Source organism: Staphylococcus sp. AtDRG32, assembly GCF_004365845.1.
In the GTDB taxonomy this organism is placed as follows: Bacteria; Bacillota; Bacilli; order Staphylococcales; family Staphylococcaceae; genus Staphylococcus; species Staphylococcus hominis.
Genome location: NZ_SODE01000007.1, coordinates 1 through 57,671 on the forward strand (window position 1 = coordinate 1; position 57,671 = coordinate 57,671).

The 57,671-nt window shown below is 31.4% G+C and carries 65 protein-coding genes, 2 tRNA genes, 1 rRNA gene and 1 riboswitch (1 of these 69 running past the window's edge); of the genes, 6 read left to right on the top strand and 62 right to left on the bottom strand.

The genetic code is table 11. The features are described from left to right. The 19 genes from BDW25_RS08950 to BDW25_RS09040 all read right to left on the bottom strand — a co-directional run. Window positions 1–70: ribosomal RNA gene (locus BDW25_RS08950) — 16S ribosomal RNA — on the bottom strand; the annotation flags it as partial. A 120-nt stretch (window positions 71–190) separates the two neighbouring features. Further along, window positions 191–264 (bottom strand) — tRNA-Gly (locus tag BDW25_RS08955). Window positions 265–288: 24 nt separating this feature from the next. Then, window positions 289–374, bottom strand: a tRNA-Leu gene (locus BDW25_RS08960). Between the two features lie 271 nt (window positions 375–645). Beyond that, window positions 646–1,098 (bottom strand): SprT family protein, encoded by a 453-nt coding sequence (locus tag BDW25_RS08965; RefSeq protein WP_019835624.1) that lies wholly within the window; start codon window positions 1,096–1,098, stop codon window positions 646–648. After that, on the bottom strand, window positions 1,091–3,238 hold the full coding sequence (locus BDW25_RS08970; protein WP_064207383.1) for a Tex family protein: 2,148 nt from the start codon (window positions 3,236–3,238) through the stop codon (window positions 1,091–1,093). Before BDW25_RS08970 ends, BDW25_RS08965 begins: the two co-directional genes overlap by 8 nt. A 126-nt stretch (window positions 3,239–3,364) precedes the next feature. After that, the gene (gene sigB / locus BDW25_RS08975; RefSeq protein WP_002455074.1) at window positions 3,365–4,135 is read right to left on the bottom strand and encodes an RNA polymerase sigma factor SigB; all 771 of its coding nucleotides are present in this window, start codon (window positions 4,133–4,135) and stop codon (window positions 3,365–3,367) included. Next, window positions 4,110–4,562, bottom strand: a complete 453-nt coding sequence (rsbW, locus tag BDW25_RS08980) for an anti-sigma B factor RsbW (protein WP_049335593.1) — start codon at window positions 4,560–4,562, stop codon at window positions 4,110–4,112. The genes sigB and rsbW overlap by 26 nt, the downstream gene beginning before the upstream one ends. Before the next feature lie 28 nt (window positions 4,563–4,590). After that, window positions 4,591–4,917, bottom strand: coding sequence for an anti-sigma factor antagonist (locus BDW25_RS08985; RefSeq protein WP_002448686.1), 327 nt, complete (start codon window positions 4,915–4,917; stop codon window positions 4,591–4,593). A gap of 85 nt (window positions 4,918–5,002) precedes the next feature. Then, entirely contained in the window at window positions 5,003–6,004 is a 1,002-nt protein-coding gene (locus BDW25_RS08990) for a SpoIIE family protein phosphatase (RefSeq protein WP_002448679.1), read from the bottom strand. A 371-nt stretch (window positions 6,005–6,375) separates the two neighbouring features. Then, window positions 6,376–6,738 carry a type II toxin-antitoxin system PemK/MazF family toxin gene (locus BDW25_RS08995; RefSeq protein WP_017174798.1) on the bottom strand — a complete coding sequence of 121 codons (363 nt, stop codon included), beginning with the start codon at window positions 6,736–6,738 and terminating at the stop codon, window positions 6,376–6,378. Next, entirely contained in the window at window positions 6,735–6,905 is a 171-nt protein-coding gene (gene mazE / locus BDW25_RS09000) for a type II toxin-antitoxin system antitoxin MazE (RefSeq protein ID WP_002448681.1), read from the bottom strand. The genes BDW25_RS08995 and mazE overlap by 4 nt, the downstream gene beginning before the upstream one ends. A gap of 85 nt (window positions 6,906–6,990) precedes the next feature. After that, entirely contained in the window at window positions 6,991–8,136 is a 1,146-nt protein-coding gene (gene alr, locus BDW25_RS09005) for an alanine racemase (RefSeq protein ID WP_133945445.1), read from the bottom strand. Window positions 8,137–8,178: 42 nt separating this feature from the next. Then, the gene (gene acpS, locus BDW25_RS09010) at window positions 8,179–8,532 is read right to left on the bottom strand and encodes a holo-ACP synthase (protein WP_019835621.1); all 354 of its coding nucleotides are present in this window, start codon (window positions 8,530–8,532) and stop codon (window positions 8,179–8,181) included. A 24-nt stretch (window positions 8,533–8,556) separates the two neighbouring features. Beyond that, window positions 8,557–9,036 (bottom strand): PH domain-containing protein, encoded by a 480-nt coding sequence (locus tag BDW25_RS09015; RefSeq protein WP_133945447.1) that lies wholly within the window; start codon window positions 9,034–9,036, stop codon window positions 8,557–8,559. Beyond that, complete coding sequence (locus BDW25_RS09020) at window positions 9,029–10,531, bottom strand: PH domain-containing protein (RefSeq protein WP_133945471.1); 1,503 nt, start codon at window positions 10,529–10,531, stop codon at window positions 9,029–9,031. Before BDW25_RS09020 ends, BDW25_RS09015 begins: the two co-directional genes overlap by 8 nt. Beyond that, window positions 10,521–11,000 (bottom strand): PH domain-containing protein, encoded by a 480-nt coding sequence (locus BDW25_RS09025; RefSeq protein WP_002448666.1) that lies wholly within the window; start codon window positions 10,998–11,000, stop codon window positions 10,521–10,523. The genes BDW25_RS09020 and BDW25_RS09025 overlap by 11 nt, the downstream gene beginning before the upstream one ends. 242 nt (window positions 11,001–11,242) lie before the next feature. Continuing rightward, window positions 11,243–12,754 carry a degradosome RNA helicase CshA gene (gene cshA, locus BDW25_RS09030; protein WP_002448713.1) on the bottom strand — a complete coding sequence of 504 codons (1,512 nt, stop codon included), beginning with the start codon at window positions 12,752–12,754 and terminating at the stop codon, window positions 11,243–11,245. 231 nt (window positions 12,755–12,985) lie between these two features. Then, window positions 12,986–14,341, bottom strand: coding sequence for a UDP-N-acetylmuramoyl-tripeptide--D-alanyl-D-alanine ligase (locus BDW25_RS09035; protein ID WP_133945449.1), 1,356 nt, complete (start codon window positions 14,339–14,341; stop codon window positions 12,986–12,988). A 15-nt stretch (window positions 14,342–14,356) separates the two neighbouring features. Continuing rightward, window positions 14,357–15,427: a D-alanine--D-alanine ligase gene (locus BDW25_RS09040; protein ID WP_064207238.1), complete on the bottom strand. Its 1,071-nt coding sequence runs from the start codon at window positions 15,425–15,427 to the stop codon at window positions 14,357–14,359. A gap of 373 nt (window positions 15,428–15,800) precedes the next feature. Here BDW25_RS09040 and BDW25_RS09045 point away from each other — a divergent pair, with 373 nt between their 5' ends. Continuing rightward, the gene (locus BDW25_RS09045) at window positions 15,801–16,985 is read left to right on the top strand and encodes an FtsW/RodA/SpoVE family cell cycle protein (protein ID WP_002448689.1); all 1,185 of its coding nucleotides are present in this window, start codon (window positions 15,801–15,803) and stop codon (window positions 16,983–16,985) included. 160 nt (window positions 16,986–17,145) lie between these two features. Here BDW25_RS09045 and BDW25_RS09050 read toward each other — a convergent pair whose 3' ends face one another. From BDW25_RS09050 to csoR, 3 genes are all read right to left on the bottom strand, one after another. After that, complete coding sequence (locus BDW25_RS09050; protein ID WP_002437525.1) at window positions 17,146–17,283, bottom strand: Lmo0850 family protein; 138 nt, start codon at window positions 17,281–17,283, stop codon at window positions 17,146–17,148. A 112-nt stretch (window positions 17,284–17,395) separates the two neighbouring features. Beyond that, window positions 17,396–17,605 carry a putative copper chaperone CsoZ gene (gene csoZ / locus BDW25_RS09055; protein WP_002448674.1) on the bottom strand — a complete coding sequence of 70 codons (210 nt, stop codon included), beginning with the start codon at window positions 17,603–17,605 and terminating at the stop codon, window positions 17,396–17,398. 15 nt (window positions 17,606–17,620) lie between these two features. After that, window positions 17,621–17,914 (bottom strand): copper-sensing transcriptional repressor CsoR, encoded by a 294-nt coding sequence (gene csoR / locus BDW25_RS09060; RefSeq protein WP_002437530.1) that lies wholly within the window; start codon window positions 17,912–17,914, stop codon window positions 17,621–17,623. Between the two features lie 165 nt (window positions 17,915–18,079). Between csoR and cls the strand changes: the two genes are divergently transcribed. Both cls and BDW25_RS09070 read left to right on the top strand, forming a co-directional pair. After that, on the top strand, window positions 18,080–19,564 hold the full coding sequence (cls, locus tag BDW25_RS09065) for a cardiolipin synthase (protein ID WP_002448646.1): 1,485 nt from the start codon (window positions 18,080–18,082) through the stop codon (window positions 19,562–19,564). A gap of 34 nt (window positions 19,565–19,598) precedes the next feature. Then, window positions 19,599–20,246 carry an HD domain-containing protein gene (locus tag BDW25_RS09070; protein ID WP_002448635.1) on the top strand — a complete coding sequence of 216 codons (648 nt, stop codon included), beginning with the start codon at window positions 19,599–19,601 and terminating at the stop codon, window positions 20,244–20,246. 56 nt (window positions 20,247–20,302) lie between these two features. Here the strand turns inward: BDW25_RS09070 and yidC are convergent, their stop codons facing one another. The 7 genes from yidC to BDW25_RS09105 form a co-directional block, all read right to left on the bottom strand. Next, window positions 20,303–21,172 (bottom strand): membrane protein insertase YidC, encoded by an 870-nt coding sequence (yidC, locus tag BDW25_RS09075; RefSeq protein WP_002455066.1) that lies wholly within the window; start codon window positions 21,170–21,172, stop codon window positions 20,303–20,305. 88 nt (window positions 21,173–21,260) lie between these two features. Next, window positions 21,261–21,899 carry a thiamine phosphate synthase gene (gene thiE / locus BDW25_RS09080; protein ID WP_002448695.1) on the bottom strand — a complete coding sequence of 213 codons (639 nt, stop codon included), beginning with the start codon at window positions 21,897–21,899 and terminating at the stop codon, window positions 21,261–21,263. A 2-nt stretch (window positions 21,900–21,901) separates the two neighbouring features. Continuing rightward, a complete protein-coding gene (gene thiM / locus BDW25_RS09085) occupies window positions 21,902–22,690 on the bottom strand; it encodes a hydroxyethylthiazole kinase (protein WP_002448660.1) in 789 nt (262 codons plus the stop codon). Beyond that, a complete protein-coding gene (thiD, locus tag BDW25_RS09090) occupies window positions 22,683–23,504 on the bottom strand; it encodes a bifunctional hydroxymethylpyrimidine kinase/phosphomethylpyrimidine kinase (protein ID WP_002455065.1) in 822 nt (273 codons plus the stop codon). The genes thiM and thiD overlap by 8 nt, the downstream gene beginning before the upstream one ends. Continuing rightward, on the bottom strand, window positions 23,497–24,186 hold the full coding sequence (gene tenA / locus BDW25_RS09095; RefSeq protein ID WP_002488134.1) for a thiaminase II: 690 nt from the start codon (window positions 24,184–24,186) through the stop codon (window positions 23,497–23,499). Before tenA ends, thiD begins: the two co-directional genes overlap by 8 nt. A gap of 76 nt (window positions 24,187–24,262) precedes the next feature. Continuing rightward, window positions 24,263–24,365: riboswitch (TPP riboswitch) on the bottom strand. A gap of 212 nt (window positions 24,366–24,577) precedes the next feature. Next, window positions 24,578–25,369 (bottom strand): transglycosylase family protein, encoded by a 792-nt coding sequence (locus BDW25_RS09100; RefSeq protein WP_064207236.1) that lies wholly within the window; start codon window positions 25,367–25,369, stop codon window positions 24,578–24,580. A 404-nt stretch (window positions 25,370–25,773) separates the two neighbouring features. After that, a complete protein-coding gene (locus BDW25_RS09105; protein ID WP_002448700.1) occupies window positions 25,774–26,169 on the bottom strand; it encodes a single-stranded DNA-binding protein in 396 nt (131 codons plus the stop codon). A 193-nt stretch (window positions 26,170–26,362) separates the two neighbouring features. Here BDW25_RS09105 and BDW25_RS09110 point away from each other — a divergent pair, with 193 nt between their 5' ends. Beyond that, window positions 26,363–26,803 (top strand): YwpF-like family protein, encoded by a 441-nt coding sequence (locus BDW25_RS09110; protein ID WP_002448687.1) that lies wholly within the window; start codon window positions 26,363–26,365, stop codon window positions 26,801–26,803. 49 nt (window positions 26,804–26,852) lie between these two features. Here BDW25_RS09110 and fabZ read toward each other — a convergent pair whose 3' ends face one another. From fabZ to fdaB, 27 genes are all read right to left on the bottom strand, one after another. After that, on the bottom strand, window positions 26,853–27,290 hold the full coding sequence (fabZ, locus tag BDW25_RS09115) for a 3-hydroxyacyl-ACP dehydratase FabZ (protein ID WP_002448673.1): 438 nt from the start codon (window positions 27,288–27,290) through the stop codon (window positions 26,853–26,855). A gap of 27 nt (window positions 27,291–27,317) precedes the next feature. Further along, window positions 27,318–28,583: a UDP-N-acetylglucosamine 1-carboxyvinyltransferase gene (gene murA, locus BDW25_RS09120; protein ID WP_002448704.1), complete on the bottom strand. Its 1,266-nt coding sequence runs from the start codon at window positions 28,581–28,583 to the stop codon at window positions 27,318–27,320. A gap of 106 nt (window positions 28,584–28,689) precedes the next feature. Beyond that, window positions 28,690–28,920 carry a DUF1146 family protein gene (locus BDW25_RS09125; protein ID WP_002448711.1) on the bottom strand — a complete coding sequence of 77 codons (231 nt, stop codon included), beginning with the start codon at window positions 28,918–28,920 and terminating at the stop codon, window positions 28,690–28,692. 308 nt (window positions 28,921–29,228) lie between these two features. After that, complete coding sequence (locus BDW25_RS09130; protein ID WP_002448708.1) at window positions 29,229–29,630, bottom strand: F0F1 ATP synthase subunit epsilon; 402 nt, start codon at window positions 29,628–29,630, stop codon at window positions 29,229–29,231. Window positions 29,631–29,651: 21 nt separating this feature from the next. Beyond that, the gene (gene atpD / locus BDW25_RS09135; protein WP_002448706.1) at window positions 29,652–31,064 is read right to left on the bottom strand and encodes a F0F1 ATP synthase subunit beta; all 1,413 of its coding nucleotides are present in this window, start codon (window positions 31,062–31,064) and stop codon (window positions 29,652–29,654) included. Between the two features lie 21 nt (window positions 31,065–31,085). Next, window positions 31,086–31,952, bottom strand: a complete 867-nt coding sequence (atpG, locus tag BDW25_RS09140) for an ATP synthase F1 subunit gamma (protein ID WP_133945451.1) — start codon at window positions 31,950–31,952, stop codon at window positions 31,086–31,088. A 31-nt stretch (window positions 31,953–31,983) separates the two neighbouring features. Further along, window positions 31,984–33,492, bottom strand: a complete 1,509-nt coding sequence (gene atpA / locus BDW25_RS09145) for a F0F1 ATP synthase subunit alpha (RefSeq protein ID WP_002448637.1) — start codon at window positions 33,490–33,492, stop codon at window positions 31,984–31,986. A gap of 18 nt (window positions 33,493–33,510) precedes the next feature. Next, a complete protein-coding gene (locus BDW25_RS09150; RefSeq protein ID WP_002448668.1) occupies window positions 33,511–34,050 on the bottom strand; it encodes a F0F1 ATP synthase subunit delta in 540 nt (179 codons plus the stop codon). Further along, complete coding sequence (locus BDW25_RS09155) at window positions 34,050–34,580, bottom strand: F0F1 ATP synthase subunit B (protein ID WP_002448661.1); 531 nt, start codon at window positions 34,578–34,580, stop codon at window positions 34,050–34,052. Before BDW25_RS09155 ends, BDW25_RS09150 begins: the two co-directional genes overlap by 1 nt. A gap of 86 nt (window positions 34,581–34,666) precedes the next feature. Next, window positions 34,667–34,879: a F0F1 ATP synthase subunit C gene (atpE, locus tag BDW25_RS09160; protein ID WP_002448651.1), complete on the bottom strand. Its 213-nt coding sequence runs from the start codon at window positions 34,877–34,879 to the stop codon at window positions 34,667–34,669. A gap of 32 nt (window positions 34,880–34,911) precedes the next feature. Then, window positions 34,912–35,637, bottom strand: coding sequence for a F0F1 ATP synthase subunit A (gene atpB, locus BDW25_RS09165; protein WP_002448665.1), 726 nt, complete (start codon window positions 35,635–35,637; stop codon window positions 34,912–34,914). 28 nt (window positions 35,638–35,665) lie between these two features. Then, the gene (locus BDW25_RS09170) at window positions 35,666–36,013 is read right to left on the bottom strand and encodes an ATP synthase subunit I (RefSeq protein WP_002455060.1); all 348 of its coding nucleotides are present in this window, start codon (window positions 36,011–36,013) and stop codon (window positions 35,666–35,668) included. A 147-nt stretch (window positions 36,014–36,160) separates the two neighbouring features. Next, window positions 36,161–37,306, bottom strand: a complete 1,146-nt coding sequence (wecB, locus tag BDW25_RS09175; protein WP_002448685.1) for a non-hydrolyzing UDP-N-acetylglucosamine 2-epimerase — start codon at window positions 37,304–37,306, stop codon at window positions 36,161–36,163. A 19-nt stretch (window positions 37,307–37,325) separates the two neighbouring features. Then, window positions 37,326–37,955 carry a uracil phosphoribosyltransferase gene (gene upp / locus BDW25_RS09180; RefSeq protein WP_133945453.1) on the bottom strand — a complete coding sequence of 210 codons (630 nt, stop codon included), beginning with the start codon at window positions 37,953–37,955 and terminating at the stop codon, window positions 37,326–37,328. Between the two features lie 24 nt (window positions 37,956–37,979). Further along, window positions 37,980–39,218: a serine hydroxymethyltransferase gene (glyA, locus tag BDW25_RS09185; RefSeq protein WP_002448684.1), complete on the bottom strand. Its 1,239-nt coding sequence runs from the start codon at window positions 39,216–39,218 to the stop codon at window positions 37,980–37,982. A gap of 24 nt (window positions 39,219–39,242) precedes the next feature. Continuing rightward, complete coding sequence (locus BDW25_RS09190) at window positions 39,243–39,767, bottom strand: TIGR01440 family protein (RefSeq protein WP_002448698.1); 525 nt, start codon at window positions 39,765–39,767, stop codon at window positions 39,243–39,245. Between the two features lie 109 nt (window positions 39,768–39,876). Beyond that, window positions 39,877–40,293 (bottom strand): low molecular weight protein arginine phosphatase, encoded by a 417-nt coding sequence (locus tag BDW25_RS09195; RefSeq protein ID WP_002455058.1) that lies wholly within the window; start codon window positions 40,291–40,293, stop codon window positions 39,877–39,879. Then, window positions 40,290–41,330, bottom strand: coding sequence for an L-threonylcarbamoyladenylate synthase (locus tag BDW25_RS09200; protein WP_002455057.1), 1,041 nt, complete (start codon window positions 41,328–41,330; stop codon window positions 40,290–40,292). The genes BDW25_RS09195 and BDW25_RS09200 overlap by 4 nt, the downstream gene beginning before the upstream one ends. An 84-nt stretch (window positions 41,331–41,414) precedes the next feature. Beyond that, window positions 41,415–42,251 carry a peptide chain release factor N(5)-glutamine methyltransferase gene (gene prmC / locus BDW25_RS09205; RefSeq protein WP_133945455.1) on the bottom strand — a complete coding sequence of 279 codons (837 nt, stop codon included), beginning with the start codon at window positions 42,249–42,251 and terminating at the stop codon, window positions 41,415–41,417. Then, a complete protein-coding gene (gene prfA, locus BDW25_RS09210) occupies window positions 42,238–43,314 on the bottom strand; it encodes a peptide chain release factor 1 (RefSeq protein ID WP_002448694.1) in 1,077 nt (358 codons plus the stop codon). Before prfA ends, prmC begins: the two co-directional genes overlap by 14 nt. Continuing rightward, window positions 43,314–43,913 carry a thymidine kinase gene (locus BDW25_RS09215; RefSeq protein WP_002448715.1) on the bottom strand — a complete coding sequence of 200 codons (600 nt, stop codon included), beginning with the start codon at window positions 43,911–43,913 and terminating at the stop codon, window positions 43,314–43,316. The genes prfA and BDW25_RS09215 overlap by 1 nt, the downstream gene beginning before the upstream one ends. 174 nt (window positions 43,914–44,087) lie before the next feature. Next, entirely contained in the window at window positions 44,088–44,345 is a 258-nt protein-coding gene (locus BDW25_RS09220; RefSeq protein ID WP_002448672.1) for a type B 50S ribosomal protein L31, read from the bottom strand. A gap of 115 nt (window positions 44,346–44,460) precedes the next feature. Next, the gene (rho, locus tag BDW25_RS09225) at window positions 44,461–45,777 is read right to left on the bottom strand and encodes a transcription termination factor Rho (RefSeq protein WP_002448642.1); all 1,317 of its coding nucleotides are present in this window, start codon (window positions 45,775–45,777) and stop codon (window positions 44,461–44,463) included. Window positions 45,778–46,016: 239 nt separating this feature from the next. Further along, entirely contained in the window at window positions 46,017–47,444 is a 1,428-nt protein-coding gene (locus BDW25_RS09230; RefSeq protein ID WP_002448710.1) for an aldehyde dehydrogenase family protein, read from the bottom strand. 109 nt (window positions 47,445–47,553) lie between these two features. Continuing rightward, the gene (locus tag BDW25_RS09235) at window positions 47,554–47,889 is read right to left on the bottom strand and encodes a winged helix-turn-helix transcriptional regulator (protein ID WP_002448699.1); all 336 of its coding nucleotides are present in this window, start codon (window positions 47,887–47,889) and stop codon (window positions 47,554–47,556) included. An 87-nt stretch (window positions 47,890–47,976) separates the two neighbouring features. Further along, window positions 47,977–49,248 carry a UDP-N-acetylglucosamine 1-carboxyvinyltransferase gene (locus BDW25_RS09240; protein WP_002448717.1) on the bottom strand — a complete coding sequence of 424 codons (1,272 nt, stop codon included), beginning with the start codon at window positions 49,246–49,248 and terminating at the stop codon, window positions 47,977–47,979. Between the two features lie 396 nt (window positions 49,249–49,644). Then, entirely contained in the window at window positions 49,645–50,502 is an 858-nt protein-coding gene (gene fdaB, locus BDW25_RS09245; RefSeq protein WP_002448638.1) for a class IIb fructose-bisphosphate aldolase FdaB, read from the bottom strand. A gap of 161 nt (window positions 50,503–50,663) precedes the next feature. On the opposite strand from fdaB, the gene BDW25_RS09250 reads away from it, so the two are divergent. Beyond that, the gene (locus BDW25_RS09250) at window positions 50,664–51,185 is read left to right on the top strand and encodes a DUF2529 domain-containing protein (protein WP_002455052.1); all 522 of its coding nucleotides are present in this window, start codon (window positions 50,664–50,666) and stop codon (window positions 51,183–51,185) included. Window positions 51,186–51,302: 117 nt separating this feature from the next. Here the strand turns inward: BDW25_RS09250 and BDW25_RS09255 are convergent, their stop codons facing one another. From BDW25_RS09255 to BDW25_RS09265, 3 genes are all read right to left on the bottom strand, one after another. Further along, the gene (locus tag BDW25_RS09255; protein ID WP_002448707.1) at window positions 51,303–52,910 is read right to left on the bottom strand and encodes a CTP synthase; all 1,608 of its coding nucleotides are present in this window, start codon (window positions 52,908–52,910) and stop codon (window positions 51,303–51,305) included. A gap of 197 nt (window positions 52,911–53,107) precedes the next feature. Then, window positions 53,108–53,638: a DNA-directed RNA polymerase subunit delta gene (rpoE, locus tag BDW25_RS09260; protein ID WP_002448639.1), complete on the bottom strand. Its 531-nt coding sequence runs from the start codon at window positions 53,636–53,638 to the stop codon at window positions 53,108–53,110. 109 nt (window positions 53,639–53,747) lie between these two features. After that, window positions 53,748–54,608, bottom strand: coding sequence for a GNAT family N-acetyltransferase (locus BDW25_RS09265; protein ID WP_133945458.1), 861 nt, complete (start codon window positions 54,606–54,608; stop codon window positions 53,748–53,750). A gap of 180 nt (window positions 54,609–54,788) precedes the next feature. On the opposite strand from BDW25_RS09265, the gene coaW reads away from it, so the two are divergent. After that, the gene (gene coaW, locus BDW25_RS09270) at window positions 54,789–55,589 is read left to right on the top strand and encodes a type II pantothenate kinase (protein ID WP_002448663.1); all 801 of its coding nucleotides are present in this window, start codon (window positions 54,789–54,791) and stop codon (window positions 55,587–55,589) included. A 69-nt stretch (window positions 55,590–55,658) separates the two neighbouring features. Here the strand turns inward: coaW and BDW25_RS09275 are convergent, their stop codons facing one another. From BDW25_RS09275 to BDW25_RS09285, 3 genes are all read right to left on the bottom strand, one after another. After that, window positions 55,659–56,324: a DUF2750 domain-containing protein gene (locus tag BDW25_RS09275; RefSeq protein WP_002455050.1), complete on the bottom strand. Its 666-nt coding sequence runs from the start codon at window positions 56,322–56,324 to the stop codon at window positions 55,659–55,661. 104 nt (window positions 56,325–56,428) lie between these two features. Continuing rightward, the gene (gene ldmS, locus BDW25_RS09280) at window positions 56,429–57,625 is read right to left on the bottom strand and encodes an L-aspartate--L-methionine ligase LdmS (protein ID WP_133945460.1); all 1,197 of its coding nucleotides are present in this window, start codon (window positions 57,623–57,625) and stop codon (window positions 56,429–56,431) included. A gap of 4 nt (window positions 57,626–57,629) precedes the next feature. Next, window positions 57,630–57,671 carry the 3' end of a M20 family metallopeptidase gene (locus BDW25_RS09285; RefSeq protein ID WP_002448654.1) on the bottom strand. 1,134 nt of this gene lie beyond the right edge of the window, so only the last 42 of its 1,176 coding nucleotides appear in the window; its start codon lies off the right edge, out of view — the gene reads right to left on this strand; its stop codon occupies window positions 57,630–57,632.

Here is a 57,671-nt window from a genome sequence, read left to right on the forward strand (position 1 = left end):
TTCGCTCGACTTGCATGTATTAGGCACGCCGCCAGCGTTCATCCTGAGCCAGGATCAAACTCTCCATAAAAATTTATGATGTTTGATTAGCTCATAATACTAAATAGTGTTTGTAACATTTAAGTTACTTTATTGGAATTAACGTTGACATATTGTCATTCAGTTTTCAATGTTCATTTGAAATTTGTAATGGAGCGGGTGATGGGAATCGAACCCACAACATCAGCTTGGAAGGCTGAGGTTTTGCCATTAAACTACACCCGCAGTATATAATAATTGAAATTGATTTGGTGCGGCCGAGAGGACTTGAACCTCCACGGGATTTCTCCCACTAGGCCCTCAACCTAGCGCGTCTGCCATTCCGCCACGACCGCTGGCAAAACGCAATAATTTATTAATTATCGAGAACATTATTTATTGTAAATGATTTGTAATAAAAAGTCAATAAGTTTTTAATATTATTTTAAATAAATTTACTATTTTTTAATATTTACCTCATTCATTAATACAACGATATCTATAATACATACTTTTTTAACATAAGTCAATAGTTTTTATTAAAAAATTTAAAAACCTACAATATTGTAGGTTTTTAAAGGACATTGTTATATTAGTAATATCTTATTTGTTCATATTTAAATTTATTTATAAATACATCTTTAATTTCAATTTACTTCCACATTTACCACATCTCATTTTATCAATATTAACTTTTCTAATCCTTAGATACGTAGTCTTACATTTACAACATTGATATATATAATTTGCTCTTTCTTCATAGCTTTGAATCGGCTGACAAAATCTTGGAGCTTGAACTTTATTGCTTAACATTTTAAAGTCATGGTCCTTGTGTTGATAACCTTTTCCGGATAAATGTAAATGATAATGACATAGTTCATGCTTTATGATATTTATTAAAGCATCTTTTCCAAAACAAGAAAATTGCTTCGGATTAATCTCAATATGATGTGTAGATAATACATATCGTCCGCCTGTTGTTCGTAATCGAGAATTAAAATAAGCTTTATGTTTAAAAGGTTGGTTAAAATGATCAAGCGAAGTTGTTTCCACTAACTTTTGAAGCATTTTATTATTCATTAGGATTAATCATAGTCAATGATACTTTTTCTTTATTTTTATCAATATTTAAAATCCAAACATCAACTATATCTCCTACACTAATAATATCCATAGGATTTTTAACATATTTCTTTGATAATTTTGAAATGTGAACTAAACCATCTTGTTTAACACCTATATCTACAAATGCTCCAAAATCTACTACATTTCTAACTGTTCCACTTAACTTCATACCTTTAGACAAGTCTTCGATTGATAATATATCAGATTTTAACTGTGGAGTTTCGTAGCTATCACGAGGATCACGATTTGGCGTTTTAAGAGATTTTACAATATCTTCTAGTGTTGGTTTGCCTATTCCAATTTCATTTGATTTTTCTTCAATATTAATATCACTAAGTGTTTGTTTAAGTTTATCTGAACCTAAATCATCAATTGATAGCTGTAAACTTTCTAAAAACTGATATGTTGCTTGATAACTTTCTGGATGAATAGATGTATTATCTAATGGTTCTTTACCATTAACAATTCTTAAAAATCCGATACTTTGTTCAAACGTTTTACTACCTAAACGTTTTACTTTGCTTATTTCAGAATGATGCTTTATGGATCCATTTTCTTCACGATAATCAATTATATTTTGAGCAATGGTACTTGATAATCCCGAAACATATTGCAGTAAAGATTTTGAAGCGGTATTTACATCTACACCTACTTGGTTAACTGCAGTTTCTACGACAAATGTGAGCGCTTGTTCAAGTTCTTTTTGGTTTACATCATGTTGATACTGTCCTACTCCAATAGATTTAGGATCAATTTTTACTAATTCACTAAGTGGATCTTGCACACGTCTACCAATAGACACTGCACTTCGTTCTTCAACTTGAAACTCTGGAAATTCATTTCTTGCTATTTCAGAGGCAGAATATACAGAAGCCCCTGCTTCATTTACAATAATAAATTGAGCATTTATTTGATATTTTTTTATTACATTTGCTACAAATTGTTCTGTTTCACGACTTGCTGTACCATTACCAATTGCAATTAATTCAACATTATTTTCAGTTATCATTCTAACTAATTCTTTTTCTGCCAATTCTATTTTAGATTTTGGAGGATGAGGATATATAACACTTTTAGCAATAAATGTTCCAAAAGGATTGATAACAGCTAATTTGCATCCAGTTCTAAATGCTGGATCGATACCTAAAATTTGTTTACCTTTCATAGGAGGCTGTAATAATAAATGTTTTAAATTTTCACTAAACACTTCTATAGCGTGATGCTCTGCTTTTTCAGTTAAATCATTTCGAATTTCTCTTTCAATTGAAGGCATGATTAAACGTTTTAAACTGTCTTTAACTGCAGACTCAATATATTCAACTAGTTGATGAGCTTTTTTTACTTCTTGCGATTGTATAAATGTTTCTATTGAAGTAGTATCAAATTCAATTTTAATTGACAATACTTTTTCTTTTTCTCCACGATTCATTGCTAAAATTCGGTGATTAGCTATTCTTTTTATAGGCTCAGAATAATCATAATACATACTAAATATCTCTTTTTCATCATTTGCTTGTTTTTTCTTTGTTGTCACAATCTTTCCTTGATAATAAACGTCTTTAAGTAAACGTTGTCGATACTTAGGATTATCCGAAATACGTTCAGCAATAATATCTTGAGCACCTTGAATTGCCTCATCAACTGTTTTAACTTCTTCACTTAAATATTTTCTAGCTTCTTCATGTACATTCATACTTTGTCCTTCTATTAAAAAGTGAGCTAATGGTGCTAATCCTTTTCGTTTTGCTTCAGTTGCTCTAGTTTTCTTTTTTTGTTTAAAAGGACGATATAAATCTTCTACACGTTGTAATTTTGTTTGCTGAAGAATGTCTTGCTTTAATTCATTAGTAAGTAAACCTTGTTGTTCAATATTATGTATAACTTCTTCTTTACGTTTTTGAAGATGCGCTACATATTGATATTCATCAGATATTTGTTTAATTTGAACTTCATCTAAACCACCAGTTGCTTCTTTTCGATATCTTGCAATAAAAGGTACTGTGTTATTTTCCTCTAATAGATTTAATACAGCTATGACTTGTTTTTCTAAAAATTGATATTTTTTTACAATATCATTAATTAATGTCTTTTCCATGTTATAACCACTCTTTGTATATAAATTCTATTTAATTTTAACATATCTTTATTTTTACAATACATTTTCTAACAATAAAAGGAGCGACATAGAATTCAATATGAACTCATTGGTCGCTCCTCAATTTCATTGCCTAGCAGCTTGTTGTAATTTTCTTATTGCAGTTCGTTGTAATCTAGATACATGCATTTGACTAAGTCCAATACGTTCACCAGTTTCCTTTTGACTTAATCCTTCAATGAAAGTACATTGAATAATTTCTCTTTCTCTATCAGATAAGATTGGTAAAATACGTTCAAGAATCATTCGTTTTTCAGTAAGGTCGTAATTATCATCTTGTTGACCCATAATATCTAACAATGTAACTGTAGAACCATCCTTATCTGCTTCAATTGAATGATCTACACTAAGTGCGTTATAGCTTTGACCCATTTCCATGGCTTCTAACACTTCTTCTTCATTTACTTCTAAACGGTTCGCAATTTCTAAAATTGAAGGAGAACGTCCGAGTTCATTCGTAAGTTCATCGCCCACTTTTTTTATTCTTGGACCAATTTCTTTAATTCTTCTAGGAACATGAACGCTCCATGTCTTATCTCGTAAATATCTTTTAATCTCACCAATAACAGTTGGCACTAAGAATGCTTCAAATTTGCGATCGAAAGATATATCAAATCTGTTAATAGCACCTATTAAACCAACCATACCCACTTGAACTAAATCTTCATGATGTGATTGTCCTTTTGAATACTTATATGCTAATGATTCAATTAGTTTGCGATAATGTTTAACTAATTTATCTTGCGCATGAGGATTTATATTGTCTTGGTGTTCTTTAATCCATTGGTTAATTTGTTCAGGTGATATCTCATTAACTGATTTCGACTCTTTCGTCATTATTTGGCACCTGCTCTTTTTTTATATACTTAATCATACTAATTGTTACACCAGACTCTTTTGAAACTTTTACTTCATCCATTAATGATTCAATCAAAAATAGACCTAGTCCACCTTCACGTAAGAAGTCGATATTTTCGTTTTCTTGGTAAGGCCCTAATTTTGATTTTGTAGATTCGTAGTCAAAACTTTCACCTTGATCTGAAATAATAATCTTAATTTTGTCATCAAATAATTCAAAACAAATATTAATCATACCATTTTGTTCACTATGTTTATATGCATGTTTGACAGCATTAGTAACCGCTTCACTTACTGCAATTTTTGAATCTTCAATGTCATCGTATGAAGCACCTGCTCTTGTAAATACCCCTGATAAAGTAAGGCGAATTAAACTTACATATTCTGCTGAGGCAGGTAACTTCATTTCAATATAATCATTTTTGAGTGACAAATTACTCTACCTCCGTTCCTTCATTAACGTGCATTAAATCTTTTAAACCCGTAATATCAAATAATCTACTAATTCTATCTGTGACACCTAAAATATATAATTCTTTATCATTTTGATTTAGAGCCTTTAATGTTCCTACAAATAAGCCTAAACCCGTTGAATCCATATAACTTACATTTGCTAAGTTCACGTGAATGTCATGATTTCCTTCTTGGCGCATAGGCACAAGTACTTCTTCTAACTCAGGTACTGTATATACGTCTAACTCTCCACCAACAATAACTTCATAATAATCATCATGGGTTATCGTTTCTATATTAAGATTCATTTACTTACACTCCTAATCTTTTTCGATATGTATACTATAGCAACTATACCCATTATTATTATAATATAATCAAAAAATTAAATAATTAATTCACTCTTTTTATTATTAAAATTGTCATGTCATCTCTTTTTTGCGTATTTTGTATTTTTAAAATGGCTTCATATAAGATTTGAACAATATCTTGGGGATGCATATGCTTATATTTTCTAATTAAATTAAGAACAGTATCTTTTGCAATAAACTCCCCTTTTTTATTTCTAGCTTCTGTTACACCATCAGTAAAAATAATAATTAAATCATCTAAATATATTGGAATTTCTTGTTGACTATATCGCGTATGTTGACTTACACCAAGTACTCTTCCTCGAACTTCAATTTCTTCAAATGTTTCAGTTTCAGCTCTATAAATGTATCCTGGTTCATGACCTGCTGAACTACAATATAATAAATGATTCATTTCTTCATATAGTCCATAAAACATCGTGACGAACATATTTTGATTAACATTTTTTTCTACCACACGATTGAGTCGTTTTAAACCATCACTTGGTAATTGTGAATGACCATATGAATCCATTCCAAATTTAATCATACTCATTGCTAATGCTGCTGGAATACCTTTCCCTATAACATCTGCTACAGCAAAACTCATCGTACCATCTCTATGATCAATTAAATTAAAATAGTCCCCGCTTACTTTTTGAGCAGCTACTGAAATAACACCTATTTGTATACTATCAAACTGTGGAATATCTGTTTTTAACATCGTTTGTTGAAGTCTAGAGGCTAAGTCAATTTCTTTATCGTGGAATTGCATTTTATCAACTAAATTTTGATAATCTCTATAGCTATATCCAAAGCCTTTTACTACTTCTTCTAATACATCTAATGTATCTAAGATTTGAGATGTTTTTAAATTTAAAGAAGCAATATACGTTTTATGTAAATCAACAACATCCTCTGGTAGAATATCCTTTTTGATTACTTCTTCAGTGAATTCATCGCACTTCTTTAAAAATTGTTCTTTATTTTTAGTAACCAAACTCTCATCTATAAGTTGCTTATAGTTTTTTTTAAATTCTTCCACGAATTTTGCCTCCTTACTTCATAGCTGATTAAAACATGTTTAAATATTGTCTGACGCAATACAACATTTTAAATTTATTCATTAATGCCAAATGTATATTATTCTAAAATAACTCTTCTACTTAAAAAGGGAGCAAGACAGTATTCATTTTGTGAATATGCTGTCTTACCCCCGCAAGGTTAATTGAAATTGAAAACTTGAGTTAAATATTTTCAATTCAGTTAACTACTGCGACATCTCTAAATAGTCATAAACTTACTCAATAGTATCATTGAATTCCACCGAATTTAGTCTAATTAAAACTTTTCAAAAGTACAATTGATTTATTTTAAAAGTTTATTTCATATTTTTTGGATTATACATATAAAATACTAATTTTTTTGAGGACGAACATCGTGTAAACCTAAACTGATATCCAATGCATCGTCAACTTCTTTCATTTTATCTTCTGATAAATATGTAAGTTTCTCTTTCAACCTTTTTTTATCCAATGTTCGTATTTGTTCTAAAAGAATGACTGAATCTTTATCTAAACGATATTTTTTCTTTTCTATTTCTACATGTGTTGGTATTTTCGCTTTATTAATCCTGCCAGTAATCGCAGCAACGATTACTGTAGGACTATATTTATTACCAGTATCATTTTGAATGATAACTACAGGTCTTACTCCCCCTTGTTCAGACCCTTGAACTGGTGATAAATCAGCTAAATATACATCGCCTCTTCTAATCATTCACTTTTATAATTAGATGTAAGATAAGATTCGTTACAATCACAAGCTTCACATTCTAATGGAAATGCTTCAGTTGCTAGGGAGAGGTTTAAATCGGCCATTTGGACATAGCCTTCTTTTAGTGATTGTTCAAGACTATGGCTTCTATTCTGATTAAAAGTTAACATACTATGAACCTCCAATTGATACAAACAAGACATTATAAACTTTAATTTAGTTTTATAATAACAAATTTTGTAACAAGTGACTATACTAATTTAATAATTCATTTGTAACTTCAAATTTTTTATTTAAATAATATATTCTTGGAAGTCTGCGTCCTAAATTACATAAAACTTCATAATTAATTGTATTTTGTTTTATAGCTAATGCCTCTACTGCTTGTGAAGAATTTAAATTGTTATCTATTAAAATAACCTCATCTCCTTCTTTCACATCATCTGGTACACTAATAATCATTTGATCCATGCATACTCTTCCAATGATTTCACATTGATATTGATTGACATTTACGGCGAATCCTTGCATAGCTCTTAAGAAACCATCTGCATATCCAATTGGTAAAACCGCTATTTTCATTTTTTCAGTTGCAGTGAATGTACTTCCATAACTTACAGAGTCGCCGGGATTTAAATATTTAGTTTGGACAACTTGAGTCATTAATTTAGCACTTGGTTTTAATTGAACATCAACTTCATTTCTAACATACTCAGAAGGATAATAACCATATAGTGAAATTCCAAGTCTTAACGCATTGCATAATTTACAATTTGCTAATAAAGCGCCTGCTGAGTTTTGAGCATGTATATATTTTGGTCGCTCTGCTTTTGTTACCAACTCTTCAAAAAATGCATATTGCTGTTTCATTGAATCACCAGGTTCATCTGCATTGGCAAAGTGAGTAAAGACGCCGTCAAAAATAAGAGTTGGATGTTCTTTAATAAGATTAATGACTAACTGATACTCTTCAAGCGTTTTAATCCCTAGTCTTCCCATTCCTGTATCTAATTTCACATGAAGATATACATGATCTGAGTTATCTTCTATATAATGAATCGCTCGTTCTAACCAAAACTGTGAAGGTACAGTTAAAGTAATGTCATATTGAATCGCTTTATTTATATCTTTCGGTGATATCGCACCTAAAACTAATAATTTAGCATTTATATTATGTAAGCGTAATTCAATGGCTTCATCTAAAGTAGCAACTGCAAAAAATTGAGCCCCATTATTTTCTAAAATCTCTGCTATTTTTACACTTCCTAATCCATATCCATTCGCTTTAATTACAGGAATCACTAACTTATCACTTTGAAGTGTTTTAAAAATATTATAATTGTATAGAATGGCATCAAGATCTACATTTAAATATGTCGGTCTATAAGCAACATCTGACATATGAAGTCCTCCTTATTTAAACTTATAAAAAATTGATATGATTTATTTTTCTAATATTACTTCACTCATTGCGTAATGTTGTGTATGCGTAATCGAGACATGAACAATAAAACCAGGATATTCGATGCAAGGTTTCCCCTTTTCATCGTTATAACAATCAATATCATTAAATGCTACCGTTTTTCCTAACCCTGTTCCTAATGCTTTACTAAATGCTTCTTTAGTTGCAAATCGTCCTGCTAAAAATTCTAATTTTCTTTTATCATTTTTAAAAGAGTTAAATTTTTGCTGTTCTTGATCTGTTAGTATTCTATGTATTAATTTATCACTTTGTTTAATATACACATCTTTTATTCGGTCAATTTCAATTAAATCAATACCAATACCATGTATCATATCCACACCTCACTTAATTATCCTTTATAATTCATATAGTTCGTGTTTTCTATTTTGAATCATTTGTTTTAAATAAATCGCTTCTTTTTTTGCAATTAGTTCTATATTGCATTCTCCACCTGCAGTAGATAAATGAAGATGTGCTAATTTATATTTTCTCATTATGAATCCTTCTATGACCTCTATATTTTGTATTCTATAAAACGGTATTATATCTGTTTCAACAGTGATGATACCTTTTCTAATATGAATCTCGTTTTCATCATAGTAATAACTGAAATAATGATATCTCAGAAGCGGAATAACAATAATAAATAGTATGATATAAATCAAAATAATTACTATAGAAATAATGATATTAATTGAAAGTTTTGATATATGAGTAAAATAAACATCTATCATATTGAGTAGAAATAAAAAAGCAGTAGTAATTATAAGGCCTATCAATGATGTGATTCTCATCACCTTTAGACCACTTGTGTTCATAAAACTATGTTCACTCAATCTTAGACCCTCCTAAATAGGTCTCAATATTTAATTGAACCTGTTTTTCAGAAGCATATTTTAGCTTAATATCTTCATTTACCGCACCCTTAGCTATAATAAAATGTAAATGTGCTAAATGGCTCTTTTCTAACAATGGATTTTGATTAACATTCATACCAATAATTTTATCCTTTTTAAAATGATATGAATTAATATGCATGATACTTACTTGGCGAAGTGCAATTTCATTTTTTCTATTACATAATCCAGAAACAGATATATACACATACGCATGAATTGCCATAAAGATAATAATAATTATCGCTATAATATAACTCCATTTACTCCAATAGTAAGCACCTATAGTTGCACCAAGAATCAATATGATACTAGGTATAAAAAAGTGGCGATGATATCCTCGTTTTGGCACATTTTCAGTAATAGAGTTAAATTGCATTTCAGGAATTAATTTTCTAATAATAGAATAAGCCTCTTTTTTATTAATAAATGGAAGAATCATAATTTTTCCGTTTTCACTTACATCTTCATTAGATTTAACTTCTAAATCACTTGTAATAATAAAGTATATAGAGGTATATCCAAATAACTTTCTAATAAATGACTGTTTTTCTACCACTGCTTGTAATCGTTCGGTAGGCACTGTGATATTTTTTACATTTAGTAATCCGTAAGTAATTTTCAACTCATTATCATGTTGTGTGATTGTATAGTTATAATAACGTAGAACAACAATTAGAGTGCCTATAACATAACAAAATATAAGTACAATCAATATAATAATAGTCACTAAAAACGTAACTGACTGTATCCATTGAAAAAGACGAGACGTCCATTTTTCCCATGGGATAATATCTTCAAATGCACCTATAATGGGGGAAATGGTGGCGAATGCTACACCTATCACGCCACTTGTCAATGCCATAAAAATCAATAGTTTATTAGACATTTTAAATATTACTTCATTATTACTACTATCTTCAGATATTAATTCTTGTTCGCTATTATTAGGCTTATTATCAGGCTCTATTTCTTGACTGTCTAACTGAAGTTGTCTTTTTTTAATTGTACGTTCAATCAATTCACTTTGTTGTTTCGAAATCGTTTCAAGTTCAATACCATCACTCGGCGTTTTAATTTGTAATCGTACGCCACCTACTAATTGATTAATCAGTCCTTGTGTGGTATCTAAGGATTGAATTCGATTCAAATTTAATTCTTTGCGTTTTTTATTTAACCATCCAGATGTGACTATAAATTGATCATTTTCTATCCAATAACGCGTTAGACGTACTTTTTGAAATTGATTAATCATAGAAAAAAGAATAATCACTAAAAAGATACCTGGTCCAATATAATGTCTAATATTTGTAAAATCAAAATTCCATATATTAAATCCAATAAACACGATAATAACAAAAATGTTTTGCTTTATAACATCTATTAGACCTGTGAAATAAGAAATCGGATGTAATTTTTGAGGTTTAAATATCATCATTACTACCTCGCATTTGTGATAAGATATGTAATATTAATCGTTCTGCTTCTTTATTAGAAACAAAAGGTGTTGTGAGTTCATGACCTGCAGTCACAACAATGACTCTCTTAAGATTAAACTTTTTCAATAACGGATTTGTTTTAACCTTTAAAAGTTGTAACCTTTCAATTTTTGTTGTTTTATAGCTTTTAAAAATAAAAGTATTTAAAATTTCTATGTTATTATTTTCTATATTATAAAATCTATAAGAGTATCTATTGATGGGTTGTAGAATAAAACGAATAAAAGAACAAATAGTTAATACAAGTAGAATATAAAAAATAAAATGGGGCCAGTGAAATGCTTTCCAACAATACAACCCACCACCTAAAATAATGAGCTCTATTAGTAATGTGACTCCACTTACCAACCAATGATATAAAAATGCGGATTTAGGACTTTTATGAAAAGAGTGATGTAATTGCACAATAAACTCCTTAACAATTTTTTTATATTATATCATACTATTTTTTTAAAATAATATGATAGATGTTAATGAAAAAACAAAACTGAATACTATCTATTTAAATACGATCAACTATCCTCTTTTTCTTTAAAACATTATTAGTACAATCATTTATAAATTTAATAGGTAAAACTTATAATCAAAAAGAGCTTGAGACATATGTCTCAAGCTCAATCAAGCAAATTTAATCTTATCTATAACAACTATTTTTGTAAATCAGCAAACGTACGACCTTTGATAGATGTTTTTCTTTTATCTTGTCTATCTCGACGATCTTGTTTTTTACCTTTTTTCTTATTGAAGTTACCTTTTGATCGTTTATTTTTGTTGTTAAATTTATTGTTTCGTTTACCACCACGTCTTGATTGATTACCTTTATTATTACGACTCTTTCTTGCAAGTGGCTTTTCGAAAGTTAATTGAACTTCAACTTCATCGTTTGCTTCAACAAGTTCTTGTAATAATGAAGCTACTAATTCAGTGCTATCATATTCTTCTAATAATTCACTAGAAATACGTTTTAAACGATCTTCACTCTCACGTGACATCCAGTTTTTAACTTTGTCTTTAATATCTTCTTCACGTGCTTTAAGCACTTCTTTACGATGAGGTGGTCTTAAAGCTTTCATTCTTCTGTCATTGACTTCTTCAATTTGACGAATGTAATCCATCTCAATTGGGTTAACAAACGTAACAGCAATACCTTCTTTACCTGCACGACCTGTACGTCCAATTCTATGTGTATAACTTTCAGTATCTTGAGGTATATCAAAGTTATATACGTGACTTACACCTGAAATATCAAGACCACGTGCTGCAACGTCTGTGGCAACTAATATATCAATTTGATCGTTTTTGAATTTTTTAAGTACTTCTAAACGTTTGGCTTGTGTAATGTCTCCATGTAATCCTTCTGCTTTGTAACCCTTAGTAAGCAATGCACTTGTTAACTCATCTACACGACGTTTAGTTCTACCAAATACAATAGCTAACTCAGGTTGATGTACATCTAAGAAATTAGTAAATGTATCAAATTTCTCTAACTCTTTAACAATTGTATAGTATTCGTCGATTTGAGGATCAGACATTTCATTGTTCATCGTTTTAACAATTTGTGGTGATTTCATAAATTGTTGTACTAATGTCTGAATAGCTTTAGGCATTGTCGCTGAAAATAGCATTGTTTGTCGTTGTTCAGCAGGGATTTTATCCATAATAAATCTCATATCATCAATGAAGCCCATGTTCATCATTTCGTCCGCTTCATCTAAAATTAAAGTATGAATATCATTCGTTTTTAATGTACGACGATTCAAATGATCGATAACACGTCCTGGCGTTCCTACTACAATTTGAGGCCCACGTTTTAACGCTTTAATTTGTCTATCAATTGGCATACCACCAAAGACAGTAACAACTTGAATATTTTGTCCACGACTGAATTCGCGTAATTGTTCAGCAACTTGCATTGCTAATTCTCTTGTAGGTGCTAAAATTAAAGCTTGAACACCTGATTTTCCAACAACTTTTTCTATTAAAGGAATACCAAAAGCTCCTGTTTTACCCGTACCTGTCTGAGCTTGTCCAAGGATATCTTTTCCTTCTAATGTATAAGGGATACTTTCTTTTTGAATCGGTGTTGGTTCTTTAAAACCCATTTCTTCTAGGGTTTTTACCGTTTTATCCGAAATCCCTAATTCTTTAAAATTTTGCAATATAATTCTCCTTTTAATTCTTTTATTTATCAATATACGTTTTTGTATATAAGGTCTTCTTATTACGTCAACTTCTATATAGTACCACCTAAAAATAGTTATAGCAATAAAGCAATTTTCATATCTACAGCAAGTAACGTTTTTAAGTAGAGTATTTGTTCTATTAAAATAATAAAAAGAAGTTGCTTTGAAACCTTTCATTTCTAAGCAACTCTTAATTATAATGAATAATTAAATTAAAGCATTTACTACTTCTTCAAGTTTATTACCACGTGACCCTTTAATTAACACTTTGTCATCAGGTTGCAAAATAGACTTTAAGTAATGAGTCAGTTCATTTTTATCTGAAAAATAAGCTACATCTTCCACAAACTGACCACCTGTACGACTTATAAACTTAGCATCATTACCGTAAGTAAGTAACGTATGAATACCCTTATCTTCTAAATAAGCACCTACATCTTCATGCATACTTTGACTATTTTCACCTAATTCTAAAGAATCAGCGAGTACAATGATTTTACGTCCATTCATATGACTTAATGTATCAATAGCCGCTTTCATACTTGTTGGACTTGCATTGTAAGCATCATTAATAACCGTAATTTGATTATCAGTAACATGTCGTTCCATACGCATACCTGTGAGTTGTACATTACTTATATTCTTTTGAATTGTGTTGTAATCTAAACCAAGTTCATGTCCAATTGCAATAGCGATAGTAGCATTTTTCATGTTGTGAATACCTAAAATTGGTAATTCATAATGTTCCTTGTTATTGATCATAAATGCTATGCCATCATTTTTACTATTTTCAACTTTACATACTAATGTATTTTCATGATTTAAACCAACACTAACAAGTTTTGCATTTTTCACATTTTCAACATGGGGCTTTAGAAGTGGTTCATCTCCATCATATATAAATGTGCCATCAGATTTAAGACCAATAGTAATTTCAGATTTGGCTTTAGCAATACCTTCTCTAGAACCTAAATCTTGCATGTGAGATTCACCAATATTTGTGATAACCGCAATATCAGGTTCCGCAATTTTAGATAACAATTCAATTTCATGGAATCCTGACATACCCATTTCCAAAATAGAAATTTCTGTGTCTTTGTCTAATTGAAGAATGGTTAAAGGTAAACCAATTTCATTGTTATAGTTACCTTGTGTTTTTTTGACTCTAAATTCGGTATGTAACACACTTTCAATCATATCTTTTGTTGTTGTTTTACCATTAGAACCGGTCACTCCAATTACTTTTGGATTAACATGCTTTAAGTACGCTTTAGCTAATTGTTGTAAAGCAGTTAATGTATCATCAACCCATATAATAGGTCCTTGAATTGAATCGCTAATATCCTGTCCTTTTTCATAAAATGAAGCACCAGCCCCATCTTTTAGTGCTTGTTCTACAAAACGATGACCGTCTACATTTTCACCTTTAAATGGAACAAATAACATCTCTTTTTCTACATGACGAGAATCGATAGTGACTCCTTTAATTTGATGTTCTAAATATGCTTCATCAATATCGCAAGATATCCATTTTTGAATTTGTTTTAATGAAACTTCAATCATACTTAGGCTCCTCGCTTAATCGATAGTATATTTATTTTTCTTTTTTTCTTCGTAACGTTCTTTAGCTAAATCAATTAATTTAGTGATTAAATCAGAGTATGATAATCCCATATTTTCCCATAAATTTGGATACATGCTAAATGCTGTAAAACCAGGCATCGCATTTGTTTCATTAATGTAGATTTGATTATCTTCTGTCACAAAGAAATCAGCACGTACTAATCCAGAACAATCTGTAGCTTTAAATGCTTCTAATGCCATATTACGTAGCGTCATTTGAACCTCTTCATCTAATTCTGCTGGAATTTGTAAACTGATTTTACCATCTTTATATTTTGACTTATAGTCATAAAACTGAACATCTTTAATTACTTCTCCAGGCCATGTTGTTTCAGGATAGTCATTACCTAAAACTGCAACTTCTACTTCACGTGCAATAACACCTTGTTCAATCACTAACTTACGATCAAATTGAAATGCTTCTTCAATCCCTTTTTTAAGTTCATCTTCATTATTACATTTACTAATACCCACACTAGAGCCAAGGTTAGCAGGTTTTACAAATACTGGGTATGTTAATTTATCATTAACGAGTTTAATAATATTACCTTCATATTTTTCATATTCACTTCTTAAAAAACTAATATAAGGTAGTTGAGGTAAACCGCGATGTTCAAACAATTGTTTCATTACTAATTTATCCATCGAACTGGATGCAGCTAATACACCATTTCCTACATATGGCAAATCTAGCACTTCAAATAAACCTTGAATGGTACCATCTTCACCATTTGGTCCATGTAATAATGGGAAAATAGCATCATATTTATTTCCTTCCCCATTTTCTTTTAAAAGTAATGTAATTTCTCCAGGACTTATATCTTCTAAATGTAATTCTTCAATAGTTTTAATGTTTTTTGTAATATTTTCTTTTTTCTTCCATTGACCATCATTTGTAATATATATAATATCTACAAGATACTTGTCTTTATTAATCGCATTTAATACATTTTGTGCCGTTAAAATTGATACATCATGCTCAGCACTTTTACCACCATATACGATACAAATATTTTCTTTTACCATGCTTTATATCCTCCATCGAGAAAAATAATGACAAAAGCCATTTATAAATTGAAGTTTAATTACGCTTTTGTTTCTCTCATCATAATTATAATACTATAATGTATTAAGTTTAAATTGTTAATTATACGTTTCATTAACGATATGTAATTTAAATTATTCTTTCTAAAAGTTCATATTATCACAGTATCAGTATTTTTTGCATTTACCAATAAATAAATATATAAATTTCTTAAAGAATAGTCCACTCATGTTAATGGTTATTTTTTAGATTAAACCGCTTCGACTTTATATCATCTTCTATATTTTGTAGCATAATCATATAAAGTCATGTAAAATCTATATATACTATCCCATAGAATTTAAGGAGTTTTTTATGAAATTTTCATCCCGTCAACAGCCTACAACACATTGGCTTCGAAAAATTGACTGGATACTTATAGCATTAATAATGATTTTAGCCATCATTAGTGTGACTACAATCAGTTCTGCTATGGGTGGCGGCCAATATAGTGCCAATTTTGGTATTCGTCAAATTATCTATTATATTTTAGGAGCAATACTAGCACTTATTGTGATGATTTTTTCTCCCAAAAAAATAAAAAATAATACATATATATGGTATATCTTCTTTTGTATCTTACTACTAGGTTTATTAATCATTCCTGAAACACCTATTACGCCTATTATTAATGGCGCTAAAAGTTGGTATGCTTTTGGTCCAATTAGTATTCAACCTTCAGAATTTATGAAGATTATTTTGATACTTGCCTTGGCTAAAATCGTTTCTAATCATAATCGATTTACATTTAATAAATCTTTTCGTACTGATTTAATCTTATTTTTTAAAATTATTGGCATATCTCTAGTACCTATGATATTAATTTTACTTCAAAATGATTTAGGAACTACATTGGTTCTATGTGCCATTATTGTTGGAATCATGCTAGTGAGTAGTATTACATGGCGTATTCTTGCCCCTATCTTTATTACTGTAGCAATATTAGGAAGTAGTATTATTTTAGCCATTATATATAAACCCTCTCTGATTGAGAAAACGTTACATATCAAAATGTATCAAATGGGTCGAATCAATTCATGGTTGAATCCTTATGCTTATAGTAATGGAGATGGCTACCATTTAACAGAATCGTTAAAAGCTATAGGATCCGGTCAATTATTTGGTAAAGGTTATAATCACGGAGAAGTATACATTCCAGAAAACCATACTGATTTTATTTTTTCTGTCATTGGAGAAGAAATTGGATTTATTGGAGCAGTGATATTACTTCTTATATTCCTAGCTTTAATTTTCCATCTTATCCGTTTAGCTATAAAAACAACTTCATCATTTAATAAGGTATTTTTAATTGGTTATATTTCTTTACTCGTCTTCCATATTTTGCAAAATATCGGTATGACGATTCAACTCTTACCTATTACAGGTATACCACTACCATTTATTAGTTATGGTGGTAGCGCATTATGGAGTTTAATGCTAGGTATTGGTGTTATACTTTCTATTTATTACCATCAAAAGCCAGCGTCAAAAGATGCTTAATAATAAATATATTTTAATTCAGTTAATAACATGAAAATAGTATGAATGAGAATGAAACAAAACTCATTTTGACTTTATCGTTCCACTTCAGCAATGTATCTCCAACACATAAAAAAGTCTGAGACAACTAATAATGTCTCAGACTTTTTTCAATCACATATTATTTAAGTTCTTGAGTAACGGTTTTTGTGGTAGGCAAAGTATTAATAATGTCGAAACGAGATTTTGTTTTTTTGATATTGACGCCTAAAGATGATAATAATTTGACTACATTTTGTAACTTATCTGATTTGTTCATGGTATCTCACCTCGTTTTTTGACCTTCAATGATATACTACCCTAATTAGTCAGGCTTTACTACTATATTTGAAAATTATTTTAAATTATTTAAGTTACACTAAAGCTTTTTATTATGAAAGTACTTTAAATCCAGCGTCATAAATTTCTTTTTCAATACTATTTAAATTAGTAGGTGTTTCATATTCAACATTAATCTTATTTCTTTCTATATCGATTGATACCGTATGTACTCCAATCATATTTAACAAACGTTCATTTAACATTTGTGCTTGTTCTTCTGTTTCAATGTTATCTATAAATACAATATTACTGTTTAACATATTACAATCTCCTAACTAATCTTTCACTAGTTTTTGAAATGTCACTAGTAGTTCTTCCATTGCTTCTTCTTCAGTACCTTGATTTATTTTTTCCATAATACAACTTTTCATGTGATGTTCTAGTAACTTAGTAGCAACACTATTAAGTGCTGAACGTGTTGCTCTTATCTGAGTTAATACATCATCACAGTAGACGTCTTCATCAATCATTCGATTAATTGCTTTCACTTGTCCTTCTATTCGATTTAATCGAGATTTTAAATTTAATTTAACTTGCTCAGAATGATGGGCATGATTTTGATTTTCCAACTAATTCATCCTTTCATAGCTTCTATATCATCGTATAATTTCCTCTTTATTACGTCAATTATACATTTTTATTTTAAAAATTAATCATACCATTTATTATAGTGCATGGTACAATATTTGTTAGTACATTAATTTTAAACGATTTAGGAGGTTCAATTAATTAATATGGTAGAGATCGTGCAATTATCTTTCTCACACTCTTCTTTAATTATTAACATCATATTAATCACTGCCTTTATATTAAACTTGATTTTCGCATTTATCATTATCTTCATGGAACGTCGTAGTGCAGGTTCCATTTGGGCGTGGCTTTTAGTTCTTGTATTTCTACCGATAGTAGGATTTATTTTATATCTATTATTAGGGCGTCAAATACAACGCAAACATATTTTCAAATTAAAAAAAGAAGATCGTAAAGGTTTAGCTATGATAGTTGATGAGCAATTAAATGCACTTGAAAAAGATGATTTTTCTAAAGGTAATCATCAAATTGTTAAGTTTAAAGAAATGGTGCACATGTTACTCTATAATAATGCTGCATTCTTAACTACTGATAACAGTATAAAAATCTTTACAGATGGTCATGCTAAATTTGACGCATTAATTGAAGATATTCAGAATGCTAAAGATTATATACATATTCAATACTATATTTTCAAAAGTGATGATCTTGGACGTCGTATTTTAAAGGCACTCGAAGACAGACTTGAAGATGGTATAGAAGTTAAAATGTTATATGATGATATGGGCTCAAGAACATTACGCAAGAAAGATTTGAAACAGTTTAAAGACAAAGGTGGACACGCAGAAGCCTTCTTCCCTTCCAAATTGCCCTTAATCAATTTAAGAATGAATAACCGTAATCATAGAAAAATTGTAATTATAGATGGCAAGATTGGTTATGTTGGGGGGTTTAATGTTGGTGATGAATACCTTGGTAAAGATAAAAAATTTGGTTATTGGAGAGATACTCATTTAAGACTTGAAGGTGACTCTGTTAATGCATTAGAATTAAGATTCATCTTAGATTGGAATTCACAATCAACACGTGACAATATCAGATATGAAGATAGATATTTTCCTGATGTAGATTCAGGCGGCGAGATTGGTGTTCAAATCGCTTCAAGTGGTCCTGATGAAGACTGGGAACAAATTAAATATGGCTATTTAAAGATGATTATGTCAGCAAAACATTCTATTTATATTCAATCACCTTATTTTATTCCTGATCAAGCTTTTATTGATGCCATAAAAATTGCCGCTTTAGGTGGTGTTGAAGTTAATTTAATGATTCCATGTAAACCCGATCATCCTTTTGTTTATTGGGCTACATTAAAAAATGCCGCTTCTTTATTAGACGCAGGTGTTAAAATTTATCAATATAATAATGGATTTCTACATTCAAAAACACTTATTGTCGATGATGAAATTGCTACTGTAGGTACAGCAAATATGGATAATCGTAGTTTTTCATTAAATTTCGAAGTGAATGCGTTCATTTATGACGAAGATATTTCTCTTCAACTTAAAAAAGCATTTATTAAAGATATGAAAGTCTCATATGAGTTGACTAAAGAATTATATAATCAACGTAGTACTTGGATTAAGTTTAAAGAAGGCATATCTCAATTATTATCACCTATTCTTTAAACTCATTCAATACATGTTTTTAAAGGAGTAGTTTATGAATCAAGCAGAACAAATATTATTAGCTAAAGAATATATGTACCAATTTCATAAAAATGATTACTCTGGACATGATATTGCACATATTGAACGTGTCACATTATTAGCTAAATATATTGCCAAACAAGAACATCAAGGCGATTTTCTTACAATAGTATTGTCAGCTTTATTGCATGACGTCATAGATGATAAATTGACTGATAAACACCATGCTTTAAGCGAATTACATCAATTTTTTAAAAAAATAGAATTGGATGATACTGTTCAAAAGAATATTATTTTTATTATCAAACATTTGAGTTATCGAAATGGTAGAAATAACGATGTTACACTTCCAATCGAAGGACAAATCGTTAGAGATGCTGACCGCTTAGATGCTATTGGTGCTATAGGTATCGCAAGAACGTTTCAATTTTCTGGACATTTCAATGAGCCGATGTGGACAGAATCTCCCTATCATTCAATTCCTTCAGAAAAAGATATGGTTGATTTACCTCCTTCTGCTATTAGACACTTCTATGATAAGTTATTAAAATTAAAAAAATTAATGCATACACAAACAGGATTTCAACTAGCTGAAGAACGTCATCAATTTATGAAACTATTTTTATCTCAATTTTATAGCGAGTGGCACTTAGAAGAATAAAAAAAGTAGGAAAAGATCATCTATCTTTTCCTACTTTTTATCGTATTATGCTTATATTATTTTTTCTTCTTATTATTTTTAGAAACAACTTGCGTATTTTTACCTTTTTTATTTGAATTATTTTCTTTATGTGCCTCAACCATAGGTCCAATTTCTTGTTTTGCAACTTTTTCATAATGTTTATTTGCAAAGAATGTTTGAATAATTAAGAATGCCGCACTGACAGACCAATATAAACCTAGTGCTGAAGCTGAACTTAATGAAATCCAAATAATCATAATAGGTGAAACAATCATCATCATATAAGTCATTTGACGTTGTTCTTCAGGCATTTGTTTACTTGACACCCATGCTTGAATAAAGTATAACACACCGGCAATAATAGTAATCCAAATATCAGGATGTACTAAATTAAACCATAAGAAATGTGGATGTTCTGTAATACCGCCACCAATACGATAACGCAATACGAAATATAATCCCATAACAATAGGCATTTGAATTAAAACAGGTAAGCAGCCTAAAGCACTCTTCATAGGATTGATATCATATTTCTTATAAACTTCCATCATTTCCTGATTAGCAGCCATTTTTTCTTCTTGAGTACGTGCTCGCTTAACTTTTTCTTGTACACCTTCTACTTCAGGTTTAGCAATTTTCATTTTTTCACGCATCATATGGCTATTTTTATAGTTTGATAGCATGAAAGGCAATAAGATAATACGAATAACTAATACTAAAACGATGATTGCAATACCATAATCATCATGAAAAACAGAATGGCCTAACCAATGTAGAATTTTAGCCATTGGTTCAACGAATGTATTGTAGAAAAATCCATTTCTATTACTAGATTTGGAATAGTCACATCCAGCTAAAAAGACCATTACCCCTAATAACAAAGGTAGTAGCGCTTTCTTCTTCATTTTTACACCTCTATTGATATATTCACGTAGAAATAATTTTATCATAGATAGGGTGTACTAGAAAACAAAAACTGAAAAAAAGAGATATTTATTTGAAATAGTGCTTTAATTTATTAACAGTCTTGTCAATATTTTGACTATGTGTAATGACTGAAATAACTGACACACCATCAGCGCCTTCTTTAGCTATAAGTTCACAATTGTCTTCAGTAATACCACCTATAGCAACCATAGGTAAGCTTGGATTAATATTTTTTAATGTTGCAATCATTTCAGGACCTACAGGGGCACTTGCATCAGATTTTGAAGATGTCTCATACATTGGACCTACACCTATATAATCTACGTGTTCTAAATCTGATTGTTGATATTCCTTTACGTTTCCTACACTTAACCCTATAATTTTATTTTTAAAACGATTAGCAAAAGAAGCAATTATTTCGTCATCTTGACCTACATGTATACCATCTGCATCAATTTTTTCAGCTAAATCCACATCATCATTAATTAGAAAAGGTACTTTATACTCATGACAAAGTGTTTTTAATTCCTTAGCTAATGCTTCTTTTTCATCCCCTACTAAAGCATTTGGCCCTTTTTCTCGAAATTGAAATAATGTAATTCCTGATTCTAATGCTGCTTTTAAAACATCTTTAATATTTTGATCACCGATGATGTCTTGTGTTCCACATATAAAATAGACTTGTAAGCTTTTTGAATCAAACATATTTAAACCTCTTTACGTTTTACAAATTGTTTATAAGTATCATAGTTAAGTTGATACATTTCATCAAGTAATTGAGATAAGAATGTTCCAGGTCCATTAACTTTTTCGCTTTTTTCAGCAATCTCTGCGGCGATATTATAATAACTTACTGATTCTTCTAATACTTGTAATGACGGATGTGTATTTCTAAATAAAAATCCAGCAACTAAACTGCCTAATAAACAACCCGCGCCTGTGATTTTTGCAAGTAATGGAGAACCATTTGATAATTTGACAATTTGATTATCTTGAATAATAACATCTTCTCTACCTGTAATAACAATTGCTGTTTGATATTTTTCATAAGCTTTTTTAGCAATTGTCACTACATCTAAGTCTGTTTCTCCATCAGTGCCTTTCATTGTAGTATTTGAATCTACTAAAGTAAGAATTTCAGATGCATTACCTTTAATTACAGAAACATTTATTTCAGAAAGAAAAGATTCACAAAATTGTTTACGATATGTTGATGCACCTACAGCAACTGGATCAAATACAATGGGTGTACCTTGTTGATTAGCAATTTTTCCAATTTCTAAAATATCTTTTTCATTTGCTTTAGTTAATGTTCCAATATTTATAAGCAGTGCCCCTGCTACTTTATAGAACTCTTCTGCTTCTTCTGGAGCTTCACTCATTGCTGGACTTGCACCAATACTCAAGAGTCCATTCGCAGTGAAGTTTTTAACCACATCATTGGTATAACAGACTACTAGTGGATTCTCTTGTCTTATCTTTTCTAAACTATTCATCGTCTAAACCTACTTTCTTCATATAAGCAAAATGGTTTACCGGGCCGCGTCCTTGACCGATTTCAGGTGTATGTTCAATACTTAATGAAATAAATTTTTTAGCTTTTTTTACAGCTTCATAAATTGTTTTACCTTTAGCTAGTTCGGCTGTGATCACAGCTGAAAATGTGCAACCTGTACCATGAGTATGTGGCGTATTAAATCGCTTCTCTTCAAAAGTATAGACATCATCTTTAGTAAATAAAAAGTCTTTAGCATTATTTAAATCAGCAGAATGACCGCCTTTAATTACTACACCTTTACTTCCTATTTCATTTATAAATATATGACCTGCTTTACGAATATTATCTTCAGTATCAATTTTCAAGCCAGTAATTTCTTCAGCTTCTGGAATGTTAGGAGTCACGACATCCGCTAATGGTAAGAGCGTTTTCTGAAGATGTTTTTTTGTTTCATCATCCATTAAGGAATCGCCACTTTTAGCTAGCATAACTGGATCGATAACATAGGGAATATCGCTATGATTTTTTAAATATGTTTGAATCAGTTCCATCGTTTCATGTGTAGCAATCATTCCAGTCTTAATTGCATGAGGTAATTCATCATCAAACACGCTATCTAATTGTTCTTTAACCCAACTAGTTTCTAGATTATGGATATGTTGAACTCCTTTAGTATTTTGAGCCACAATACTTGTAATAGCAGCCATTCCATATACGCCACAAGCATGGAATGATTTTAAATCTGCCATAACTCCTGCGCCACCAGAAGGGTCAGTACCAGCAATTGTTAACGCAATCTTAGGTTTATTCATGATTTGCTCCTCCAAAATCCCATTCTTCATCAATGTATGCCATATTAAAGAAATGACGTTCATGTACAGTACTTTGTAAAAATGCTTCTTTAATTTCTCTTTTTTCCTGTTCGGTACAATGTTCTGTAAGTTCATTTAACAAACGGTCAAATACTTCAATTAAAGGTGCCATTTCAGTGCTATAAAAATCAAACCACTTAGCAGTAAGTGCATCTCTATTAAGATTTGAATCTTCTAATCCCCATTTAGCAATCACTTCATATACGTAAGGACATGGTGCCATTGCAGCTATAGTGTATGCAGCATTTTCATGAGTATAAGCATGATAATACATATGTTTAATGTAATGGTCTCCACTAGGTGGCCACACTTTTTCTTTTACAATTTCTTCATAAGGTTCGTTAATATAGTCCGCTAAAATTTCATGAGCTTCTACTTCGCCTTCTAACATAAATTCAATTTGCTCTACTAAGAATTTTACTTCTTTCATAGTAGGTGCTTTAGGAATAAGTAAAGCATATAGATTAGTAAATTCTTTTAAATAAGAAGCATCAGCACGTAAGTATTGGCGTACTGCTTGTTTTGATAATTTTCCCTTTAATAAATCTTGAATAAAACCATCATTATAAATCTCTTCAATAATTGGCTTTGACGCTTGCTTTAATTCATCTGAAAAACTCATTAACTATTCCTCCTTAAATAAAAAAACTACATTTCAACGTAGAAATGTAGTCAATATTCAAAAAAATAGAATGAATGAATATGTATTACTACTTTCCTACGTTGGCATTAACCAAATCAGGTTATAAGGGTCTGAATGCTTCATCTCAGCCATATTCCATGGCTCCCCTAGTAGTCTTTAGTTTAACTTAACCATAACAAAACCATTGTTATAATTCAAATAAAAAAGATATTCATTGAAATAAGTTTAATTCATACAACTAATATTATAAATATAATAAATAAAGAATAGTACAGAAATCTTTTTAAATTCAGTCATTACTATCAATATATATAAAAATGCCTAAGACAACTCATATTGTCTCAGGCACTAGTAAATTATTTATTAAGTTTTACGCTGTAACCCATTGAGATGGACCTGCAGTATTATAAAGTTTTACTGCCGCTGCATCTTGAACACTTTCAGGTGCTTGTGCTGGTGATACACCTTTATATTGTGCTGGTGCTACTGAATCCCAAGTAGATTGTAAGAATTGATATTTACCTGCTGCACCAGAAGAAGGGTTGATTGCATGAATATCTCCACCTGATTCGCGTTGAGCGATTTGTTGTAAATGACTATTTACATTTACAGATGAACCACTTGTTGATTGTTTAGGTTGATTTGTAGTTGCATTAGCAGGTGCTTGTTGTGTTTGAGTTGCTTGTTTAGTTTGTGTTGTTTTTGGTGCTTGTTGTGTTTGTGTTGTTTGTTTAGTTTGTGTTGTTTTTGGTGTTTGTTGTGTTTGAGCTTCATTTGCATAGTGTTGACTTACATTTGAAGTTGAAGCTGATTGATTTATATTTTTATAATTATTATTTTGGTAAGATACATTTTGTGCTGTTTGAGTTGAAGCTACATTTTGATTAGCACTATTTACAGTTGAACCGTTTGATGGATAATATTCCCATTTAAAATATGTTCCATCTGACCAAAAATGATAAGTTTTACCATTTAAATTAAATTGGTAATTATATGCTCCTTCTTGAATAGGATGTTGATTTAATGATTGATCGTTAGATTCCGCTAATTGAGCTAATTTTTCTTTATTAATTTGACTTTCACTTGCATCAGCATGACTTACGTTTCCTGCTACTAATCCTAAACCTACTGCTAATGAAGATGCAATAATTGTCTTTTTCATAATAGTATAATCCTCCTAAGTCATTTATTTTCTTAAATAATTTACAGATACTACTCTAACATCTTAAAAAGCTTAGCAGGTTACAGTGAAATAAAAAAGAATGTATTTATTTTACATTAAAATTACATAGGTTTATAGATAATTCTTCTTATATATATACTATAAAAACTTTAATGGCAGTATTTATTAGATATATAATAAAAGAATTAACTGTAATCATCTTGTAATATTTCAGAAAAATGAACTGTATTTTTTATCATTCAATGAATTAGTTGTATCTAATGTCTCATACATAGTTAAAGAGGTCGGAATATTTATACCGACCTCTTGAGTATATTTGAGTATAATTGAAAGACTTATTTTATATTAATTGGAAAGGTTTGGAGTATTAAAAATAGAGAGTTTTATTTTATATTCATTAATTCGAGATGATCAAATGGATAAGTGTCTGTATTTAGTGAGTTATCTGAGAGTTTTTCATTATTTAATTTAGGGGACATAAATTTAATTGTTTCAACATATAATTCTGTTACAAAGTGAGTTTGTTTTTCCTTTTCATATTTACGAGAACGCATTTGGCCAGTAATACCTACTAATGATCCTTGAGAAGTATATTTTTCAATGTTACTGGCCATCTTACCAAATGCTTTACACAATATATAGTCACACGCTATTTCATCATTTTCATCTTTATAATTACGTTCAGTAGCCACACTAAACGTTGCGATTTTCACCTCCTCATTATTATAAATTTTTGCATCTTTAGTCATACGACCAACGATTACTATCTTATTTAACATGTGTCACCTCCTTATATCGTTATATTAAATAGAATTGAATATAACGTCAAAAAGCTATTTTTTTAAATTTCTTCCCTTTTTAGTATTAATATCTGATATATTTAAGAAAAATATTAAGATATGACACTTCTTATTTAACAAAAAAACAATAATCATATAATTTAAAAATTTTTAAGAGTATGGGAGTAATGTTATGAAGACGTTTAAAGCAGTTCGATTCCAAATAGTAAGCGATGGTAACAGGATTTCAGAATTTGAACTTTATGATGGTGTGATTATAAATAAAGAAAGTAGTGGTACAGGTTGGCTTCTGGAAATTGTAATTTCAGATACACATTATGATATCATGCAAAAATATTATGAATCACAAACAATATTAGATATCAGAGTAGTGATTACTAGACCTTCTAACGATCCAGCATTGTTTGATGCAACAATAAAAAACATTTCTCTATTTGCAGGAAAAATGTCAATTATTTTCGAGTGTCATATTTATACACATCGACAAGTATACGCAGAAACTCTATTAGAACAACTTATTGATGAAGGATTATCAGGAGAAGAATTGAAAATCACATTCAACAGAATGATGCAATCTAAGCCGAAATTAAAAGAAGAAAAATTTAAAAAATAGAAATAGAGTAGTAACGAAATGATTTATTTCGCTACTACTCTATTTTAAATTATGCATCTTGAATAGCAAAAGTAAGTTCACAACTACAAGCAAGCTGTCCATCAACAGTAGCTTTTGCTGTACCTTTTCCAATAGGACCTTTAATTTTTGTAATTTCAACTTCTAACATTAAAGTATCACCAGGTGTCACTTGTTTTTTAAATCTACATTTATCAATACCAGCAAATAAAGCAATTTTACCTTTATTTTCTTCACTATTTAACATAGCTACTGCTCCAGTTTGTGCCAAAGCTTCCGTAATGAGAACACCAGGCATAACTGCATAATCAGGAAAATGCCCTTGGAAAAATGGTTCGTTTCCTGAAACTTGTTTTAAACCTACACAACGCTTTCCTTCTTCATATTCAACAATACGATCAATAAGTAAAAAAGGTTGTCTATGAGGGATGATTTTTTTTATTTCATTATAATCAAAAATGGTTTCCATAACTATTACCTCAAATCTATTTAAAAATTAGTCATTGACTCTTTTGATATCTGCACCAAGTGATTTTAACTTCTCATGGAAATTAACATAACCACGATCTAAGTGTTTAAGCTCTGTCACTTGAGTTGTGCCTTCTGCTACTAAACCAGCCAAAATAAGAGCTGCGGCAGCTCTTAAATCGGTAGCTTTTACTTGAGCACCTTGTAGTTGACTTTTACCTTCTATTTTAGCACTTCTACCTTCTACATTAATATTAGCATTCATTCTTCTAAATTCTGCAACATGCATAAATCTATTTTCAAATACTGTTTCAGTAACCACTTTATGACCTTCAGCTGTTAATAATAATGCCATCATTTGTGATTGCATGTCTGTAGGGAAACCTGGATGAGGCAGTGTTTTAATATCTACAGGTTGAAGTTCACCATTTGTAGTGACATGTACACCCTCCTCATTAAAATCGAGATTAACTCCCATTTCTTCTAACTTATAAATTAAACTTGTCATATGTTCTTTAACAGCACCTTTTACAAAAACATCTCCTCTTGTAATTGCTGCTGCGATAATAAATGTACCTGCTTCAATGCGATCAGGTATAATTGCATGTTTAACTCCTGTTAATTTCTCAACACCATGGATAGTAATGGTATCTGTACCAGCACCAATAACGTTACCACCCATTTCATTGATATAATTAGCTAGATCTACAATTTCAGGTTCTTTAGCTACATTTTCGATAACTGTTTTTCCTTGTGCTAAAGAAGCACCCATTATAATATTTTGAGTTGCACCTACACTTGGAAAATCTAGATGAATATTTGCACCTTTCAATCCCTCTTTAGTGCTTGCATATATATTTCCGTTTTCTAAATGAATTTCTGCCCCTAATGCTTCAAAACCTTTGATATGTTGTTCAATTGGACGAGCACCAATTGCACAGCCACCTGGTAATGCAACGATTGCATGACCTAGACGTGCTAATAAAGGTCCCATTACTAACACACTTGCTCTCATTTTACTCACATATTCATAAGGTGCTTCTTCATTTAGTGTAGCAGAAGCATCAACTGTAACTGATCCATTTTCTTTATCATAATCCACTTTAGCGTTTAAAGTAGATAAAACATTATTGATAGTAACCACATCACTTAAATCAGGCACATTGGTTAATTTGCTTTTTCCTTCAGACGCTAATAACGATGCTGTAAGGATAGGTAATACAGCATTTTTAGCTCCTTCTACTTGAACTTCACCAGTAAGGCGATTGCCTCCATTTATAATTATCTTATCCATATTAATCCTCCACATTAAACTCCTATTTCTTATAACATTTCCCATTTTGAATTACTTATTTAATTAGTATATCTACATTTTTAGTTAATTGATAGAAATTCATTTTTTAAAATAAATATTTAATTTGTGTAGAGTACTGTAATAAATCTACGATAAAGTTACTTACTGCAGTACCCATTAATATTGCTAAGAAAATCATACACACTTGCAGTCGTGTTGAATATCCTTTTTTAAAAAATTGATCTAATCTGAGAGAATGTAATGCCCAGTACGCAATACATATACATATTACATGTAAAAATAAATGTATTATTGCAAATTGTCCAACATATTCCATTCTTTTCTCTCCTTAAAGATTTCTGTAATATATTGTACATTAAAAAAGTTAATAATGATACATAAGAACGTTACAATATTTAATAAAAAGTAACTAAAATAAAAATTTAAAGTTATTATTATTCTAAGTTCTTTTATGTACAATAAAAAAAGAGTTTGAAACACTATTAAATGTCTCAAACTCTTTTAATATATTAAGAATAATTAACTAAATCAAAATATTTTAATACCTGTTACTTTTTCATTAACCATTCTCACTAAAGTGAGACAATATATTCATCATAAATATTATCCCACGTCATTTAATCATTATTTTAATTCAGCTACACGCAGACGGTTTTCCGCTCTAGCTAATGCGCGTTTAGCTCGGTTAATGTCACTGTTATCCTCTTCATCTAAATGAGACTGTGCTCTTTGACGAGCCAATTTAGCTCTTTCTACATCAATCTCACTAGCTGTTTCAGCTGTTTGAACAATGACAGATACTTTATGTTGTCTAATTTCAACAAAGCCACCACTAACAGCTATATACTCAGTACCATTCTTAAACTTAACTTTAATATGGCCTATCTTTAATGCGGCAACTGTCGGAATATGTCCACTCATGATACCTATTTCGCCCGCAGTAGTTTGAAATACAACGAGTTCAACATCATCTTTTTCGTAGACTGAACCATTAGGAGTGACAATATCAAGATTTACTGTGTTCATTATCTTTACCTCCTAATTAGTTTAAACTTCAACACCCATATCTTTAGCTTTAGCAATAACATCATCCATACTTCCAACTAAACGGAATGCATCCTCAGGAATATGATCGTATTTACCATTTAAGATATCTTTAAAGTTCGCTACAGTTGTTTTAACTGGAACATAAGAACCTTTTTGACCAGTAAATTGTTCAGCCACATGGAAGTTTTGTGATAAGAAGAATTGAATTCTACGCGCACGTTCTACTGTTAATTTATCTTCTTCAGATAATTCATCCATACCTAAAATTGCAATGATATCTTGTAATTCTCTGTATTTTTGTAATGTAGATTGAACTTCACGTGCAACTTCATAATGTTCTTGTCCAACAATAGATGGTTCTAAAGCTCTAGAAGTTGAAGCTAATGGGTCTACCGCAGGATAAATACCCATTTCAGTTAATTTACGTTCTAAGTTTGTTGTTGCATCTAAATGTGCGAACGCAGTTGCTGGTGCTGGGTCAGTATAGTCATCGGCAGGAACGAATACTGCTTGAATTGAAGTGACTGAACCTTTATTAGTAGATGTAATACGTTCTTGTAATTGACCCATTTCAGTTGCTAATGTAGGTTGATAACCTACAGCTGAAGGCATACGTCCTAATAATGCTGAAACTTCAGAACCAGCTTGAGTAAAGCGGAAAATATTGTCAATGAATAAAAGTACATCTTGACCTTGTTCATCACGGAAATATTCAGCCATTGTCAATGCTGATAAAGCAACACGCATACGCGCACCTGGCGGCTCATTCATTTGCCCAAATACCATGGCTGTTTTATTGATAACGCCACTATCGCTCATTTCATAGTATAAATCGTTACCTTCACGAGTACGTTCACCTACACCAGCGAATACAGAAATACCACCATGTTCTTGAGCGATATTATTGATTAATTCTTGAATTAATACAGTTTTACCTACGCCGGCACCACCGAATAAACCAATCTTACCACCTTTAATATAAGGTGCTAATAAGTCTACAACTTTAATACCTGTTTCAAGAATTTCTACTTCAGTAGATAATTCATCAAAATTAGGTTGACGACGATGAATTGGATCACGTCTAACAGAACTATCTATTTTTTCGTTTAAATCTATTGTTTCTCCTAAAACGTTAAACACACGTCCAAGTGTTTCTTCACCTACAGGAACACTAATATCTTTACCAGTATTCACAACTTGCATACCACGTTGAACACCATCAGTTGAATCCATTGCAATAGTACGAACAACATCATCACCTAGTTGCAATGCAACTTCTAATGTTAATTTAAATGTGCCATCATTTTTGGGTACTTCAATAATTAGGGCATTATTAATTTCAGGGACTTCATTATGTTCGAATCGAACATCAATTACAGGACCCATAACCTGAGTTACACGGCCATTACCCATGTTGTTTCCTCCTTTAAAATATTATTCAAGTGCGGCAGAACCACCAACAATTTCTGTAATTTGTTGAGTGATTTCAGCTTGTCTCGCTCTATTATATTGTAATGATAAGTCATCAATAAGTTCAGTTGCATTATCAGATGCATTTTTCATTGCAGTCATACGTGCTGCATGTTCACTAGCCTTAGCATCAAGAATCGTTCCATAAATTAAACTTTCAACGTATTGTGGAAGAATAACTCTTAAGATTGAGTCTTTATCTGGTTCAAATTCATATGAAGACATTTGACCTTGGCCTTGACTAGAATCTTCTTGAGATAATGGTAGAACTTGTTTAACAGAAGGTTTATTTTCAAGAACACTAACATAGTGGCTATAATAAATCTTAAGTTCATCAATATGTTCTTCACTGAATAAGTCAATCGCATGCTTAGCGATAGCTTGTATTGATTTAAATGAAGGTTGATCAGGTACATCAACAAGTGAACTTTCAACTTCATAACCTCTATTTTTAAGGAAATCAACACCGGATTGACCTAAAACAATAATGCTATATTCATCACTATTTGTATGTTTTTCTTTAATGTCATTGACTAGTCGCTTAAGCACATTCGAACTATAAGCACCCGCTAATCCTTTGTCACTTGTAATAACCAAGTAACCACTACGTTGAATATGTCTTGGTCTTAACATTGGATGATTTGAATTTTTACCTGCGCCTGCAATAGCAGTTATCGCATCTTGCATTTTTTCCATATAGGGTTCGAATTGCTTAGTATTTTTTTCAGCTCGACGTAATTTAGAACTTGAAACCATGTTCATCGCTTTGGTAATCTGTTTCATTTTTTTCGTCGATTTAATACGACTATCTATCTCTTTAAGAGAAGCCATTATCTCACCACCTTTTTGATTTAAAGTTTAGTTATTCAGATTTGCTAAAACTTTTCTTAAATTCATTAATAGCTGATTCAAATTTAGCATCATCTGGAAGATTACCAGTTTCTCTGATTTCCCCTAATAATTCTGAAGCATTTGATTTAGACCAACTATTTAATTCATCTTCAAAACGTGTAATGTCTTCTACAGGGATATCATCTAAATAACCTTTTGTTAAGGCATAAATAATTAACACTTGATTTTCAACAGGAAGTGGCTTGTTTTGATCTTGTTTTAAAACTTCAACCGTACGTTTACCACGTTCTAATTTTCTAGCAGTATATTCGTCTAAATCAGAACCAAATTGTGCAAATGATTCTAACTCACGATAAGATGCTAAATCTAAACGTAATGTACCAGCAACTTTTTTCATTGCTTTAATTTGTGCTGAACCACCAACACGTGATACAGACTGACCAGCATTAATCGCAGGTCGTACACCTGAGAAGAATAAATCAGATTGTAAGAAAATTTGTCCGTCAGTAATTGAAATCACGTTAGTTGGAACATATGCAGAGATATCCCCAGCTTGTGTTTCAATGATAGGTAAAGCTGTAATTGAACCGCCACCTAATGCATCGTTTAATTTAGCTGCTCTTTCTAATAATCTACTGTGTAAGTAGAAGACGTCACCTGGATACGCTTCACGGCCTGGAGGTCTACGTAATAATAATGATAATTCACGATAAGCAGCTGCTTGTTTAGTTAAATCATCATATACAACAAGTACATTTTTTCCATTAAACATGAACTCTTCACCCATTGTCACTCCTGAATAAGGGGCGATGTATAATAATGGTGCTGGTTCCGCTGCTGATGCAGATACAACAATTGTGTAGTCTAAAGCACCAGCTTGACGTAATTTTTCAACGTTTGCACGTACTGTTGAATCTTTTTGACCAATAGCTACATAAATACAAATTGTATCTAAACCTTTTTGGTTTAAAATTGTATCAATACCAATCGTTGTTTTACCTGTTTGTCTATCACCAATGATTAACTCACGTTGTCCACGACCAATTGGTACTAATGCGTCAATCGCTTTAATACCAGTTTGTAATGGTTCATCAACTGATTTACGATCCATAACGCCTGTTGCTTTTTGCTCAACAGGGCGTGTCTTAGTGGAATTGATAGGACCTTGTCCATCAATTGGTTGACCAAGTGGATTTACAACACGTCCGATAAGTTCTTCACCTACTGGCACTTCCATGATACGGCCAGTACGTTTAACTTCGTCGCCTTCTCTAATTTCACTATAAGGTCCTAAAATTACGACACCCACATTTGATTCCTCAAGGTTTTGTGCTAAACCAAGCACACCGTTTGAAAACTCTACAAGCTCACCAGCCATACAATCATTTAATCCGTGAATTAATGCAATACCATCACCAATTTGAAGGACGGTACCTACATCATCAACAGACATTTCTGACTCATAGTTTTCAATTTGTGAGCGAAGTAATGCACTGATTTCTTCAGCTTTGATGGCCATCTATGTCACTCCTCTTTTTTAATTAACTCTTTTAAATTTACGCTCTATTTGTTCTAAATCATTTTTTATACTACCATCTAATACAGTAGTCCCAACTTTTGCTCTAAACCCGCCAATTAAGTTAGGATTTATTTTAGTTGTAATATGTACTTTAGACAATTTAGTTTTGTTAAGAATTACTCTTTCAATATGAGATAATTCTTCTTCATTCAATTGATATACAGATTCAACCAAAGCATCACCTTGATTATAATGATGGTCATACAAATGTTTAAATTCTTTAAAGATAGAATGTATAAGCGCTAAATGACGATTATTTGCTAAAATCATTAGCATATTTTTTAAGTAATAGTTCGCATCCCCAAATACAATACCTGCAAATTTACGTCTTTCAGAAGCAGGTTGATTAGGATTTGAATCAATTGCTTTTAAATCATCAATGTAATTTAAAGTTGCATTACTAACTTCTTTTAATTCTTCATACATTAAATCTAATCGATCTTTATCTATAGAGACATCAAATAAAGCTTTAGCATATTTTTTTGCTACATCTGCCATTATTTATCGCCTGCCTCTTTAAGATACTTATCAACGAGACCTTTTTGATCTTGTTCTGAAATCTCTTTTTGTAAAACTTTAGAAGCAATTAAAACAGATAACTCAGAAACTTGATTATTAATATCTGCAAGAGCGCGTTCTTTTTCACTTTTGATTTCACTTTGTGCTGTTTCAATCATACCATTTGCACGTTCATGTGCATCTTTAATAATTTCTTCATGTTGTTTACGTGCTTGAATTCTTGCATCTTCAAGAATATGATGAACTTCATCTTGTGTTTCTTTAAGTGTCTTTTTATTTTCTTCTTCAAGTTTTTGTGCATTCAATTTTGCTTCTTCAGCTTCGTCAATATCTCTATTGATATCGCGTTCACGTTTATCCATTACTTCTTTTAATGGACCCCAAGCAAATTTTTTCAATAACGCCAATAGGATAATAAATGTAATAATTGTAACAATTGTTGTTCCCCATTCAACGCCACCTGCAGCTGCACCTAAAACAAATGAATTGGTTAATGCATTCACTGGCATTTGACACTCCTTTCATTATTAATCATCACTTTGCCACTAAATAAAACGAATGGCGAAGATCAAAGAGACTTCGCCTCGAACATTTCTTATCTGAATAATGTCATGAATGAGATAACAACGCCGATGATTGGTAATGCTTCAACTAAACCAATACCAATGAACATAATACTCATTAATTGACCACGTGCTTCTGGTTGACGTGCTACACCTTCAACTGTTCTTGAAACAATAAGACCGTTACCGATACCAGCACCTAATGCTGATAAACCGATTGCAATTGCTGCTGCGATTAAACCCATATTAATAATTCCTCCTAAAATGTTTGTTTATGTTAATGTGCGTCCGCAACTTTATGGGACATGTAAACCATAGATAGCATAATAAAGATATATGCTTGGATTGTACCGACAAAGATTGAGAATCCTTGCCATATAATTAAGCCAGGAATACTAATTATCCAGCCCCAGCCGTTTTGGAAAAACAGGCCAGCTAATAGTGATAATAGTAACTCACCAGCAAAAATATTACCGTAAAGACGTAAACCTAGTGTTAATGTTGAAGAGAATTCTTCAAAGACATTAATAATTGCTAATGGCCAGAAAGGTTTAAAGTAATTACCAACATATGCCTTTGTTCCACGCATTTTAACACCATAATAATGTGTTAATAAAATCATCATCGTAGATAACGTCAACGTTACAGTCGCGTCAGCAGTTGGAGATTTCCACCATAAATAATGATCATGTGTAACAATTGCAAATGGTAAACCTAGCATATTGGCAACAAAAATAAATAAAATTAATGTTACCGCCAAGAAGTGAAATTGACCACCTTTTTTCCAAGCCATGTTACTCTCAATAATGCCTCTTACAAAATCGAAAATCCATTCGATAAAGTTTTGTTTGCCACTAGGTCTTTTCTTGAGATTACGCGTACAAACAATAGCTATTATAAAAACAATAATAGCAGTAATAATAAGCATCATAATACTTGCTAAGTTGAAAACAATATCAAATCCAAACACATTCCAACTTACGAGTGGGGATTTGTGATCCATGTACTCACCTCTTTCTGTATATAGTTTACTATTTTAGCAAGAGAGGGCGTAAAATGATTAATACATAAGAAATCATAAGGCCTATCATTATACCAATGATATTTACATTCTCTTTAAAGACAACCCATACTATACATGCAATAATTGCGACTAAGTATCTCCATACATTGCCTGTAGAAATATGTATATTATCTGGTTGTTTTGTCCTAGAAAGATATATCTCAAAAATGTATGTGTTGATTAGAGACCCGAGTGTCCCAATTATTAAGCCTAATAAAAAAGAATTAGATTTAATAAAATACAAAATACTTAACATTATTAAAAAATAAATGTAATATTGAATGAATTGTCTAAATATGATGCTGAACCGTTTCATTCTTTGTGCCTCCAAAACTTATGACAATCATGGAAACCGTTCCACTCATACAAATTTAATAATAATATAGGGTAATTTATGTGTCAATTCTATTCAAATTGTTGTTTAATTTAACACCAATATTGTCATAAAATGTTCACAATTAAATCAACAATTTTTTAACTTTTCAAATTCTTTAGGTATTTCTTCGGTTAATCCTAAATAGTATTTAATGCTTTCACATATACGTTCAGATGCCTTTCCATCTCCATAAGGATTTTGAGCATATGCCATATTATTATAAACTTGTTTGTTCATTAATAATTTTCTTATTTCTTGATACACATGTGTATACTCTGTTCCAATTACTTTTAATGTTCCAGCTTCTACACCTTCAGGTCTTTCAGTTACATCTCTAAGAACTAAAACTGGTTTATTTAATGATGGTGCTTCTTCTTGAATGCCTCCAGAATCAGTCAAAATTAAATAAGCATGATTAGCAAAATTATGAAAATCAACAACATCTAATGGTTCAATAAGCTCTACTCTTGGATGTTTTTCTAAGTAAGCGTATGATAGTTTTCTAACTTCGGGATTCATATGTAAAGGAAAAACTACTACCACGTCTTCAATATCTTCAACGATATCTCTAACTGCTTTGAAAATATGTTCCATAGGTTTTCCAATATTTTCTCTACGATGAACGGTCAGCAATACAATTTTTTTATTTTTATGCTTTTCTATCAACTCAGAGGTATAATTTTTATTAATTGTAAAATTTAGTGTATCAATGGCAGTATTGCCAGTAATAACTATAGATGTCTTATCTTTATTTTCTTGAATTAGATTGTGTTTTGCACCAATAGTAGGAGCAAAGTGTAAATCGGCAATGTTACTAACCATCTGTCGATTTATTTCTTCTGGAAAAGGCGCATATTTATTCCCACTTCTAAGACCAGCTTCTATGTGTCCTACAGATGTATGATTATAAAATGCTGCTAATGCGCCAGAAAAAGTAGTCGTGGTATCACCATGAACAAGTACCATATCTGGACATTCTTTTTTCATAATTTGCTCAAGTTGAATAATAGATCTAGCTGTTATTTCTGAAAGAGTTTGCCCTTTTTTCATGATATTCAAATCATAATGGGGTGTTATGTTGAATGTTTTTAAAACTGAATCAAGCATTTCTCTATGTTGAGCAGTTACAACAATAATTGGTTCTAGCATTGAATCTTTTTCAAGTGCTTTAACTAAAGGTGCCATTTTAATTGCTTCTGGTCTTGTACCAAAGACTGTCATAATCTTTCTCATAATATTTACTCCTATAGTACTATTTAGTACCAAATAATCTATCCCCAGCGTCTCCTAAACCAGGTGTAATATATGCTTTTTTATTAAGTTTTTCATCTAAAGCTGCAATATAGATATCAACATCTTTATGCGCTTCTTGCATTTTTTCAACACCCTCAGGTGCGGCAATTAAACACATAAAACGAATATTCTTTGCACCTCGATTTTTTAGTGAATTGATTGCTTCGATTGCTGAAGCGCCTGTAGCTAACATTGGATCAACTACTATAATTTCACGCTCATCAATATCTTGAGGTAATTTAGCAAAATATTCTACTGCTTTTAATGTTTTAGGATCACGATACAATCCAATATGTCCTACACGAGCAGCTGGAACTAAGTTTAATACACCATCTGTCATCCCTAAGCCTGCTCTTAAAATAGGTACAATTGCTAATTTTTTTCCAGCTAATCGTTTGGCTGTCATAGTTGTTACAGGAGTTTCAATTTCTACATCTTGCAATTGTAAATCTCTTGTAACTTCATATGCCATTAGCATACCTACTTCATCAACAAGCTCTCTAAATTCTTTTGTTCCGGTATTTTTATCACGAATGTAACTCAATTTATGTTGAATGAGTGGGTGATCAAATACATGTACTTTACTCATAATTCATTTCCTCCATTTATGTTGTTATTCATATAGCGGATATTGTTGAGTCAATTGTTTTACTCTATCACTAGCTTCTTTCAATTTTGCTTGGTCATTTGAATTTTTTAATGCTGTACTGATAATTAAAGCTACTTCTTTAAATGCTACTTCATCAAAACCACGCGTCGTTGCAGCAGGAGTGCCTAGTCTAATTCCACTTGTAACGAATGGTTTCTCCTGATCAAAAGGTATTGTATTTTTATTACATGTAATACCAATTGAATCTAATGTTTCTTCAGCCTGTTTACCAGTTAAATTAACTGATTGTTTCACATCTACTGAAACTAGATGATTATCCGTACCTCCTGAAACAATTCTAAATCCTTCATCTTGAAGTGTTTCAGCTAAAGTTTTAGCATTTTTAATGACTTGTTCTTGATACACTTTGAAATCTGGTTCTAAAGCTTCTCCAAAAGCAACAGCTTTTGCAGCGATCACATGTTCTAGTGGTCCACCTTGAATTCCAGGAAATATTGTCTTATCTATCTCTTTTTTATATTTTTCTTTGCAAAGAATTAGGCCTCCACGTGGTCCTCTCAGCGTTTTATGAGTTGTACTGGTAACAAAGTCAGCATATTCTACAGGATTAGGATGTAATCCAGTTGCTACTAAACCTGCAATGTGTGCCATATCAACCATTAATTTAGCACCAACTTCATCAGCAATTTCTTTAAATTTCTTAAAATCTAATTGTCTAGAATACGCTGACGTACCAGCTACAATTAATTTAGGCTTATGTTTCAGTGCTAATTCACGAATTTCATCATAATTAATTCTTTCAGTTTCTTTATCTACACCATAATCGATAAAGTTATAAAACTTACCACTAAAATTAACTGAAGCACCGTGGGTTAAATGACCACCATGACTTAAATTCATTCCAAGCACAGTATCTCCCATTTCTAAAGCAACTAAATACACTGCCATATTAGCTTGCGAACCTGAATGTGGTTGTACATTTGCATGTTCAGCTCCGAATAAAGCTTTGATACGTTCAATAGCAATTGTTTCTGTAACATCAACATATTCACAACCACCATAATAACGACGACCTGGATAGCCTTCTGCATATTTGTTTGTCATTACAGATCCTTGCGCTTCCATTACCGCTTCTGAAACAAAGTTCTCTGAAGCAATGAGTTCAATATTATTGTTTTGACGGTTATATTCATTTTGAATCGCTTCATAAATAATGTGATCTTGTTCTTTAATATAAGACATATATTCCCCTTCTTCCTTTAGAACTTATTCGTATTTAGCTCTTTCTCCACCAATTTTTTTTGGTCTTGAAGTAGCGATTGTAACTATAGCTTCACCAACTTTTTTAACGCTTGTTCTCAATGGAACACAAACATGATTAATGTGCATTCCAATAAGCGTCTGACCAATATCAATACCTTTAGGCACTTTTATATATTCAATGACTATTGGATCGTTCATATGTTGATAGGCATATGTAGCAAGACTTCCTCCTGCATGAACATCTGGTACAACAGTTACTTCTTCCATAGTAAATGGATTATAATCTTCACGCTCAATTGTAATCGCCCTATTGATATGTTCACAACCTTGAAACGCAAATGAAACGCCCGTTTCACGTTTTATACGTTCTAATTCATTAAAAATAGTTTCAGCGACTTCCATTGAACCAACTGACCCAATTTTTTCCCCAATTACTTCAGAAGTTGAACATCCTATCACACACATCTCATCTTTCTTGAAAAAAGATTGGGATTTCAATTCATCCAGTAAAGTTGTAAGTTCTTGCATATTATTTCACCTCACTTGCAAAGATAAAAAGAAGCATAGCTGACAAGCTATACTTTTTTATTATAACTTATTTATTACTCAACTTATACTATTAGCGTAATATTTCTCTTTATTCTTCGTGTTTCAATTTGTTAATAAGAGCGTATAATTGGTTAAATGTGTGACGATAGGTATCTATGCTACCGCCAAATGGATCACCTATTTCACCTGTTTCTGATACATACTCACATAATGTATAGATAGGATATTCTGTCCCATATTGACTGATTAACTGTCTTTTATGATTATCGGTCATTGTTAAAATTAAATCACTTTTTAAGTCATCTTGACTGAATATTTGAGATACAGAGGGTTCTGGTAAATTATTTTCTAAAATAACTTCTAATGCTTCAGGAGTGATAGATTGTCCATTCATTGCAAATAATCCACGTGATTGAATAGAATCGTTAGGTAGAAGCACTGTAGCTATACTTTCTGCAATAGGACTTCTACACGTATTTCCAGTACATACAAATATTATCTTCATAATTCTCTTCCTTTAACTATTTGATTTCCCGTTGCTTTCATCATACGATTCATAACTGCTTCAGAGCCTTCAATATTATCAAAAGTATAAATAAATGCTTTTTGTATTCGTTCATCATCATCAATGTCATGTAAAATTTTATATAAGTTATGATTAGCCCCTTTAACATCTCTTTGATTTTCACAAAGAGAGATAAATGTACAATCTTTAGGTACATACTTTTTCATACTAGAAGGTAAAACAAATGCTAACCCTGATTCATTTAACTCAGAAATAGGTTGTGTAAATTCAGTTAACATATATACAGGTGTTTTAGGTGCATAGTGTTTATATTTCATACCTGGTGCTATGGGCCGTTCTAATTGATTATAATCATATTGAATGACGCTGTGAGGTACCACGTGATTAAGCATTGTTTGAGTAATTGAGCCTGGTCTTGCTATTCTAAAAGGAAATTGTGTGCAATCTAAAACTGTACTCTCTAAGCCTTCTTCACTTTGATCCCCATTTACAATACCATCTATTTTTCCATTTAAATCATTATACACATGCTGAAATGTCGTTGGAGAAGGTCTTCCACTTATATTTGCACTGGGTGCTGCGATTGGCAAATCAACATATTCTAATATGGCTCTTCCAATTGGATGACTTGGCATTCTTACAGCAATAGAATTAAGCCCACCTGTCACTTTCTCACATAAGTATCCTTGTTTTAAAGGAAGAATAAACGAGATTGGGCCAGGCCAAAATGCATTCATTAATTTTTGGGCTTCCTTAGGGATAGTGGATACAAATGCATCCATTTGTGATTGCTTGTAAATATGAACAATCAGTGGATTATCAGACGGACGTCCTTTAGCTTTATAAATGTTTTCTACTGCCTGTTCATTTTTAGCATTGGCACCTAAACCGTATACTGTTTCAGTAGGTATCGCAATTAGGCCCCCATTTTCATAAATAGTTTTTATTTCTGCTAATTGAGAAAACGTTTGGGAATCTTGACTATAATCTTTCATATTCCATATTTTTGTTTTCATTTTGATCACACCTTTCACATATGTGAAGTTATTAAAGAAAAAGAAGTGGGTTAGAAAATAATACATTTCTTTCCCACTCCACTATTACCACTTAAATGAAATCATTCTATTTAATCCGTTAATATCTTTCAAGAGATTTACATTAACATGCGGATATTTATTTATAATACGTGCTTTTAATATTTCTCCTTGATTATAACCAATTTCAAAAGTTACATAAGCCCCTTTATTAAGTACTTTGGGTAAATCATCTAGAATCATCTCATAAATCTCATACCCTTCATCTTCAGCAAATAACGCGATAAGAGGTTCATACTTTACTACTGTATCTTCCATATCTTTCATCTCAGTTTGATCAATATAAGGAGGGTTTGATATTAAGCCATCTAATTTAATATTTTCTTTAATAAGTGGTTTAAGGGCATTACCTTTTAGAAATCTGATATCCGCTTTTAATTGATGTGCATTATCAGATGCTACCTCTAGAGTATCTTCAATAAGATCTGTGGCTATTACATTTAAGGTTGGATTTAGTTTTTTAAGTACAATTGCAATCGCTCCACTGCCTGTTCCTATATCAGCAATTGTACTCCCATCCTTACAATGCTCTATAAAATGAAGCATGACTTCTTCTGTTTCTGGACGTGGAATAAGACAATGAGAATTTACTTGTAATTGATATCCATAAAATGATTGAAAACCAACAATATATTGAATGGGCTCTCCTAATAACATACGGTCTAATGCAAGTGAAAATTTTGCTTCTTCAGCTTGAGACATCTCATCATACATATGCATTAAATAATCTGTCCTAGACCATTCAAATAAGTCTAACATCAGCCATTCCGCTCTAGATTGTTCAAATCCTTTTTCTTTTGTTAATTCAATCGCTTCTTGTAAGGTATCTTTAAAGCTCGCCATTATTTAGTTCTTTCAGTTTTTCAGTTTGCTCAGAAAGTGTTAATGCATCAATAATTTCATCCAATTTACCTTCCATAATTTGGTCGAGCTTTTGTAAAGTTAAACCAATTCGATGATCTGTCACACGACTTTGAGGATAATTATAAGTTCTTACACGTTCAGAACGATCTCCTGTCCCTACAGCTGATTTACGTTGAGCCGCATACTTTTGTTGTTCTTCTTGTAATTTCATATCATATAATCGCGCTTTTAATACTTTTAATGCTTTTTCACGGTTTTGAATTTGTGATTTTTCTGAAGACGTTGCAATAATACCGGTTGGAATATGCGTAATACGTACAGCAGAGTCTGTAGTATTAACGTGTTGACCACCAGCGCCACTTGAACGATACGTATCAATTTTCAAATCTTCATTACGCACTTCAATTTCTACATCTTCAACTTCAGGTAAAACAGCTACAGTCGCTGTAGATGTATGAATGCGTCCTCCAGATTCCGTTTCGGGCACACGTTGTACACGATGAGCACCATTTTCAAATTTCAACTTACTATAAGCACCACTACCTGAAACTGAAAAACTGATTTCTTTATATCCACCATGATCACTTTCTGCCGCTTCAACAATTTCAGTTTTAAAATTTTGAGATTCCGCATATTTTGTATACATTCTTAATAAATCGCCTGCGAAAATAGCTGCTTCATCTCCACCAGCTGCTGCTCTAATTTCGACAATAACGTCTTTTTCATCGTTTGGATCTTTAGGAATTAACAAGAATTTAAGTTGTTCTTCTAATTCTGGAAGTTCACTTTTTAATCCTAATGCTTCTTCTTTTAACATTTCAATTTCTTCTTTATCATCTGTTTCAGTTAGCATTTCATCTATTTCTGCTACTTCTTCTCTTTTACTTTTGTAATCTCTATAAACATCTACTGTTTTCTGTAAATCAGCTTGTTCTTTAGAATATTTTCGTAATTTATCTGGATCATTAACAATTTCTGGATCACTTAACATTTCATTTAACTGTTCATATCTTTCTTCAACAATATCTAATTGATCAAACACTATATTTCCTCCTTGTCATTGATGCTAGGTGCTACAATATGATGTGCTCTGCATCTTGGCTCATAACTTTCATTTGCTCCTACTAATATAATTGGATCATCAATTCTTGCTGGTTGTCCATTAATTAAACGTTGCGTCCGACTTGATGACGAACCACATATTGCACAAACGGCTTGTAATTTGGTCACTTGTTCACTTACAGCCATAATTTGAGGCATGGGGTCAAAAGGTTCACCTCTAAAGTCCATGTCTAATCCTGCTACTACAACTCTATGACCATCTTCAGCTAGCTTTTCTACTATATGTACAATTTCATTATCAAAAAATTGAATTTCATCTATACCTATGACATCAAATTGAGATAAATTTTGTAATAGTATTTCTCTAGCTGTTGAGATATTAATGGCTTCTAGCTCATTACCATCATGTGATACAACTTTCTCTTTATGATACCGGTCATCAATAGCTGGTTTAAATACGATTACTTTTTGTTTAGCATAAATTCCTCTTCTTAATCGACGAATTAATTCTTCCGATTTACCACTAAACATACTTCCAGTAATGCATTCAATCCAACCAGAATGGTAAGTCTCATACATTATAAGTTCCACCTTTTTCAAAACATAATCGATTAATTATATCATATTTTCGATTATTATAAATGAGTTTATTACTGGGTTATCACTGAAGAAATTAATAAAATAGTTTAGAAATAAAAAAATACCTGCTTAATTCTATACATAATAGATTAGGCAGGCATTTTAAGTTCAAAATTAATTGTTGTTTGATTTGAGACCAAACTTTTTGTTGAAACGTTCCACACGACCATCCGCAGCAGCGAATTTTTGACGTCCTGTGTAGAATGGATGTGAATCAGATGATACATCTAAGCGAATAACTGGGTATTCGTTACCATCTTCCCATTCCATTGTTTCTGAAGAAGTTTTAGTAGAACCACTTAAAAATTTAAAGTTCGTTGTTGTATCTAAAAAGATGACTTTGTGGTAATCAGGATGAATTCCTTGTTTCATTTTTTTCAGCTCCTTTGCCCTGAACCATCTGGAACAGAGTTATTTGTGAGTTTTTACCCAATACTGTGTAATTATAATAGTTATTGAAGGAAAACGCAACCCTCAATCACATATTTTAGATAATTGGTTTTCCTGTTTTTGTACTTTCAGCGGCTGCCTTTTGCAATTGTTCAAAAAATTCTTTGTTATTTTCTGAACGTTTTAATTTTCTTATAAAACGCTCTGTAAAATCGGTAGAATCAGTAAACATATTTCTAAGTTGCCATAATGACTCTAATTCAGACTTACTAATTAATAATTCTTCTTTACGCGTAGAACTACGCCCAATATCAATAGCTGGGAATATTCGACGTTCAGATAATTTACGATCAAGATGAAGTTCCATATTACCTGTACCTTTGAACTCTTCATAAATCATATCATCCATACGTGAACCTGTATCTACTAGAGCCGTTGCTAAAATAGTTAGGCTACCACCTGCTTCAATATTACGAGCAGCACCGAAAAATGCTTTAGGCTTATGTAAGGATGCTGGATCCAAGCCACCTGACAATGTTCTACCACTAGGTGGGATAACAAGGTTATATGCTCTTGCTAAACGCGTAATAGAGTCCATCAAGATAATGACATCTTGTCCTATCTCTACAAGACGTTTTGCTCTTTCTAATAATAATTCTGCTACCTTAACGTGATGTTGAGGAGGTTCATCAAAAGTGGAATGTACTACTTCTGCTGACTCTACTGAACGCTCTATATCAGTTACCTCTTCAGGTCGTTCACCTACTAATAATATAAATAATTTAGCATCTGGTTTATTTGTACTAATTGCATTTGCAATTTCTTTAAGTAATGAAGTTTTACCAGCTTTAGGAGGAGCGACAATAAGACCACGTTGACCTAAACCAATTGGAGTAACTAAATCCATAATTCGAGTAGAATAATTTCGAGGCTCTGTTTCAAGAATAATTCTTTCCTCTGGATATAACGGAGTAAGTGCTTGGAAATGAGGACGTTTTTTTACAACTTCTGCATTTTCATCATTAACAAAGTCAACTTGTAGAAGTCCATAGTATTTTTCATTGTCTTTAGGCTTTCGTACTTTTCCAGTTACTTTATCGCCTCGTTTAATTTCAAAACGTCTAATTTGACTAGCTGATATATATATATCTTTTTCACCTTTAGAATAATTAACGGTTCTTAAAAAACCATATCCATCAGGTTGTATATCATCTAAAACACCCTCCATATAGTAATTTCCATCTTTTTCCATTTGAGCTTCCATAATTGCCAAGACAAGCTCACTTTTATTCAATTTACTATAATTAGTTAGTTTTAATGATTTTGCTTTTTGCGTAAGTTCTTTTGTCGTATAATTTTTATACAATTCATGAAAAGATTCATATTGTGGTGATGTTCGTTCTCTTTCAGGCATAAATTGCACCCATTTCTTATATTTTTATAAAAATCATCTAGCTACTAGCATTGTTAAATCATCTAAATGATTATAACTTAAATGTTTTAAACGTTAGCATCTTAAATACTAGAATTAATATAGCAAATTTTTAATTTAATTACAAAATGATTTTATTAAATTTCAAAAAATAAAACAGCTCATGGAACTAAAATGATTCCATGAACTGTATTTATATTAAACTATTTCATTATACTTAATTATTTAAAATAACCAGCAATTGATTTTACTTCTAAGAACTCTTCAATTCCGTAGTCGCCCCATTCACGACCGATACCAGATTGTTTATAACCACCAAATGGTAAATAGGGTTCGTTTGGAGATTCATTAATTTGAATTCTACCTGCCTCAATTGAACGTGCCACTTTTTGAAGCGTTTCTTTATCTTTACCAATTACATATCCTGCTAAACCATATTTAGTATCATTAGCAATTTCGATTGCTTCGTCTAAATCATTATATGTGATTACTGAAACAACTGGACCAAAAATTTCTTCTTGTGCAATAGTCATATCATTTTTAACATTTATAAAAATAGTTGGTCTAGCAAAATAACCTGTATCTAATCCTTCTGGTTTACCTGGACCACCATATAATAATTCAGCGCCTTCTTCAATACCTTTATCAATATAAGATTGTACTGTGTCGAATTGTTTTTTACTAATGATTGGTCCTACTTGGGTATTTTTATCAAGTGGATCGCCAACTTTAACATTACTAAACTCTTCTTTTAAGGCAGTTAAGAATTCTTGTTTAATACTTTCTGGAACTAAGATTCTTGTTCCTGCAGTACATACTTGACCAGTATTATTAACAACCTTTCCAGTTGTAGCTTTTGCAGCTTCTTTAATATCTACATCGTCAAGTACGATATATGGTGATTTGCCACCTAATTCAAGAGATACTTTTTTGATATCTTTAGCTGCTTTTTCCATAATTTTAGAACCTGTAGCTCCAGAACCAGTGAATGACATCATTCTAACTTTAGGATGTTCGCTTAATGGATTACCTACACCTTCACCATCACCATTAACTAAGTTAAATGCGCCTTTAGGAACGCCTGCTTTTTCAAAGATTTCAGCTAAAATTATTGCAGCAAATGGTGTTTCTTCAGAAGGTTTTAACACAACTGGACTACCTGCAGCAAATGCTGCTGCTAATTTAAGAGATGTTTGATTAGTTGGGAAATTCCATGGTGTAACTAATCCAGAAACGCCAATCGCTTCTTTAGTTACCAAATCATCTCCGCGACGTTCTTCAAATTCAAATGAATCTAAAGCTCTACGTGCTTCTGAAAAGTGTTGTAAACCCATTTGATAATGAACATTTTCTGAAACAGTTAGTGGAGCGCCTAACTCTGCTGTAATTGCTTCAATAATATCTTGTTTTCTATTTTTATATTCTTCTACTATTCTATCTAGTAGTTGTTTTCTTTCTTCAACTGAACTATGGCGAAATTCTAAATATACGTCATGAGCAGCTTGAACCGCTTTTTCTACGTCTTTTTCATTACCTTTTGCAACTTTTCCAATAACTTCTTCTGTTGCTGGATTAATTACATCAATTGTTTCGTTACTTTCACTATCAATCCATTCACCATTAATATATTGTTGAGTATAATTTCTCATCAATGATTCACTCCTTAAGAATGTGTATGTCTAATATATATCCGATTTGATGTTATTTAAACATAATTAAAAGGTTAAAGTTTATATAAACTCCAACCTTTTAACTATATTATTTAACTGAATCGTTATGTTCTAATGTGACGTAATCTCTAGCCCATGCTTCAATTGGTCTTAAAGCCTCAGCAAGTGCTTTTCCTTTATCGGTTAACTCATAAACGATAGAAACAGGACGTGTAGAAATGACTTTTTTGTCTACTAATCCCCACTCACCTAATTCTGTAAGCTTAATACTTAATGCACGTGGAGTAATTGTTTTTAAATCCCTTTTCATATCGGAAAAGTGTGCAGTATAATCAGCGCATCGAGATAGGTAATTAATGATTAAACCGTTCCAACTTCTACCAACAATTTTAAAGGTTTCTTCGAGATATGGACAGATTTCCATTGTCTTCACCTCTATTCAAAACTTCTTAAACATTGCAGGTATTTAATATACTTCAGCAATTAATATATTTAAGTATATCAAAAATAATTAAACTTGTTCAGTCCAAATATCCGCACCTAATTCTTTAAGATGTTTAACGATATCTGTATATCCTCTATAAATATGTTTAACATTATAAATTGTTGTAACACCTTCTGCTAGTAATCCAGCAATAATCAAACAAGCTCCTGCACGTAAATCACTCGCATATACTTCGGCACCTTGAAGTTTAGAAGGTTTAATTGTTGCAGTACCAGTAGACGTATCTGCTTCAATACTAGCTCCCATATTTTTGAGCTCTTCTACATGGCGGAAACGAGCTGGATATATCGTTTCTGTAACGAAAGAAGGACCATCTGTCATAAATAATAAAGGCGTAATAGGTTGTTGTAAGTCAGTAGCAAATCCAGGATATACTAATGTTTTAATATCTACATTTTTATATGATGATTTACCTTTAATTACTATTTGTTCTTTATCATCATCGATATCAATATCAACGCCTAATTCATTTAGTTTAACTGTGAGGGCTTCTAAATGTTTAGGTACAATATTTTTAATTGTTACTTCTTCACCACAAGCAGCTGCAATACACATATACGTTCCCGCTTCAATTCTATCAGGAATCACTTGATATTCGGCTCCATGTAACTCTTCAACACCACTGATTTTTAGAGTACTCGTACCGGCGCCTTTGATATTTGCGCCTAAGCTATTTAAAAAGTTTGCTACATCTACTACTTCTGGTTCTTTGGCAGCATTTTCAATCGTTGTTTGCCCTTTTGCATGAACAGCTGCAAGCATAATATTGATGGTTGCACCAACACTTACCATATCTAAAAAGATGTTGGCTCCGTGCAATTCTTTTGCTTCTATTTTCATTGATGTATCACTTGATTCATCAATTTCAGCACCTAAAGCTTTAAATCCTTTAATGTGTTGATCAATTGGACGTGGGCCTAATGGACAACCACCTGGTAAACCAATCACACATTTTTTAAATCGACCTAACATGGCTCCCATCATATAATAAGAGGCACGTAAAGATTCAACTTTATTATTTGGTAATGGTGCATTTTTAATTTCTGATGTATCAACTTCTAATGTTTTACCATTAAGATTTGTTTTAATATTTAAATCTTCTAATAAACTCACAAGTGTTTCAACATCTGAGATTTGCGGTAAACCGTCAATTTTCACTTGTCCTTGCGCTAATAAAGTAGCTGGAATAATAGCTACGGCACTATTTTTTGCACCACTAATTGTAACTTCACCCTTTAGTGGTTGACCCCCTCGGATTTTAATTACTTCTTGACTCATTTATTTTTTCTCCTTTATCGCCTTTTGTAAAATTATACATAATTCGCATTATAAATTATATATTATTTATTTGTAAAACACTAACTTTTAAAAAAATTTAGCAATTATAATATTAATATTAATATCTAAAAATCTAATAATTCATATAACGGATTGATAACACTATTATAAATCAATTTATACAATTAATTAATTCTGTTTTTTCATAAATTTTATAAAAAGTTAATTTAATTTTTATACATCGTGAGTCAGTCATTGAGTAACACTCCGCACGACTAACTTTATACAAATACTTTAATAATATATCGTAAAATTTTGTATAAAATAAAAAAACTGTCAACAAAGCGATCACTTTGCTGACAGTTAAGGTTGCCTTAACCTTTAATAATCTTTATTTTATTTAGCACGATTAGACGTACCAAACTCTCTAATCTTGCCTTTTACTGTTTCTTTAATAGCTTCACGTGCTGGACCTAAGTATTTACGAGGATCGTAAACTTCTTTATCATTGTTCAATACATCTCTAACAGCTTTAGCTGAAGCAATTTGATTTTCAGTATTTACATTAATTTTTGCAGTACCATAAGGGATTGCTTTTTGAATATCTTTAGTTGGAATACCTGTACCACCATGTAAAACAAGTGGTAAGCCAGTTGATGCACCAATTTCTTCCATTTCTTTGAAGCCTAATTTAGGTTCGCCTTTATAAGGACCGTGTACTGAACCTAATGCTGGTGCTAAAGTATCAATACCAGTTCTTTCAACTAATTCTTGACATTCTTTAGGATCAGCATAGATGATACCGCCTACAACATCATCTTCTTGTCCACCCACTGTTCCTAATTCAGCTTCAACTGACACGCCATGTTGATGTGCATATTCTACTACTTTAGAAGTAATTTCAATATTTTCTTCAAATGGGCTATGTGAAGCATCAATCATTACTGAAGTAAATCCAGCATCAATAGCTTCTTTACACTTTTCAAAACTTGAACCATGATCTAGGTGGATAGCTACTGGTATAGTAATATTTAAATCATGCATTAAACCTTCTACCATTTTAACTACTGTATAAAAACCACTCATGTAACGTGCAGCACCTTCGGAAACACCTAAGATAACTGGCGCGTTCTCTTCTTGAGAAGCTTCTAAAATAGCTTGTGTAAATTCTAAGTTATTTAAGTTGTATTGACCAACCGCATAACCATTTTCTTTCGCATCGATTAACATTTCCTTCATTGAAACTAATGGCATGAAAGTTCCTCCTTGTATCCAATTACATAAATTTTCAAAAATTATTATAGCAGATAATATTTTTTATTGCATGCTTAATTTAAAAATAAGTGATAACTTTTGAAGCTTCATTGCATAAAATATCATATTTCATTACAATACTAATGAAATGGAGGATAATCATGTCAAAGATACTACAAACACAATTAACGGGTGTATTCAATCGTTTAGAAGACCAGGCGTTAGATATACAAATGGCTGCTCAATGTTTAATCCAAGCTATTGGTGGAGAAGGGTATGTATATATTAATGGTTATGGAGACTTAAAATTCTTTGAAACTTTTATATTAGACAGTGATGAAAAATTAAATTCTAGTAAAAAATTGAGTGAATTAAACAGTTTAAATGACTTAGACACAACTGATCGTGTATTTTTATTCTCTCCTTTTTATACCAAGGAAGTTGCTCAAGATGTTCAACAATTAATAGACAAAGATATTGATTTTGTATTAGTATGCAATCGTCCTAAACAAGAAGATTTCCCTGAACATCTTATGCATTTTGTAAACTTATCAACCCCGCGTCCAATCGTATATACTGAGGATTATGATAAAATTGTACAACCTCATACAATGGCGTTTAATTACATTTACTATGATATATATACACAAATGATTGAAATGACTAGAGACTTGGAATTATAAAATAACTTTATAATCATTAATACTTAACATGTACAGCCTTTAACTTCTATATAAATTGATATAAATGAAGCGGAATAGACTTTAAAAAGTAGTCTGTTCCGCTTCTATTTTGATATTTTAATTTTGTTGGTGTTTATAAGCAGCTTCTACAAAAGCTTTGAAAATGGGTTGTGGTCTATTAGGTCTAGATAAGAATTCCGGATGGAATTGACAAGCAATGAAGAAATCATTTTCTGGAATTTCTACCATTTCCACTAAACGACCATCTGGACTAGTACCAGAAAAGACCATTCCTTTATCTTCTAATTGTTCTCTATAAGTATTATTAAATTCATAACGATGACGATGACGCTCTTCAATATTTGTTTCATTATAAATATCATGCGCCAAAGTATGATCTTTAATAGTACATGGATAAAGACCTAAACGTAATGTGCCACCTAAATCTTCGATATCTTTTTGTTCAGGTAACAAATCAATAATTGGATATGGTGTATTTGGATCAAGTTCTGCTGAATGGGCATCTTTAAGGCCTACAACATTTCTTGCAAATTCGACAGTTGCTAATTGCATCCCTAAGCAAATGCCAAAATAAGGTATATTATTTTCTCTTGCATATTTGATAGCTGAAATTTTACCTTCACTTGCTCTAAAACCAAAGCCACCAGGAACTAAAATTCCATCCACATCACTTAAGTAACTCTCTACATTTTCGTCTGTTACTTCACTTGAATCAATCCATTTTACTACAACATCTTTTTTCAATGGATAACCTGCATGTTTTAGTGATTCAACCACTGACAAGTATGCATCTTGTAAACTTACATATTTACCAACTAAGCCAATAGTAATTGTACCATCTAATGAATTAACGGTATCTAATAAATATTGCCATTCATCTAATTGTGTATCGTATTTAGCATCTAAATCTAATCGTTTAATTACAATATCGTCCATATTTTGAGCACTTAATTGTAATGGGATTTCATATAATGACGATGCATCTCTACATTCAATAACACTCTCTTTATCTATATCACAGAATAAAGCAATTTTATCTTTTAAATCTTGAGTCATTTCATATTCTGTTCGAACAACAATTAAGTCAGGTTGAATACCTAAACCACGTAATTCTTTTACACTATGTTGTGTTGGTTTAGTTTTCATTTCTCCAGCTGCTTTAATGTATGGAAGTAATGTACAATGAACATACATAACATTCTCACGGCCAAGGTCACTTCTAATTTGGCGAATAGCTTCAATAAATGGAAGGGATTCAATATCACCTGTTGTGCCGCCGATTTCGGTAATGACTACATCCGCATTTGTACTTTCTCCAGCTAATAATAAGCGTTCTTTAATTTCATTTGTAATGTGTGGAATCACTTGAACTGTTCCACCTAAATAATCTCCACGACGTTCTTTTTTTAGCACATGTGAATATACTTTTCCCGCAGTGACATTAGAATATTTATTTAAATTGATATCTATAAAACGTTCATAATGTCCTAAGTCCAAGTCAGTTTCAGCGCCATCATCTGTAACAAATACCTCTCCATGTTGATAAGGACTCATTGTACCAGGATCAACATTTAAATATGGATCAAATTTTTGAATTGTTACTTTAAGTCCTCTGTCTTTTAACAATCTTCCTAGAGAAGCGGCTGTGATACCTTTACCTAAAGATGAAACTACTCCGCCGGTTACAAAGATAAATTTTGTCATTGTCTGACCTCCTAATTTATTAAGGGTTGCTTCCTTACTCTATCTCTACAAAATTTAAACATTTCCTAAAAATAAAAAAATCGCTCCCTCTCACATATTTGTAAGGGGAGCGTATAACATTTATACACGTGTCCTAATTAAAGGAGCCCGAATAAAATTTTAACATTTTTCATTCAAAAGTCAATTAAAACTAATATTTAGTCATTAAAATCTTCTGCATCTTCAAATGCTTCTTCTTCACCTTCAGCGATGTCGTCATCATCATCTTCTTCAATAACGATATCTGAACCGTCAATATCTTCTTCATTATCATCAGAATCATCTAATGTTTCTTGATCATCCGTTTGAGCTGGAATATCATCGTCATCATCCATTTCATCGTCGCCAAGTAACTTAAGATTTTCATCTTCTTCATCATCGTCATCAAGAATATCAAATTTTTGAATTGTTGGTGCAATTTTTTCTTCAATATCATCTACTGAATACCAATCACGTAATCCCCATTGATTTTCACCAACGTTTAAGAAACGTCCATCTGTATTTAAATCAGTATAAAATTGTACAATACGGTTTTCAATTTCATCATATTCATAATTACCAAGGCTTTTAAATTCATCAATAATATCGTAGAGATTCATTGTTGACCCTTTATCATGTAATAAAGTATAAGCCATATCGATAAATGATTTTTCATCAACCATTTCTTTAGTATAATCTTGAATTTTCATTATAACTAAACTTCCTTTCAAAGGATTTTATTATCTTTATATTGCTTTTATTAATAGTAACAAAGATAAATTATAAATGACATTTTATGATTTCGCAATTGCTATTCAATTAGTAATTAATATATTTTTTGAAAATAACTAAGTCATCTGATTGATCTGTCTCAACAAAGCCGCTACTAATACATAATGGCTTAAGTTCATTATTTTCTCCAAATAATGTAATACCTATACTTCTTATTTCTTTAAAATGTTTGCGTACATATGCAGGGAGTTGTCTTAAAGCACTCCCAGCAATCCCCTCTTTTCTTTGATCTTTATATACTTCTATTGCGGCGATTTTTAGATGGGTATCTAGATGTTCGAGTGCAATAAATCCAACTTTTTGATCATCTTTTAATAAATCAATAATTTGATACATGGCAATATTTGAATCTTTATTCTCAACTAATTTCAATGACGATACATGTTTAGAATCCAAATCTAAATAGTATAAACGTTCTTTACCGATGGGTCCTTCTTCTTTAGTAGCTGTATGCATGAATCCAGCACGTTCATATACATTCCAGGCCCCTTCATTTTCAGTATCAACAACTAAATATAAATGATTGAAGTCTGGAAACAATGCTTGAACATATTGAGGTAAATACATCATCATAGTTGTACCATAGCCTTGTCCTTGAAACTTTTCATTAATAGACAATGATCGAACATAAACGACATGCTCAGGTGTATCATATCCTTCATGTTGATAATATTGATGAAGTACGAAGAATCCTACTACATCTCCATTTTCATTAATGGCAATATTAGCTACTCGATTTTCATCATTTAAAGCATCTTCTAATACAGATTTAGGTAATGATGAATAAATTTGTTGTCGTTCACTTAATTCAAAATTTAAGACATCATCGCGATATTGTTCTTCAAATTCTTGAATTGTAATGTTTTCAAATTGCTTTACTATACTCATAAAATTAGCCCCTATATCACAAAGTTGTTTTAATAATATCATATATAACCTTTAAATCTTATAAAATGATCTATTTACTCTAATATTTACCATTTATTTTATAATATTGTAAAATAATTGCAATTCGTCAAAATTATTATAGTATTAACTTGTCATATATTAATTTTAGAGGTGAAAAAAATGAGAGTAGGTATCGATGCCGGCGGTACATTAATTAAAATAGCAATGGAAGATGATACACACCGTACATTGTCAACTGAATTAACAACAGATATAAATAAAGTCATTCAATGGTTAAACCAAAATGAATTCGAAAAAATCAATTTAACAGGGGGTAACGCAGGCGTTATTGCTGAAAACATCAAACAATCATCCCAAATATTTGTTGAGTTTGATGCTGCTTCAAGGGGATTAGGTATTTTACTTAAGGAGCAAGGCCATCATATTAATCAATACATATTTGCAAATATAGGTACTGGTACATCTTTACATTATTATAACGGTCACCATCAAGAACGTGTAGGTGGAATTGGTACTGGTGGCGGAATGATTCGAGGTTTAGGTTATTTATTGACTGAAATATCTGATTATGAAACACTTACAGATCTCGCTCAATTTGGAAATAGAGATATTATCGATTTAAAAGTTAAACATATATATAAAGATTCTGAACCGCCTATTCCTGGTGAACTCACTGCTGCAAACTTTGGCAATGTACTAAATAATATGAATGAACATGTTACTAACTCAGATAAATTAGCATCTGTAGTAGGTGTCGTTGGAGAAGTGATTACAACGATGGCGATTACAGTAGCTCGTGAATACCAAACAAAAAATATTGTTTATATTGGGTCTTCTTTTAATAATAATCCCTTACTACGAAAAGTTATTGAGGATTATACTGTCTTACGAGGATGCCATCCTTTTTACATTGAAAATGGTGCATTTTCAGGTGCAATCGGTGTCCTTCATTTAAGCTAATTCAAACCAAAAATATTAACATAAAAATCCCAATAGATTTCTTAAAAAAGAAACCTATTGGGATTTGATTTAAAATGATAATTCATTAGATACTTTTTGTGGAGAAACAATGGTACCTACGACTCCAGGTTTTAAGTCTACTGCAACAGCTTGATCATTATCTCTTAATTTATCAAGCCATTCACTAAATACACTACCTTCGATTTCGATTAAATCACATTCTTCAAAATCTTTATCACGAACTTTTCGTGCCCGATTTTTAATACTCCATACAGGCATAATATTAGGTTTTTGATTTTCTTTATCACTAATAAGAATAAATCTTTTTTCCCCTTTACGTGTTAAACCAAAAACATGATTTTCTTTTGAAATATCTTTTGCAAATTCTTTAAGACGAATTTTGTCTAATTCAGACATGAGTTCATCCATCATGTCTACAACTTTGACAATATGTCCCTCTTCTTTAATTGAAGTATTGATTAAAATTTTATCACTTTCATCAAACAATTCATCCATATCATACGTAACGAACGTATCAATATCAATATTTAATAGTCGATCAAATTGAATGTCTGAGTGATTTAAATACTCTTTTGCGATGTCTTCATTCGTCCACATCCCTGTATAATCACCATCTTCATGATGAATACGAATTAATTTTTTATTTTTACTAGCCAAAATAATGACTTCATTAATTAATATCTCTTTGAAATAGTCATTATGCTTATATTCCATTGCAAACCCTCTCTCTTAATATACTAATTAAATGTTAAATTATATTAAAATTAACGTCAAACATCCATATTCTTTTTTATAGTTAATTTAACCTATACTCTAACTTAATTAGTATCATCAAGTTCACTAATAAATGCTTGTTCTAATTGTTCAACTTCTTCTTTAGAATCAGCATTCCATATACATCCAAAGCGAGATTTCACTTCATCTTTACCAAACCAATCACCGTCATAATACGAAAGAGGATAAAGCACGCCTTGTTTAACATAATTTAAAATAACATTGAAAAAACGAGTATTATCTCCTCTTGAAAAATAACTATAAAATTTTTGATAGTTAGGATTTAATTCATCTTGCAATAGTAACATGCTTGTCGAACCATTTTGTCTAAAATTCAAATCTATAGCAAATACATTATCATTTTCATCTAATAATAAATCAAATCCTGCCACACCAATAAAGCCTAAGTTCACTCCATTTTGCATAATTTCACGACCAGCTTGAATCACTTTTTCTGGAACATCATGCACATTTTCATTTCCTGCGTATAGACCATATTTATCGGTAATTTGATGGGCAGTACCTAGATAGGTAATACCTATTTCTTTAGAATATGCAAATTGGACACAATAATTTTTAACTGCTTCTATTTTTTGTTCAATGATTAAATTATCGGTGGCATGGGCCGCTTCAAATATTCGTTTAGTTGCTTTTTCTAAGTCTTCGTCGTTATAGCAAATCATTACGCCATAGCCACCTGCAGTTGGTAATTCATCTCCTGGCTTAATTACAAAAGGATAATCCCAATCTTTGATACGACCTTTGAAGTCTCTAATTGACACAATTTCACGATCCGGTAAATATTTATGATTTGTCCATTCAGGAATACGTGATTTATTATTTAAAGCTACAAAAACGTCTTTATCAATGGCATACGCTTCGTCCTCTACTATGTCATTGTTTTCGATATATTGAAAATATATTTTTTTCCCTTCTTTATTGATAATCTCTTGTAACAAGCGTTCATACGTTTCACGATTTCTAAATGTATAAAGATGCTCCGGTATTTTTTTACCAATAAGATCAAATAGTTGTTGTAACTTATCTGTAATACTCGCTTCGTGTACAACAATCGGCATATCCTTAGCGATAATCATTTCACGACCAGTCAAAAAATTAGACTGATGTTCTTCTGTTGTGAGCCAAGGATTCAATGCATAAGAAGGTCTTGAATTATATACAATATTTTCATCATACAAATCACTTAACGTTAACTTTGGAACACTATATTCATTTTTCATTTATTTACCCCTTTATTTGAGAATGTTGCTCTACAACCTCATCAAA

Coding starts and splice junctions, on each gene's coding strand:
- BDW25_RS08965 (WP_019835624.1), bottom strand. CDS start 1,098: ATGAATAATAAAATGCTTCAAAAGTTAGTGGAAACAACTTCGCTTGAT.
- BDW25_RS08970 (WP_064207383.1), bottom strand. CDS start 3,238: ATGGAAAAGACATTAATTAATGATATTGTAAAAAAATATCAATTTTTA.
- sigB (WP_002455074.1), bottom strand. CDS start 4,135: ATGACGAAAGAGTCGAAATCAGTTAATGAGATATCACCTGAACAAATT.
- rsbW (WP_049335593.1), bottom strand. CDS start 4,562: ATGAAGTTACCTGCCTCAGCAGAATATGTAAGTTTAATTCGCCTTACT.
- BDW25_RS08985 (WP_002448686.1), bottom strand. CDS start 4,917: ATGAATCTTAATATAGAAACGATAACCCATGATGATTATTATGAAGTT.
- BDW25_RS08995 (WP_017174798.1), bottom strand. CDS start 6,738: ATGATTAGAAGAGGCGATGTATATTTAGCTGATTTATCACCAGTTCAA.
- mazE (WP_002448681.1), bottom strand. CDS start 6,905: ATGTTAACTTTTAATCAGAATAGAAGCCATAGTCTTGAACAATCACTA.
- alr (WP_133945445.1), bottom strand. CDS start 8,136: ATGTCAGATGTTGCTTATAGACCGACATATTTAAATGTAGATCTTGAT.
- acpS (WP_019835621.1), bottom strand. CDS start 8,532: ATGATACATGGTATTGGTATTGATTTAATTGAAATTGACCGAATAAAA.
- BDW25_RS09020 (WP_133945471.1), bottom strand. CDS start 10,531: ATGATATTTAAACCTCAAAAATTACATCCGATTTCTTATTTCACAGGT.
- BDW25_RS09035 (WP_133945449.1), bottom strand. CDS start 14,341: ATGATTGAAGTTTCATTAAAACAAATTCAAAAATGGATATCTTGCGAT.
- BDW25_RS09040 (WP_064207238.1), bottom strand. CDS start 15,427: ATGGTAAAAGAAAATATTTGTATCGTATATGGTGGTAAAAGTGCTGAG.
- BDW25_RS09045 (WP_002448689.1), top strand. CDS start 15,801: ATGAAATTTTCATCCCGTCAACAGCCTACAACACATTGGCTTCGAAAA.
- BDW25_RS09050 (WP_002437525.1), bottom strand. CDS start 17,283: ATGAACAAATCAGATAAGTTACAAAATGTAGTCAAATTATTATCATCT.
- csoZ (WP_002448674.1), bottom strand. CDS start 17,605: ATGTTAAACAGTAATATTGTATTTATAGATAACATTGAAACAGAAGAA.
- cls (WP_002448646.1), top strand. CDS start 18,080: ATGGTAGAGATCGTGCAATTATCTTTCTCACACTCTTCTTTAATTATT.
- BDW25_RS09070 (WP_002448635.1), top strand. CDS start 19,599: ATGAATCAAGCAGAACAAATATTATTAGCTAAAGAATATATGTACCAA.
- yidC (WP_002455066.1), bottom strand. CDS start 21,172: ATGAAGAAGAAAGCGCTACTACCTTTGTTATTAGGGGTAATGGTCTTT.
- thiE (WP_002448695.1), bottom strand. CDS start 21,899: ATGTTTGATTCAAAAAGCTTACAAGTCTATTTTATATGTGGAACACAA.
- thiM (WP_002448660.1), bottom strand. CDS start 22,690: ATGAATAGTTTAGAAAAGATAAGACAAGAGAATCCACTAGTAGTCTGT.
- thiD (WP_002455065.1), bottom strand. CDS start 23,504: ATGAATAAACCTAAGATTGCGTTAACAATTGCTGGTACTGACCCTTCT.
- tenA (WP_002488134.1), bottom strand. CDS start 24,186: ATGAGTTTTTCAGATGAATTAAAGCAAGCGTCAAAGCCAATTATTGAA.
- BDW25_RS09100 (WP_064207236.1), bottom strand. CDS start 25,369: ATGAAAAAGACAATTATTGCATCTTCATTAGCAGTAGGTTTAGGATTA.
- BDW25_RS09105 (WP_002448700.1), bottom strand. CDS start 26,169: ATGTTAAATAAGATAGTAATCGTTGGTCGTATGACTAAAGATGCAAAA.
- BDW25_RS09110 (WP_002448687.1), top strand. CDS start 26,363: ATGAAGACGTTTAAAGCAGTTCGATTCCAAATAGTAAGCGATGGTAAC.
- fabZ (WP_002448673.1), bottom strand. CDS start 27,290: ATGGAAACCATTTTTGATTATAATGAAATAAAAAAAATCATCCCTCAT.
- murA (WP_002448704.1), bottom strand. CDS start 28,583: ATGGATAAGATAATTATAAATGGAGGCAATCGCCTTACTGGTGAAGTT.
- BDW25_RS09125 (WP_002448711.1), bottom strand. CDS start 28,920: ATGGAATATGTTGGACAATTTGCAATAATACATTTATTTTTACATGTA.
- BDW25_RS09130 (WP_002448708.1), bottom strand. CDS start 29,630: ATGAACACAGTAAATCTTGATATTGTCACTCCTAATGGTTCAGTCTAC.
- atpD (WP_002448706.1), bottom strand. CDS start 31,064: ATGGGTAATGGCCGTGTAACTCAGGTTATGGGTCCTGTAATTGATGTT.
- atpG (WP_133945451.1), bottom strand. CDS start 31,952: ATGGCTTCTCTTAAAGAGATAGATAGTCGTATTAAATCGACGAAAAAA.
- atpA (WP_002448637.1), bottom strand. CDS start 33,492: ATGGCCATCAAAGCTGAAGAAATCAGTGCATTACTTCGCTCACAAATT.
- BDW25_RS09150 (WP_002448668.1), bottom strand. CDS start 34,050: ATGGCAGATGTAGCAAAAAAATATGCTAAAGCTTTATTTGATGTCTCT.
- BDW25_RS09155 (WP_002448661.1), bottom strand. CDS start 34,580: ATGCCAGTGAATGCATTAACCAATTCATTTGTTTTAGGTGCAGCTGCA.
- atpE (WP_002448651.1), bottom strand. CDS start 34,879: ATGGGTTTAATCGCAGCAGCAATTGCAATCGGTTTATCAGCATTAGGT.
- atpB (WP_002448665.1), bottom strand. CDS start 35,637: ATGGATCACAAATCCCCACTCGTAAGTTGGAATGTGTTTGGATTTGAT.
- BDW25_RS09170 (WP_002455060.1), bottom strand. CDS start 36,013: ATGAAACGGTTCAGCATCATATTTAGACAATTCATTCAATATTACATT.
- wecB (WP_002448685.1), bottom strand. CDS start 37,306: ATGAGAAAGATTATGACAGTCTTTGGTACAAGACCAGAAGCAATTAAA.
- upp (WP_133945453.1), bottom strand. CDS start 37,955: ATGAGTAAAGTACATGTATTTGATCACCCACTCATTCAACATAAATTG.
- glyA (WP_002448684.1), bottom strand. CDS start 39,218: ATGTCTTATATTAAAGAACAAGATCACATTATTTATGAAGCGATTCAA.
- BDW25_RS09190 (WP_002448698.1), bottom strand. CDS start 39,767: ATGCAAGAACTTACAACTTTACTGGATGAATTGAAATCCCAATCTTTT.
- BDW25_RS09195 (WP_002455058.1), bottom strand. CDS start 40,293: ATGAAGATAATATTTGTATGTACTGGAAATACGTGTAGAAGTCCTATT.
- BDW25_RS09200 (WP_002455057.1), bottom strand. CDS start 41,330: ATGAAAACAAAAATATGGAATATGAAAGATTATAGTCAAGATTCCCAA.
- prmC (WP_133945455.1), bottom strand. CDS start 42,251: ATGGCGAGCTTTAAAGATACCTTACAAGAAGCGATTGAATTAACAAAA.
- BDW25_RS09215 (WP_002448715.1), bottom strand. CDS start 43,913: ATGTATGAGACTTACCATTCTGGTTGGATTGAATGCATTACTGGAAGT.
- BDW25_RS09220 (WP_002448672.1), bottom strand. CDS start 44,345: ATGAAACAAGGAATTCATCCTGATTACCACAAAGTCATCTTTTTAGAT.
- rho (WP_002448642.1), bottom strand. CDS start 45,777: ATGCCTGAAAGAGAACGAACATCACCACAATATGAATCTTTTCATGAA.
- BDW25_RS09230 (WP_002448710.1), bottom strand. CDS start 47,444: ATGAGAAATTATACTCAACAATATATTAATGGTGAATGGATTGATAGT.
- BDW25_RS09235 (WP_002448699.1), bottom strand. CDS start 47,889: ATGGAAATCTGTCCATATCTCGAAGAAACCTTTAAAATTGTTGGTAGA.
- BDW25_RS09240 (WP_002448717.1), bottom strand. CDS start 49,248: ATGAGTCAAGAAGTAATTAAAATCCGAGGGGGTCAACCACTAAAGGGT.
- fdaB (WP_002448638.1), bottom strand. CDS start 50,502: ATGCCATTAGTTTCAATGAAGGAAATGTTAATCGATGCGAAAGAAAAT.
- BDW25_RS09250 (WP_002455052.1), top strand. CDS start 50,664: ATGTCAAAGATACTACAAACACAATTAACGGGTGTATTCAATCGTTTA.
- BDW25_RS09255 (WP_002448707.1), bottom strand. CDS start 52,910: ATGACAAAATTTATCTTTGTAACCGGCGGAGTAGTTTCATCTTTAGGT.
- rpoE (WP_002448639.1), bottom strand. CDS start 53,638: ATGAAAATTCAAGATTATACTAAAGAAATGGTTGATGAAAAATCATTT.
- BDW25_RS09265 (WP_133945458.1), bottom strand. CDS start 54,608: ATGAGTATAGTAAAGCAATTTGAAAACATTACAATTCAAGAATTTGAA.
- coaW (WP_002448663.1), top strand. CDS start 54,789: ATGAGAGTAGGTATCGATGCCGGCGGTACATTAATTAAAATAGCAATG.
- BDW25_RS09275 (WP_002455050.1), bottom strand. CDS start 56,324: ATGGAATATAAGCATAATGACTATTTCAAAGAGATATTAATTAATGAA.
- ldmS (WP_133945460.1), bottom strand. CDS start 57,625: ATGAAAAATGAATATAGTGTTCCAAAGTTAACGTTAAGTGATTTGTAT.